The 56,429-nt window shown below is 72.2% G+C and carries 49 protein-coding genes and 1 pseudogene (2 of these 50 cut by a window edge); 27 read left to right on the plus strand and 23 right to left on the minus strand.

Translation table 11 applies throughout. From position 1 onward, the window contains the following. On the plus strand, window positions 1-846 hold the 3' portion of the coding sequence (locus tag NLX94_RS03675) for an FUSC family protein (protein ID WP_254381077.1). Its footprint begins 318 nt before the window's first position; 846 of the gene's 1,164 nt are visible here — the last part of the coding sequence; its start codon lies beyond the left edge, outside the window; the stop codon is at window positions 844-846. 33 nt (window positions 847-879) lie between these two features. Here NLX94_RS03675 and NLX94_RS03680 read toward each other — a convergent pair whose 3' ends face one another. From NLX94_RS03680 to NLX94_RS03695, 4 genes are all read right to left on the minus strand, one after another. Continuing rightward, the gene (locus tag NLX94_RS03680; RefSeq protein WP_254381078.1) at window positions 880-2,301 is read right to left on the minus strand and encodes an NAD(P)/FAD-dependent oxidoreductase; all 1,422 of its coding nucleotides are present in this window, start codon (window positions 2,299-2,301) and stop codon (window positions 880-882) included. 155 nt (window positions 2,302-2,456) lie between these two features. Next, window positions 2,457-3,281, minus strand: a complete 825-nt coding sequence (locus tag NLX94_RS03685; protein WP_254381079.1) for an inositol monophosphatase — start codon at window positions 3,279-3,281, stop codon at window positions 2,457-2,459. Between the two features lie 190 nt (window positions 3,282-3,471). Next, window positions 3,472-3,681 (minus strand): hypothetical protein, encoded by a 210-nt coding sequence (locus tag NLX94_RS03690; protein ID WP_254381080.1) that lies wholly within the window; start codon window positions 3,679-3,681, stop codon window positions 3,472-3,474. A gap of 123 nt (window positions 3,682-3,804) precedes the next feature. Further along, entirely contained in the window at window positions 3,805-6,264 is a 2,460-nt protein-coding gene (locus tag NLX94_RS03695) for a tetratricopeptide repeat protein (protein WP_254381081.1), read from the minus strand. A gap of 213 nt (window positions 6,265-6,477) precedes the next feature. On the opposite strand from NLX94_RS03695, the gene NLX94_RS03700 reads away from it, so the two are divergent. The 3 genes from NLX94_RS03700 to NLX94_RS03710 all read left to right on the plus strand — a co-directional run bounded on the left by NLX94_RS03700 (window position 6,478) and on the right by NLX94_RS03710 (window position 8,316). Beyond that, entirely contained in the window at window positions 6,478-6,933 is a 456-nt protein-coding gene (locus NLX94_RS03700) for a carboxymuconolactone decarboxylase family protein (RefSeq protein WP_254381230.1), read from the plus strand. Between the two features lie 183 nt (window positions 6,934-7,116). Continuing rightward, entirely contained in the window at window positions 7,117-7,512 is a 396-nt protein-coding gene (locus tag NLX94_RS03705; protein WP_374683898.1) for an iron chaperone, read from the plus strand. Between the two features lie 54 nt (window positions 7,513-7,566). Then, complete coding sequence (locus tag NLX94_RS03710) at window positions 7,567-8,316, plus strand: 4'-phosphopantetheinyl transferase superfamily protein (RefSeq protein WP_254381083.1); 750 nt, start codon at window positions 7,567-7,569, stop codon at window positions 8,314-8,316. A 34-nt stretch (window positions 8,317-8,350) separates the two neighbouring features. Here the strand turns inward: NLX94_RS03710 and NLX94_RS03715 are convergent, their stop codons facing one another. After that, window positions 8,351-9,352: a phosphotransferase family protein gene (locus NLX94_RS03715; protein ID WP_254381084.1), complete on the minus strand. Its 1,002-nt coding sequence runs from the start codon at window positions 9,350-9,352 to the stop codon at window positions 8,351-8,353. Between the two features lie 359 nt (window positions 9,353-9,711). Here NLX94_RS03715 and NLX94_RS03720 point away from each other — a divergent pair, with 359 nt between their 5' ends. Next, window positions 9,712-11,067, plus strand: coding sequence for an ABC transporter ATP-binding protein (locus NLX94_RS03720; RefSeq protein ID WP_254381085.1), 1,356 nt, complete (start codon window positions 9,712-9,714; stop codon window positions 11,065-11,067). 62 nt (window positions 11,068-11,129) lie between these two features. Here the strand turns inward: NLX94_RS03720 and NLX94_RS03725 are convergent, their stop codons facing one another. Continuing rightward, window positions 11,130-12,452, minus strand: coding sequence for an ROK family protein (locus NLX94_RS03725; RefSeq protein ID WP_254381086.1), 1,323 nt, complete (start codon window positions 12,450-12,452; stop codon window positions 11,130-11,132). Between the two features lie 184 nt (window positions 12,453-12,636). Here NLX94_RS03725 and NLX94_RS03730 point away from each other — a divergent pair, with 184 nt between their 5' ends. Genes NLX94_RS03730 through NLX94_RS03745 form a run of 4 tightly spaced genes read left to right on the plus strand, consistent with a single transcriptional unit; the run spans window position 12,637 to window position 17,233 of the window. Continuing rightward, window positions 12,637-13,956 carry an ABC transporter substrate-binding protein gene (locus NLX94_RS03730; RefSeq protein ID WP_254381087.1) on the plus strand — a complete coding sequence of 440 codons (1,320 nt, stop codon included), beginning with the start codon at window positions 12,637-12,639 and terminating at the stop codon, window positions 13,954-13,956. A 13-nt stretch (window positions 13,957-13,969) separates the two neighbouring features. Next, window positions 13,970-14,965: a carbohydrate ABC transporter permease gene (locus tag NLX94_RS03735; protein WP_254381088.1), complete on the plus strand. Its 996-nt coding sequence runs from the start codon at window positions 13,970-13,972 to the stop codon at window positions 14,963-14,965. Between the two features lie 40 nt (window positions 14,966-15,005). Beyond that, window positions 15,006-15,845, plus strand: a complete 840-nt coding sequence (locus NLX94_RS03740; protein ID WP_254381231.1) for a carbohydrate ABC transporter permease — start codon at window positions 15,006-15,008, stop codon at window positions 15,843-15,845. Window positions 15,846-15,877: 32 nt separating this feature from the next. Continuing rightward, window positions 15,878-17,233, plus strand: a complete 1,356-nt coding sequence (locus NLX94_RS03745) for a GH1 family beta-glucosidase (RefSeq protein WP_254381089.1) — start codon at window positions 15,878-15,880, stop codon at window positions 17,231-17,233. A gap of 72 nt (window positions 17,234-17,305) precedes the next feature. On the opposite strand, the gene NLX94_RS03750 is transcribed toward NLX94_RS03745, so the two are convergent. Then, entirely contained in the window at window positions 17,306-18,043 is a 738-nt protein-coding gene (locus tag NLX94_RS03750) for a VOC family protein (protein WP_254381090.1), read from the minus strand. Window positions 18,044-18,306: 263 nt separating this feature from the next. Here NLX94_RS03750 and NLX94_RS03755 point away from each other — a divergent pair, with 263 nt between their 5' ends. From NLX94_RS03755 to NLX94_RS03765, 3 genes are all read left to right on the plus strand, one after another. Continuing rightward, the gene (locus tag NLX94_RS03755) at window positions 18,307-20,514 is read left to right on the plus strand and encodes a discoidin domain-containing protein (RefSeq protein WP_254381091.1); all 2,208 of its coding nucleotides are present in this window, start codon (window positions 18,307-18,309) and stop codon (window positions 20,512-20,514) included. A gap of 131 nt (window positions 20,515-20,645) precedes the next feature. Further along, window positions 20,646-22,835, plus strand: a complete 2,190-nt coding sequence (locus tag NLX94_RS03760; RefSeq protein ID WP_254381092.1) for a discoidin domain-containing protein — start codon at window positions 20,646-20,648, stop codon at window positions 22,833-22,835. Between the two features lie 167 nt (window positions 22,836-23,002). Next, window positions 23,003-25,453 (plus strand): glycoside hydrolase family 3 C-terminal domain-containing protein, encoded by a 2,451-nt coding sequence (locus NLX94_RS03765; protein WP_254381093.1) that lies wholly within the window; start codon window positions 23,003-23,005, stop codon window positions 25,451-25,453. A gap of 41 nt (window positions 25,454-25,494) precedes the next feature. On the opposite strand, the gene NLX94_RS03770 is transcribed toward NLX94_RS03765, so the two are convergent. Continuing rightward, window positions 25,495-25,830, minus strand: coding sequence for a hypothetical protein (locus NLX94_RS03770; protein WP_254381094.1), 336 nt, complete (start codon window positions 25,828-25,830; stop codon window positions 25,495-25,497). 477 nt (window positions 25,831-26,307) lie between these two features. Between NLX94_RS03770 and NLX94_RS03775 the strand changes: the two genes are divergently transcribed. Together NLX94_RS03775 and NLX94_RS03780 are read left to right on the plus strand one after the other, a co-directional pair. Beyond that, window positions 26,308-26,676 (plus strand): hypothetical protein, encoded by a 369-nt coding sequence (locus NLX94_RS03775; protein WP_254381095.1) that lies wholly within the window; start codon window positions 26,308-26,310, stop codon window positions 26,674-26,676. 79 nt (window positions 26,677-26,755) lie between these two features. Then, a complete protein-coding gene (locus NLX94_RS03780; RefSeq protein ID WP_254381096.1) occupies window positions 26,756-27,904 on the plus strand; it encodes a CdaR family transcriptional regulator in 1,149 nt (382 codons plus the stop codon). Between the two features lie 21 nt (window positions 27,905-27,925). Here the strand turns inward: NLX94_RS03780 and NLX94_RS03785 are convergent, their stop codons facing one another. Together NLX94_RS03785 and NLX94_RS03790 are read right to left on the minus strand one after the other, a co-directional pair. Continuing rightward, window positions 27,926-29,341: a carboxylesterase/lipase family protein gene (locus tag NLX94_RS03785; RefSeq protein WP_254381097.1), complete on the minus strand. Its 1,416-nt coding sequence runs from the start codon at window positions 29,339-29,341 to the stop codon at window positions 27,926-27,928. Continuing rightward, a complete protein-coding gene (locus NLX94_RS03790; RefSeq protein ID WP_254381098.1) occupies window positions 29,338-30,177 on the minus strand; it encodes an acetylxylan esterase in 840 nt (279 codons plus the stop codon). Before NLX94_RS03790 ends, NLX94_RS03785 begins: the two co-directional genes overlap by 4 nt. A 364-nt stretch (window positions 30,178-30,541) precedes the next feature. Here NLX94_RS03790 and NLX94_RS03795 point away from each other — a divergent pair, with 364 nt between their 5' ends. From NLX94_RS03795 to NLX94_RS03805, 3 genes are all read left to right on the plus strand, one after another. After that, window positions 30,542-30,952: an SAV_915 family protein gene (locus NLX94_RS03795; RefSeq protein WP_254381099.1), complete on the plus strand. Its 411-nt coding sequence runs from the start codon at window positions 30,542-30,544 to the stop codon at window positions 30,950-30,952. Window positions 30,953-30,956: 4 nt separating this feature from the next. Beyond that, entirely contained in the window at window positions 30,957-32,291 is a 1,335-nt protein-coding gene (gene lysA / locus NLX94_RS03800; RefSeq protein WP_254381100.1) for a diaminopimelate decarboxylase, read from the plus strand. Between the two features lie 103 nt (window positions 32,292-32,394). Beyond that, a complete protein-coding gene (locus NLX94_RS03805; protein ID WP_254381101.1) occupies window positions 32,395-33,228 on the plus strand; it encodes an alpha/beta fold hydrolase in 834 nt (277 codons plus the stop codon). 15 nt (window positions 33,229-33,243) lie between these two features. Here NLX94_RS03805 and NLX94_RS03810 read toward each other — a convergent pair. The 4 genes and pseudogenes from NLX94_RS03810 to NLX94_RS03830 form a co-directional block, all read right to left on the minus strand. Further along, window positions 33,244-33,606: pseudogene (locus tag NLX94_RS03810) on the minus strand (cation transporter); the annotation flags it as partial. A 193-nt stretch (window positions 33,607-33,799) separates the two neighbouring features. Beyond that, window positions 33,800-34,486: a response regulator gene (locus tag NLX94_RS03820; protein ID WP_254381102.1), complete on the minus strand. Its 687-nt coding sequence runs from the start codon at window positions 34,484-34,486 to the stop codon at window positions 33,800-33,802. Window positions 34,487-34,668: 182 nt separating this feature from the next. Next, window positions 34,669-35,328, minus strand: a complete 660-nt coding sequence (locus NLX94_RS03825; RefSeq protein WP_254381103.1) for a pentapeptide repeat-containing protein — start codon at window positions 35,326-35,328, stop codon at window positions 34,669-34,671. 125 nt (window positions 35,329-35,453) lie between these two features. Next, entirely contained in the window at window positions 35,454-35,789 is a 336-nt protein-coding gene (locus NLX94_RS03830; RefSeq protein ID WP_254381104.1) for a YnfA family protein, read from the minus strand. 238 nt (window positions 35,790-36,027) lie between these two features. Here NLX94_RS03830 and NLX94_RS03835 point away from each other — a divergent pair, with 238 nt between their 5' ends. From NLX94_RS03835 to NLX94_RS03865, 7 genes are all read left to right on the plus strand, one after another. After that, entirely contained in the window at window positions 36,028-36,312 is a 285-nt protein-coding gene (locus NLX94_RS03835) for a hypothetical protein (RefSeq protein WP_254381105.1), read from the plus strand. 270 nt (window positions 36,313-36,582) lie between these two features. Then, a complete protein-coding gene (gene kdpF, locus NLX94_RS39260; protein ID WP_037807443.1) occupies window positions 36,583-36,672 on the plus strand; it encodes a K(+)-transporting ATPase subunit F in 90 nt (29 codons plus the stop codon). A 6-nt stretch (window positions 36,673-36,678) separates the two neighbouring features. Further along, complete coding sequence (gene kdpA / locus NLX94_RS03845; RefSeq protein WP_254381106.1) at window positions 36,679-38,358, plus strand: potassium-transporting ATPase subunit KdpA; 1,680 nt, start codon at window positions 36,679-36,681, stop codon at window positions 38,356-38,358. Then, window positions 38,355-40,454, plus strand: a complete 2,100-nt coding sequence (kdpB, locus tag NLX94_RS03850) for a potassium-transporting ATPase subunit KdpB (protein WP_254381107.1) — start codon at window positions 38,355-38,357, stop codon at window positions 40,452-40,454. The genes kdpA and kdpB overlap by 4 nt, the downstream gene beginning before the upstream one ends. Window positions 40,455-40,473: 19 nt before the next feature. After that, on the plus strand, window positions 40,474-41,190 hold the full coding sequence (locus NLX94_RS03855; RefSeq protein WP_254381108.1) for a potassium-transporting ATPase subunit C: 717 nt from the start codon (window positions 40,474-40,476) through the stop codon (window positions 41,188-41,190). A gap of 121 nt (window positions 41,191-41,311) precedes the next feature. Further along, entirely contained in the window at window positions 41,312-41,995 is a 684-nt protein-coding gene (locus NLX94_RS03860) for a response regulator (protein ID WP_254381109.1), read from the plus strand. 8 nt (window positions 41,996-42,003) lie between these two features. After that, window positions 42,004-44,547, plus strand: coding sequence for a sensor histidine kinase KdpD (locus tag NLX94_RS03865; protein WP_254381110.1), 2,544 nt, complete (start codon window positions 42,004-42,006; stop codon window positions 44,545-44,547). A gap of 119 nt (window positions 44,548-44,666) precedes the next feature. Here the strand turns inward: NLX94_RS03865 and NLX94_RS03870 are convergent, their stop codons facing one another. Continuing rightward, complete coding sequence (locus NLX94_RS03870) at window positions 44,667-44,918, minus strand: hypothetical protein (protein ID WP_254381111.1); 252 nt, start codon at window positions 44,916-44,918, stop codon at window positions 44,667-44,669. A gap of 865 nt (window positions 44,919-45,783) precedes the next feature. On the opposite strand from NLX94_RS03870, the gene NLX94_RS39570 reads away from it, so the two are divergent. Continuing rightward, window positions 45,784-46,086, plus strand: a complete 303-nt coding sequence (locus tag NLX94_RS39570; RefSeq protein ID WP_374683892.1) for a glycoside hydrolase domain-containing protein — start codon at window positions 45,784-45,786, stop codon at window positions 46,084-46,086. A 3-nt stretch (window positions 46,087-46,089) separates the two neighbouring features. Continuing rightward, window positions 46,090-46,575, plus strand: coding sequence for a hypothetical protein (locus NLX94_RS03880; RefSeq protein ID WP_254381113.1), 486 nt, complete (start codon window positions 46,090-46,092; stop codon window positions 46,573-46,575). Between the two features lie 315 nt (window positions 46,576-46,890). On the opposite strand, the gene NLX94_RS03885 is transcribed toward NLX94_RS03880, so the two are convergent. The 7 genes from NLX94_RS03885 to NLX94_RS03915 form a co-directional block, all read right to left on the minus strand. After that, the gene (locus tag NLX94_RS03885; RefSeq protein WP_254381114.1) at window positions 46,891-47,904 is read right to left on the minus strand and encodes a TIGR03842 family LLM class F420-dependent oxidoreductase; all 1,014 of its coding nucleotides are present in this window, start codon (window positions 47,902-47,904) and stop codon (window positions 46,891-46,893) included. A gap of 55 nt (window positions 47,905-47,959) precedes the next feature. Next, a complete protein-coding gene (hydA, locus tag NLX94_RS03890; RefSeq protein ID WP_254381115.1) occupies window positions 47,960-49,363 on the minus strand; it encodes a dihydropyrimidinase in 1,404 nt (467 codons plus the stop codon). A gap of 17 nt (window positions 49,364-49,380) precedes the next feature. After that, entirely contained in the window at window positions 49,381-50,676 is a 1,296-nt protein-coding gene (locus tag NLX94_RS03895; RefSeq protein WP_254381116.1) for an aspartate aminotransferase family protein, read from the minus strand. After that, window positions 50,673-51,515 (minus strand): nitrilase-related carbon-nitrogen hydrolase, encoded by an 843-nt coding sequence (locus NLX94_RS03900; RefSeq protein WP_254381117.1) that lies wholly within the window; start codon window positions 51,513-51,515, stop codon window positions 50,673-50,675. Before NLX94_RS03900 ends, NLX94_RS03895 begins: the two co-directional genes overlap by 4 nt. 174 nt (window positions 51,516-51,689) lie before the next feature. After that, the gene (locus tag NLX94_RS03905; RefSeq protein ID WP_254381118.1) at window positions 51,690-53,861 is read right to left on the minus strand and encodes a hypothetical protein; all 2,172 of its coding nucleotides are present in this window, start codon (window positions 53,859-53,861) and stop codon (window positions 51,690-51,692) included. Between the two features lie 45 nt (window positions 53,862-53,906). Further along, on the minus strand, window positions 53,907-54,305 hold the full coding sequence (locus NLX94_RS03910; RefSeq protein WP_254381119.1) for a PPOX class F420-dependent oxidoreductase: 399 nt from the start codon (window positions 54,303-54,305) through the stop codon (window positions 53,907-53,909). A 23-nt stretch (window positions 54,306-54,328) separates the two neighbouring features. After that, window positions 54,329-54,757, minus strand: a complete 429-nt coding sequence (locus tag NLX94_RS03915; protein WP_254381120.1) for a MarR family winged helix-turn-helix transcriptional regulator — start codon at window positions 54,755-54,757, stop codon at window positions 54,329-54,331. 133 nt (window positions 54,758-54,890) lie between these two features. On the opposite strand from NLX94_RS03915, the gene NLX94_RS03920 reads away from it, so the two are divergent. After that, window positions 54,891-55,781, plus strand: coding sequence for an MBL fold metallo-hydrolase (locus NLX94_RS03920; protein WP_254381121.1), 891 nt, complete (start codon window positions 54,891-54,893; stop codon window positions 55,779-55,781). 21 nt (window positions 55,782-55,802) lie between these two features. Here NLX94_RS03920 and NLX94_RS03925 read toward each other — a convergent pair whose 3' ends face one another. Beyond that, on the minus strand, window positions 55,803-56,429 hold the 3' portion of the coding sequence (locus NLX94_RS03925; protein WP_254381122.1) for an alginate lyase family protein. The gene runs 219 nt beyond the window's last position; only the last 627 of its 846 coding nucleotides appear in the window; its start codon lies off the right edge, out of view; the stop codon is at window positions 55,803-55,805.

A 56,429-nucleotide genomic window follows, 5' to 3' on the forward strand; every position in this document is an offset into this window, starting at 1 on the left:
GGCATGTACGCGGGACGCGCGACGCACCTCGGTTCGCAGACGCACCAGATCGCACTCACCGCGGTGCTCGTGATGGGCGCCGCCACCACCTTCGGGTACGGGGCCTCCCGGCTGGAGGACAACGTCGTCGGCGTGCTCGTCGGCACCGTCGTGGGGCTCGCGCTGCCGGCCCCCGGTTTCACCCGCCGCGCCGGTGAGGAACTGGCCCGCCTGAACCGGCAGATGGCCGCGCTCCTGGCCGAGATCGCCCGCGGCCTGGCCGAGGACGACTGGGCCGCGCGCACCGGGGACTGGGTCCGGCGGGCCCGTTCCCTGTCCAAGGAGCTCGACGCGGTGCGCCAGGCCGTCCGGGAGGCCGAGGACGCGATCCGGTGGCGGCCGCGCGGCCGGGCCGCGCGACCCCGCCTGGACCGGCTCGGCGAAGCCACCCAGTGCCTGGACCACGTGGGCCACCAGGTCCGGGGGATCACCCGCGGCCTGTACAACCTGACCTTCCGCGAAGGCCGCCCGCCCGCGCTGCACTGGGCGCAGCACGAGGAATCCCTGCTGCCCCTGCATGCCGAGGCCCCCGCCGGGCTGGACGGGGTGCTGGCCGCGCTCGCCGCGATGCTGGGCGACCTGGCCGACGTACACGTGCGGGAGGGGGCCCCGCCGCCCGAGGTGCGGGCCCGCCTGGCGGAGCTGCTCGGCGAGGCCGAGACCGGCTTCCTGCGGACCGCGCTGGCGCAGTCCCCCGCCTACGCGGACTGGCGGGTCCTGTGCACCGCCGGGATCCTGGAGGACGCCCGGAAGATGCTCCACGAACTGGACCCCGCGATCGGGCCCCACAAAGCCGCCTTCGGGTAAGCAGCCCCCGCAGGTGCGGCTCCCGGGGGCTGCCTACCCCGTCTTCCCCCGCAGGTGGCGCCAGACCGCCTTGGCCGCGTTGTGGCCCGACATGCCGTGGACTCCGGGGCCGGGCGGGGTGGCCGAGGAGCACAGGAACACGGCCGGATGGGGCGTGTTGTACGGGGACAGGGTGAGCCTGGGGCGCAGCAGGAGCTGGAGCCCGGAGGCGGCCCCGCAGGCGATGTCGCCGCCGACGTAGTTGGGGTTGCGGGCGGCAAGCTGCGGCGGGCCGGCCGTGGCGCGGGCCAGCACCAGGTCCCGGAACCCGGGCGCGAAGCGCTCCAGTTGGCGTTCGACGGCTTCGGTGAGGTCGCCGTCCCAGCCCGCCGGGACGTGCCCGTAGACCCAGAAGGTGTGCTTCCCCTCGGGCGCCCGCCCGGGGTCGACCAGGCTGGGCTGGGCGGCGATGAGGAAGGGGGTGCGCGGGACCCGCCCGCTAGAGGCCAGCTGCAGGGCCGCGTCGATGTCGCGGGTGCGCGGACCGATCTGCACGGTGCCGGCCCGGCGCGGCTCCTCGGCGGTCCAGGGGACGGGGCCGTCCAGGGCGTAGTCCAGCTTGAAGACGGAGGCCCCGTAGCGGTAGCCGTCGTAGACCCGGCCCAGGCGTGCGATGCGGGCCAGCGCGGTCGGGGAGGTGTCGAAGACGTACGCCCGGGCCGGCGGCAGGTCGTCGAGCCGCTTGACCTCGAACCCGGTGTGGACCGTCCCCCCGAGGTCGCGCAGGTAGGCGGCGAGGGCGTCGGAGATCGACTGCGAGCCGCCGCGCGGCACCGGCCAGCCGTTCGCGTGCGCGGCGAGGGCGAAGACCAGGCCGACGGCGCTGGTCCCGATCCCGCCGAGCGGGGCGATGACGTGCGCGACGAGCCCGGCGAACAGGGCGCGGGCCCGGTCGTCGCGGAAGCGGCTCAGCAGCCAGGTGGAGGGCGGCAGCCCGGCCAGCCCGAAGCGGGCGAGGGTGAGCGGGTCACGGGGCAGCGCGGTGTCCGGCAGCGACATGAAGTCCCGGGCCAGGGTGTCCCACCGGCCGAGGAAGGGCTGCACCAGCCGCCGGTACGTGCCCGCGTCGCGGGGCCCGAAGGAGGCGGCCGTCTCCGCGACGGACCGGGCGAGCACGGCCGCGGTGCCGTCGTCGAAGGGGTGCGCCATGGGCAGCGGGGCGTGCAGCCACTCCAGCCCGTACCGCTTCAGGGGCATGGTGGAGAAGACGGGGGAACCGGCGCCCAGCGGGTGCACGGCCGAGCAGGGGTCGTGCCGGAAGCCGGGGAGGGTGAGCTCCTCGGTCCGGGCCCCGCCGCCGACGGTGTCCGCGGCTTCGAAGACGGCCACGGAGAAGCCGCGCCGGGCCAGTTCCACGGCGGCCGTCAGCCCGTTGGGCCCGGCCCCCACCACGACCGCATCGAGGATCGACGGCACTTGCGACTCCTTCGTCCGGCGGCGCCACCGCCCCCAGCGTATTGCGCCTGTCCATGGGCGGCTCCGCGATCCGCGCCCACTCCGTTCGCCCTGGGCTCAGCCGCGGCTGCGGCCGGCCTCCCGGCCGGGTCCCGGGGGCGGGCCGGGCCGCCTGCTCACGCGCCCCGCAGCAGCTCCCGGATGCGTACGGCCGTGGCCTCGTCCCGGCCGACCGCGAACGGCAGCGCGTTGTCCCGGTCCACCCGGAAGGGGACCCCGTCGACGGTGCTCTGGGAGCCGCCCGCCTCGGCGACGAGCAGCAGCCCGGCCGCGTGGTCCCAGGCCGAGGGCCAGTTGAAGGCCAGGCCGTCCATCTCTCCCCGGGCCACCTTCAGGTACTCCAGGCCCGCCGAACCGCAGGCCCGCGGGGCCACCCCGGGGATGTCCAGCCGTGCGAGGACGCGCCGCTCCTCCTCGGTGGTGTACAGCGGGTGGGCGGTCGCGACCCGCAGCTCGGCGCCGGGCTCGGGCGAACCGCTCTGGATCCGCTCGCCGTTGACGTACGCGCCCTGCCCGCGCACGGCGGTGGACATCTCCTCCAGCGCCGGGGCGAAGGTCCAGGAGGCCAGGAGCTCCCCGCGGTGCGCGAGCGCGACCAGGGTGCAGAACTCCGGCTCGCCGTGCACGAACTGCCGGGTCCCGTCCACGGGGTCCACGATCCACACCGGCGCGTCGGCGCGCAGCGCCCCGTACACCCCGGGATCCGCGTGGACCGCTTCCTCGCCCACCACGGCCGAGCCGGGCAGGAGCCGGGTGAGCGCGGCCGTCAGGTACTCCTCCGCCTTGCGGTCGGCATCGGTCACCAGGTCGTGCGGGCCGCTCTTCTGGTCCACCTCGTGGTCGGCGAGCTGGCGGAATCTCGGCATGATCTCGATCGCCGCCGCCTTGCGCACGGCTTCGTCGACGTCGGGCAGGTTCCGGGCGAGGAATTCATCGATCATGCCTCCAGCAAAGCACGCCCGGCTGACAAACCCCACCGCCGGACCCGTCGGGCGGCCGGCCCCCGGGTGGACCGCGGGTGAACGGACCGCCCGCCCGCGCCCGTGGACCGGCCCCCTCCGGGACTGGGCCGTCTCTTCCGGATTCTGCCGGGCCAGCCCGCGCCGCCCGGCAGAATCCGAAAGGGACGACCTAGTGCTCGTACGCCCCGTCCGACATGTGGAGGAACTGCGGGCCCTGCTCCCCCTGCAGGAACTGCGGGCCCTGCTCCCCGTACGTCTTGCCCTGCACCCGGTCCTGCGGCGCGACGCTGATGTGGTTGTCGGCGAAGGCCGGGCCCGCGCCCAGCCCGGCCAGGGCGAAGGCTGCGGTGGCGGCTATGGCGGCGGCTCTGACGTTCATGCTGGTCCCCCCGGGTCCGGCCGGCCCCTGGTCGGGCCGGCTCGGAACCAGGCTGTCAGGCCCGGCCGGAGTCCTGCAACAGCATCGGGACGATCCGCTCGGCGGACCCGGCGCCGAGGTCGCTCAGCGGGCCCCGGCGCCGAGCGCTTCCCGGAGCGAGCGCCCCGCCGTGCGGTGCCCGGCCGCCGCGGCCGGGTCCGTGCCCTCGAGCAGGGCCGCGATGCCCTCGTGGGCCAGCGCCTCCTCGTGCCGGTAGCCGAGCCCCGGGGCCAGCTCCAGCGTCCGCCGGTGCAGTCGCAGCGCCTCCTCGGGCAGTCCCGCGAGCCGGCAGGTCTCGGCGTAGCCGCCCAGGAAGCGGACCTTCCAGTGCTCCTCGAACAGCTCGTCCAGCAGCGCGAAGGCCTCCCGGTGGCCGGCCAGGGCCTCCTCGTACCGGCCCATCCGGCGCAGCCCGACGGCCAGGCAGTTCAGGGACCACGCCTCGTTGTTCACGTGCCCGTCCTCGCGGGACAGGGCCAGCGCCCGGTGCAGGTGCTCCGACGCCTCCTCGGGAGCCTCCTCGGCGATGGCCACGCCGAGGGTGATGCGGGCCGTCAGGGTGGGCGGCCAGGCGGGGTCCGGGTGGGACACCTCCAGCACCTCCCGGGCCCGGCGCGCCGCCTCCTCGCGGTCCCCCAGCTGGAGCAGCGCCCAGGCCTCCGAGGCGGCGGCGTGGGCCGCGCCCGTCGGCAGTCCGGCGTCCCCGTACAGCTTCCCGGCCAGCCGGAACAGTTCGAGCGGCTCCTCGGCGCTCCCCCGGTCCCAGCTCAGATAGCCGCGGCGCAGGGCCAGTTCGGCTTCGGAGCGGGTGTCCCCCGCCTGTGCGACCCGGAGTCCGGCGGCCTGGTAGGCGGCCTCGGCCTCGGCCATCCGGCCGGCGTTGTAGCGCGCGAAGCCCAGGTCGCTGTAGGCCTCGGCCAGGCGCAGCGGGTCGCCCAGGCGTTCGGCGGCGGCCAGCGAGCGCTCGAAGAGGTGGTTGAGGTGGGTCGTGCCGCAGCGCCTCGCGAAGTACGCCCGCAGGAACCGCGGCAGCTCGCACACGTGCACGTCCGCCCCGACGGCGACCGCCGTCTCGAAGGCGGCGATCATCGTCTCGTACTCCGAGGCGAGCCAGTTGCAGGCCGCGTTCTTGTCGGCGAAGCGCGGCAGTTCGGCCGGGGCCCGGCCCGCGGAGGGCGGCCGTCCCGGTGACAGGACCGGCATCGCGGCGTCGGCGGCGGCCGCCGCGTGCACGAAGTAGTCGAGGAAGCGGCCCAGCGCGCGCTCCCGCTCGGCCGGGGAGTCCTGCTGCGCCGAGGCGCCGCGCGCGTGCTGGTGCACCAGGTCGTGCAGCCGGTAGCGGCCCGCCGTCGGCTGCTGGACCAGGTGTGCGTCGACCAGGTCCTCCAGCATCTCCCGGGCACCGCGCAGCGGTACGTCCGCCAGGGCGGCGGCCGCGTACGCGTCGAAGGTGCCGCCGGGCAGCAGGCCCAGCATCCGGAACAACCGGGCCTGGGCCCGGTCCAGTTGCCGTACAGACATGGCGAAGGCGGTGTCGAACTCGCTCGCGCCCTCCGCCAGCCGCTCCACGAGGATGCCCACCGTCCAGCCCGGCCGGTGCCGCAGCCGGGCCGCGGCCAGCCGCAGGGCCAGCGGCAGGTGGCCGCACAGCCGCAACACCTCGGCGGCGGACTCCGGTTCGCGCCCGAGGCGGCCCCCGGGGCCGCCGGGGTCTCCGCTGGCCCGGGCGAGCAGTTCCGCGCTCTCCCCCGGGCTGAGCACGTCCAGCGACACGGGGGGCACCTCGTCCAGGCCGAGCAGCCGGTTGCGGCTCGTGATCAGGACGACGGAGTCACCGGCGCCGGGCAGCAGCGGGCGGACCTGGTCCGCGTCGACGGCGTTGTCGATGACCACGAGGGCGCGCCGGCCCGCGAGTTCCGCGCGCCAGCAGGCCGCCAGCTGTTCGAGGCCCTCCTGCGGGACCCGCTCGGAGGGAACGCCGAGTGCCCCGAGCAGCATCCGCAGCGCCGAGTCGGGATCGAGGGGCTGCCGGCCCTCGGTGAACCCGTGCAGGTCCACGTAGAGCTGGGCGTCCGGGTAGTCGGCGGCGAGCCGGTGCGCGGCGTGCACCGCGAGACAGGTCTTGCCCACGCCCGCCATGCCGTCGACGGCGACGCCGCGGTGGCTGTCCACTGCACCGAGCACCGCGGCGAGTTGCTCCTCGCGTCCGGTGAAGTCGGGTACGTCGCGCGGCAGATCGTTGCGGGGCTGCGGCTGGACCTGGCGGCTGGCCTTCGGGGGCGCCGGCAGGGTGCCGGAGGAGCCCCGCTCCCAGAGGGGGCGCAGCGGGCGGGGGTCGCGCTTGACCAGCTTGCAGAGGGCGACCACCGCGGGCCAGGGCGGCACGGTCTGGCCGCTGAGATAGCGCGAGAGCGAGGAGGAGCTGAGCCCCGCGTCCCTCGCGAGGGCCCGTACCCCGAGCCCCGAAAGCTCCTGGAGCCGTCGCAGCCGTGCGGCCAGCTCGTCCTGCGGGTCGGCCTCGGCCGTCCCCCGTTCCCTGTCCACGGTTCCCCCCGTATCCCTGTCCCGTCGCGCCCGAATTATCCCGGGGTCCGTCTGCGCTGGTCAAGGACGTTCCGCCTGTCCCACGGTGTCCCACGGCCATCGCCGCGGCGGGCCCCTGCGGCTGTTATGGAGTCACACCCCGAGGGGGGAACCGGAAACCCGGAGGAACGGGGGACCGGAAGAAGGAGAAACCCGAAAGAGGAGCACACCATGATGCAGTCCCGCATGCAGAACCCCGCCGTCGTCCTGTCCGGTGCGATGCAGCCCATCCAGGACCTCTTCAAGGCCGTCCACTCCGGTGGCCTGGACGGGCAGATCCTGGAGCTGGTGCACCTGCGGGTCAGCCAGATCAACGGGTGCAGCGCCTGCGTCGACAGCGGCGCCAAGACGGCCCGCAAGTCCGGGGTGAGCGACGAGCGGCTGGCCACGGTCGCCGTCTGGCGCGAGACCCCGTACTTCACGGAGGAGGAGCGGGCCGCCCTGCTGCTGGCCGAGGCCGCGACCCGGCTCGCCGACCGTCCCGACGCGGTGAGCGACGAGGTCTGGGACACGGCCGCCACCTACTTCGACGAGAAGCAGCTCGCCGCGATCGTCCTGATGATCGGCGTCACGAACCTGTTCAACCGGCTCAACGCCACGACCCGCCAGATCGCCGGCGCGTGGGGATGAACGGCGCGGACCGCCCCGCTTCCTAGTATGACAATCCAGCTCAATACGCCACTTCCCGGGAGGAAACCCGCCATGACGAACACCAGCCGGTCCACGAAGAGCACGTCCCCGAAGAGCACCGCCACGAAGAGCACGTCCCCGGAGACCACCTCCGAGAAGTTCTCGGACGACGAGATCGCCGCGATGAAGGAGCACGCCAAGGAGCTGAAGGCGTCCGCGCGCCGCGGATCCCGCGCCGACAAGGCGGCGGCGGAGGAGGCCGACGTGGTCGCGAAGATCGCCGAAATGCAGGAGTCCGACCGGGTCATGGCGGAGCGGGTCCACGCGATCGTCAAGGAGAACGCGCCCGGCCTCGCGCCGAAGCTCTGGTACGGGATGCCCTCGTACGCCCGGGACGGCAAGGTGGTCTGCTTCTTCCAGAGCGCGGAGAAGTTCAAGGCGCGCTACGCGACGCTCGGCTTCAGCGACCAGGCGCACCTCGACGAGGGCTCGATGTGGCCGACCTCCTACGCCCTGACCCGGCTGACGGCCGCGGACGAGGCGATGATCGCCACGCTCGTGAAGAACGCGGCACACTGAGACGTGGCCTGCCGACCGCCGGCGCAGGCACCGGAACGAGGAGAACGATCGACCGTGCTGAAGCCCCTTGTCCTCACGATCGGTTCGGATCTCCCGCCCGGTGCGCAGGCACCGTCGGACGCGCCCCCGCCGCCGGACGCGTCGACCACCGTGTGGCTGGTCGACACCGACGAGCAGGCCGGCGCGGCGGCCCGACTGGCTCCCGCGGTCCTGGACCCGGCCGAGCACCAGCGGGCGGCCGCCTTCAAGTACGAGGAGGACCGGAGCCGCTACGTCGCCTCCCACGTGGCGCTGCGGGTACTGCTCGGCTCCCGGCTCGGCCTTCCCCCGGGCCGGGTCTGCATCACCCGCGCACCGTGCCCCTCCTGCGGCGGCCCCCACGGACGGCCGGTGACCGGGGACGGGCCCGTCCACTTCTCCCTGTCGCACAGCGACCGGCTCGCGCTGATCGCGGTGGGCCCGGTGCCGGTGGGAGCCGACGTGGAGACGCTGGCCCCGGCATCGACGGTGACCGATATCGCCGGGCAGCTGCACCCCCGGGAGGCCGCGGAGCTGGCGGCCCTGGCCCCGGAGGAACGGCCCGCGGCCTTCGGCCGCGTCTGGGTCCGCAAGGAGGCGTACTTCAAGGGCCTGGGCATCGGCCTGGCCCGGGGCCTCGCCCTCGACTACGTGGGCACCGGCGACACCCCGCCGGGCGACGGCCTGCCGGGCTGGACCCTGACGGACGTGGCCGTCGCCCCGGGCTTCACCGCCGCCGTGGCGGTGTCGACGGACGGTCACCCCGGCCCCGTACGGGGGGCGTAGCCGGGCCGGGACGGGCGGACCGTCGCCCCGCTCCCTACCGCAGGAGGTTCAGTGCGACCCGTAGATCGTCGGCGGCCAGGGCGGTGAGGGGCGCCCGGGCCTGCGGGTCGTAGCCACGGGGGACGCCCTCGACGAGGACGATCAGGGCCAGGTAGGCGCGGTACATCGCGATGCGCCGGCGCTCGTCGGTCGTGAGCGGGGCCGCCGGGCGGTAGCCGGACAGGAAGGCCGGGTCCCCTGCGATGTCGCCGAAGAGCGCGGTGGACACGAGGTCGGCGAGCGGGTCGCCCCAGAAGGAGCGTTCTCCGTCGAGGACACCGGTGATCTCCAGCCTTCCGTCCCGCTCGGCGAGCAGGATGTTGCCCTCCCACAGGTCGAAGTGGACCAGCGAGGGAACCGTCACCTGGTCCAGCAGCCGCCCCCGAGTGCGGACGAGGCCGAGGACCTCGTCGGGGTCGACGGGCAGCGGGGGCCCGAACCGCCGGGCGTCCGCGCAGACATCGGCCAGCATGCCGTCGAAGGCGGCCCGCCAGCCCGTCGCGGCGCCGGCCGGCGGATTCCCGTACGGGTAGCCGAAGGAGGAACCCCGGATCCGGTGGAGCCCGCGCAGGAGACGGCCCAGGTCGGCGCGGAGCCTGGCGTGGTCCTCGGCGCCGATCCGGGGGCGCAGCCGCTCCCAGGTTTCGCCCTCCAGGTGGGTCATCAGGAGGTAGTCGCCGTCGATCGCGGTCCGGTCGGAGCCGGCCGCCAGGATCCCGGGCACGGGCAGACCGGGCACGGCCGCCGCACGGCGGTAGAACTCCGCTTCCGTGCGCATCAGGGCGTTCTCGTAGGTCATGAGGGGAGTACCGGCGGGTGGCGCCACCTTGAGCACGGCCGCCTCCTCTTCCGTGGCGGGCGGCGCGGCCAGCGTGAGCAGGTGGACGGAGTTGAAGGTGCCGCCCGTCAGCTCCCGGCTGGTCAGCACCCTGGTCCCGGGGCCACGGGCATGGGCGACAACTCCCGCGATCTGCTCGTCGGTCAGCGTCCGCTTCATCGCGCGTCCTCCGGTCGGTGGGCTGTCGGCGGTCCTCCGCGGCCGGCGGAGCAGCGGCAGGCGGTTCCGTGGCGGGCGGGCCGGGACGAGCGCGAGAGGGCGGGGAGGAAGTCGGGAGAGCGCTCTCCGCTGGCCGGAACCTAGTGCCCGTTCCCGGCCGGAGTCAAGGAATCTGCGGTCAACTCACCTGCCGGAGCGGCGGGTTTCCTCAGCGGAAGGGCCGCCACCGCGCACCCACCCCCGGCCGGATTCCGCGATGTTGGCTCAAGGCGTTCCCTCACGGGGTGGCCTCGGCTAGCTTCTGTCCTCAACTCCCCCACCCCCCTCACATTCCCCATCCCAGCTCCGGGCGGATCGTTATGAGTCGTTCCATCGCGTTGCGCGATGTCAGCAAGAGATACGGGCCGGGCTCCCTCGCCGTCGAGCGCGTCTCCCTCACCGTCGAGCCGGGCGAGTTCCTGGTTCTGCTGGGGCCTTCGGGCTGCGGCAAGTCCACCGTCCTGCGGATGATCGCGGGCCTGGAGGACATCACCGAGGGCGAGTTGCTGCTCGACGGCGAGTACGCCAACCACATGCCGCCGAGCGAGCGGGACATCGCGATGGTGTTCCAGAGCTTCGCGCTGTATCCGAACATGACGGGTCGCGGCAACATCGGCTTCCCGCTGAAGCTCCGTGATCCCCGCGCGGATCACGAGCCGCAGGTGGAGGCCACGGCCCGGATGCTCGGCATCGAGGACCTCCTCGACCGCTTCCCCGGGCAGCTCTCCGGCGGCGAGCGCCAGCGGGTCGCGATGGGCCGGGCCATCTCCCGCCGCCCGTCGGTGTTCCTGATGGACGAGCCGCTCTCCAGCCTGGATTCGAAGCTGCGCGGCCACCTGCGGGCCGAGATCGCCCGACTGACCTCCGAACTGGGCGTCACCACGGTCTACGTCACGCACGACCAGTCCGAGGCCATGTCCCTCGGCCACCGGGTGGCGGTGATGCGCGGCGGTGTCCTCCAGCAGGTCAGCTCGCCGCGGGACACCTACGCCCTCCCGGCGAACGTGTTCGTGGCCGCGTTCATCGGGACGCCCCGGATCAGCCTGCTCCAGGCCGTCGTGCACGCGCCGCTGGGATCCGGCATGTGGATCGATCTGGGGCGGCACCGGCTCGCGCTCCCCCAACCCCTCAGCGCAGACCACCAGTTGCTCCGGATCCAGCAGGGGCGTCCGGTCATCGTCGGGCTGCGGTCGGAGGCGGTCAGGATCGCCCCGCCGAGCCAGGCGCGGCCGGGCGAGGTGGCCATGACGGGCATCGTCGAGCACGTCGAGTACCAGGGGCACGAGGCGCTGGTCCACGTGGACACGGGCTCGCGCCCCGCGGTGGTGGCGGATCTGGAGTCGGCGCGGCATCCGGCCGCTCCCCGGCGCGGTCTCCGGCGGCAGAAGAGCAGCGGCCTGGGCCGGTTGAGGAAGCGGGCCCAGGAGCGGCTGTCCGGGTCGGTTGCGGTGCTGGACGCGCCGCCGGAATCCGTCCCGGGGCCGGCCGCGGGCGGCGCCGCGGAACGGCTGGGGGCGGTGCGCAGCGACCTCGTGGTGCGCACGGGACCGCACGTCCGGGTGCGGGTGGGGGCCCAGATCCCGCTGCTGGTGGATCTGGGGCAGCTGTACGTGTTCGATCACGCGGGGCGCCGGGTGTCCCCGGCCGGGGACGGGGTCACCCTTCTGGAGCGGTAGCACCGTGGCGCCGGCCGGCGGCCCACCTCGCGCGCTGCGGCGCCGCGGGGTGGGCCGGGGGCTCAGTGCGCCGCCCGCTCCTGCAGCGTGGTGCGCCAGGCGGGGAGCGGCTCCTCGCGCTCGGGTTCGGCGCGGTGGCCGCCGCGGGCGAAGAAGTCGGCGAGCGGGAGGATGCCCGCGCCGACGGTGACCGCGTCGGGGCCGAAGGTGCCCAGGTCGATGCGGACGCTGGAGGCCGGGTACGACAGGGCGTAGGAGGTGGCGTAGGACCGTACGGAGTCCAGGAAGCGGGTGCCGAGCTGCAGGCCGGCCCAGCCGCCGACGAGGATGCGTTCGGGCTGGAAGAGGTTGATGAGGTCGGAGAAGCCGGCGCCGAGGTACTCGGCGGTCTCCTCCAGGACGGCCAGGGCCGTCGCGTCGGGCAGCGCGGTGGCTCCGTCGGCGTCCGGTGAGGGGTAGGCGGCGGCGAGCATCGCGGTGAGGGCGGTCTCCTCGTCGGCGTCGGCGGGCGGGCGTCCGCCGGCCTCGGCCCAGCGTTCCAGGAGGGCTTCGGCCCCCGCGTACGCCTCCAGGCAGCCCTGGGCGCCGCAGCGGCAGCGGCGTCCGCGGACCCGTACGGTCAGGTGGCCCCACTCGATGGCGCGGCCGGTGCGGGTGTCGTCGCTGACCACGCAGGCGCCGACGCCGGAGCCGAAGAGCACGACGACGGCGTTGTGCGCCCCGCGTCCGGCGCCGAACCACATTTCGGCCTGTCCGAGGGTTTTGGCCCCGTTGTCGATGTAGTACGGGACGGTTTCGGGCAGCAGTCGGGAGTCGCGCAGCATGCGTTCGAGGGGGACCGCGTCCCAGCCGATGGTCTGACCGTGGACGACGGCGCCGTCCGCGTTCCTGGCGACGATGCCGGGCACGCCGATGCCGACGCCGAGGAGCCGCTCGGGCGCGATGCCGGCCAGGTGCAGGACTTCGGCGATGCCCTCGCGCAGGTGCCGTACGACGACCGCGACGTCGTAGCGGTCGATGCGGCGGGGCCCGGCCGCCGCCTCCAGGGGGCGTTCGACGCGGGCGAGCTCGGTCAGGGTCAGGTCGAAGAGCTCTATGCGGATCCGGGTCTCGCCGACGTCCACGCCGATCATGTAGCCGCTCTCGGGGCTGACGCGGAGCAGGGTCCGGGGGCGTCCGCCGGCGGATTCGACGCTGCCGGCTTCCTCCACCAGGCCGTCGCCGACCAGCTCCGCGACCACGTTGCTGATCGATCCGGAACTGAGGCCCGTGGCGGGGCCCAGCGAGAAGCGGCTCAGGGGACCGTCGAAATACAACCGTTGCAGAACGGCGGTCCGGTTCTCCCGCCGCAGGTCACGCACTGTTCGGCCGCTACGTACTCGCACTCTGTCCCCTGACTTCGTTGCCCATAACTGCAAGATACCTGCGTGAACGCTCTTGACGAGTCCTTCGCTTGAGGTTTAACTCACATCCTAAATTAAGCCATGTGGTTTTGGGGGCCGACCGCGGAACGTCCGCCCCCCACCCCGCAGTCGGCATCCCGTTCCTTCCTGAAAGGCCCATGGAGCCATGCGCAGAATCAGAGTCGCAGCGGTAGGCGCCGTCACCCTCTCCCTCGTCCTCGGGGCGGCCGCCTGTGGTGGTGGCGGCTCCACCGACGGGAGCGGGTCCAACGAGCAGCCGAAGACGCTGACCTACTGGGCCTCCAACCAGGGATCGAGCCTCGAGGTCGACAAGCAGGTCCTCCAGCCGGAGCTCGACAAGTTCGAGAAGCAGACGGGCATCAAGGTCAAGCTCGAGGTCGTGCCGTGGGGCGACCTCCTCAACCGCATCCTGACCGCGACCACCTCCGGCCAGGGCCCCGACGTCCTGAACATCGGCAACACCTGGAGCGCCTCACTCCAGGCCAGCGGCGCGCTGCTGCCGTGGGACGCCAAGAACTTCGAGAAGATCGGCGGCAAGGACCGCTTCGTGGAGTCGGCGCTCGGCTCCACCGGGGTCAAGGGCCAGGACCCGGCGGCCGTCCCGCTGTACTCCATGGCCTACGCCCTCTACTACAACAAGAAGGCCTTCGCCGACGCGGGCGTCGCCAAGCCGCCGACCACCTGGGACGAGGTGATCGCCACCGGCAAGCAGCTGACCAAGGACGGCAAGGCCGGACTCGGCGTCGAGGGCTCCAACCTCTCCAACAACATCCACCAGGTCTTCGTCCTGGGCAAGCAGCACGGCGCGGACTTCTTCACTGCGGACGGCAAGGCCGACTTCACCTCCGACGGCGCGGTCAAGGCCGTCAAGCAGTACGTCGACCTGATGGCCGACGCACAGATCGTCGCCAAGGGCAACGCCGAGTACTCCCAGAACCAGTCGCTGAGCGACTTCGCCAAGGGCAAGACCGCGATGGTGCTGTGGCAGACCGCCTCGGCCACCTTCGCCGCGCAGGGCATGAAGGAGGACGAGTGGGGCGTGGTCCCCGCACCCGTGCAGTCCGGCACCCCGGGCACGGGCACGTCCACCAACTCGATGGTCGCCGGCATCAACATGGCCGTCTTCAAGAACACCAAGAACATCGACGGCGCCACGAAGTTCGTGAACTTCATGACCGGTGACGAGGAGCAGAAGATCCTCAACAAGGCCTACGGCTCCATCCCGCCGGTGAAGTCCGCCCAGACCGACCCCGCCTTCAACACCCCCGGCCTGGCCGTCCTGCGCGACACGCTCGCCAAGAGCGCCTCCGCCCTCCCGCAGGTCCCCGAGGAGTCGCAGTTCGAGACCGTGGTCGGCACCGCGGTCAAGGAGCTCTTCGCCGACGCGGCGGCCGGCCGGCCGGTCACCGTGGAGTCGGTGAAGGCCAAGCTCGAGAAGGCCCAGCAGCAGATGCCCAAGAAGTAGGCACGGACACCTCATGACCACCACCGCACCCCCTCGTACGGGCAGGCGGACGGTACGGAAGAACCACCCCGGAGCGGCGCCCCGCACCCGCCGCTCCGGGCGGCTCCGCCGCATCTCCCTGCCGTACCTGCTCCTGCTCCCCGCCCTGGTCCTGGAGCTCCTGGTCCACCTGATCCCGATGGTCATCGGCATCGTGGTCAGCTTCAAGGAGCTCACCCAGTTCTACCTCCGCGACTGGGGCAACGCACCCTGGTCCGGCCTGGACAACTACTCCCTGACCGTCGACTTCGACGCACCGGTCGGCGAGGCACTGCTGAGCTCCTTCTTCACCACGTGCCTGTTCACCTTCTTCTCCGTGGGACTGTGCTGGCTGATCGGCACGGCCGCCGCGATCTTCATGCAGGAGACGTTCAAGGGCCGGGGCATCCTGCGCACCATCTTCCTGGTGCCGTACGCACTGCCCGTCTACGCCGCCGTCATCACCTGGGCCTTCATGTTCCAGCGCGACAACGGCCTGGTGAACCACGTCATCCACGACCAGCTCGGGCTCACCGACAGCCCGCCGTTCTGGCTCATCGGCGACAACGCCTTCGTCACCCTGCTGGTCGTCTCGGTCTGGAAGGGCTGGCCCTTCGCCTTCCTCATCATGATGGCCGGCCTGCAGAACATCCCCCGCGAGATCTACGAGGCCGCGGCCCTGGACGGAGCGGGCGTCTGGCAGCAGATCCGCCGGATCACGCTCCCCTCGCTGCGCCCGGTCAACCAGGTCCTGATCCTGGTGCTGTTCCTGTGGACGTTCAACGACTTCAACACGCCGTTCGTCCTGTTCGGGAAATCGGCGCCGGCTTCGGCCGACCTGATCTCCATCCACATCTACCAGTCCTCGTTCCAGACATGGAACTTCGGCACCGGTTCCGCGATGTCGGTCCTGCTGCTGCTGTTCCTGCTCGTGGTGACCGGCCTCTACCTCCTGCTCACCTCCCGAGGAAGGAGCGCCACCGATGCCTAAGCACACTCAGGCGGTGCAGTCCCGGTCCTCCCGGTCGCCGATGGCGCCCCCCAAGTCGTTCCTCGTGAGCCGGCTGGTCTTCCTGACGCTCCTCACCGGGTTCGTCCTGCTGCCCGTGTACGTCATGATCTCCAGCTCGCTCAAACCGCTGCAGGACGTGTCGGGGAAGTTCCAGTGGATCCCCTCGGGCCTGACCATCCAGCCGTACTTCGACATCTGGAAGACCGTCCCCCTCGGCGACTACTTCATGAACTCGCTGATCGTGGCCGGTGCGGCGACCGTCTTCTCCGTGGTCATCGCGATCTTCGCGGCCTACGCCGTCAGCCGCTACTCCTTCCGCGGCAAGCGGGTCTTCACCGTCACGGTGCTGTCGACGCAGATGTTCCCCGGCATCCTCTTCCTGCTGCCGCTGTTCCTCATCTACGTCAACATCGGAAACGCCACCGGGATCGCGCTGTTCGGCTCGCGGGCCGGGCTGATCCTCACCTACCTGACGTTCTCGCTGCCGTTCTCGATCTGGATGCTGATCGGATACTTCGACTCGGTCCCCCGGGACCTCGACGAGGCCGCCAAGGTCGACGGCTGCGGACCGCTCGGCGCCCTCTTCCGCGTCATCGTGCCCGCCGCGATCCCCGGCATCGTCGCCGTCGCCGTGTACGCCTTCATGACGGCCTGGGGCGAAGTGCTGTTCGCCTCGGTGATGACCAACGACGCGACCCGCACCCTCGCGGTGGGGCTGCAGGGGTACTCGACCCAGAACGACGTGTACTGGAACCAGGTCATGGCCGCCTCGCTCGTCGTGAGCCTGCCCGTCGTCGGCGGCTTCCTCCTCCTCCAGCGCTACCTCGTCACCGGGCTGACCGCCGGCGCGGTCAAGTAGCCCCTCCTCCCATGACTTGTGAAAGGTCTGCTGTGTCCGATTCCCTTGACCTCGGCGCCTTCCCCCAGGACTTCGCCTGGGGCACGGCAACTTCCGCGTACCAGATCGAAGGAGCCGTCAAGGAGGACGGCCGCGGGCCGTCCATCTGGGACACCTTCTCCCATACCCCCGGCAAGGTCGACAACGGCGACACCGGTGACGAGGCCTGCGACCACTACCACCGGTGGCCCGAGGACATCGACCTGATGAAGCGGCTGGGGACGAACGCCTACCGCATGTCGATCGCCTGGCCGCGCATCGTCCCCGACGGCTCCGGACCGGTCAACGCCCGGGGTCTCGACTTCTACGACAAGGTCGTCGACGGGCTCCTGGAAGCCGGCATCACCCCCTCGGTGACCCTCTACCACTGGGACCTCCCGCAGGCCCTGCAGGACCGCGGCGGCTGGACCGTCCGCGAGACCGCCGAACACCTGGCCGCCTACACCACCGCCGTCGCGGAGCGGCTCGGTGACCGCGTCACGCAGTGGGCCACCCTCAACGAACCGCTCTGCTCGGGCTGGATCGGCCACCTGGAAGGCCGCATGGCCCCCGGCCTGACCGACCTGACCGCAGCCGTCCGCGCCTCCTACCACCTGCTGCTGGGCCACGGCCTGGCAACGCAGGCCCTCCGTGCCGCAGCACCCGGCGCGCAGATCGGCCTCGTCACCAACCACTCCACGGTGGTCCCCGCCTCGGACGACCCCGAGGACGTCGCCGCCGCCGTCCGCATGGACGGGCACACCAACCGCTGGTGGCTCGACCCCGTCTACGGACGCGGCTTCCCCACCGACATGCGGGAGCTGTACGGAGTCGAGCTCCCCGAGCGCCCGGGGGACCTGGAGACCATCGCCGCGCCCCTCGACTGGCACGGCCTCAACTACTACTTCCCCGCCACGGTCGCCGACGACGCCCGGGGGCCGGTCCCCTTCGCCCGCGAGGTCCGCCTCCCGGACGTCCCGCGCACCGGACTGGACTGGCAGATCGACGCCGCCGGAATCGAATCCCTGCTGCTGCGCCTCACCAACGACTACGGCGTGCGCAAGCTCTACGTCACCGAGAACGGCTCCGCCTTCCCCGACACCGTCGGCCCCGACGGGGCGGTCGACGACCCCGAGCGCACGTCCTACCTGGAGCAGCACCTCGCGGCCTGCGCCCGGGCCGTCCGCCAAGGCGCACCGCTGGCCGGCTACTACGCCTGGTCCCTGCTGGACAACTTCGAGTGGGCCTACGGCTACGACAAGCGCTTCGGCCTGGTCCACGTCGACTACGCGACCCAGAAGCGCACGCTGAAGACCAGCGGCCACCGCTACGCGGACATCGTCGCCGCCCACGGCCGCCTCCACGCGTAACCCGCGCGGTCCGTGCCCGTACGGAACGCCCGGCCGGGATCCCCGGCCGGGCGTCTCGGCGTACCCCCGGGGTCAGCCAGGGGCCAGGAGGCAGAACTCGTTGCCCTCCGGGTCGGCCAGGACCGTCCACGAGATCAAGGACCGGTCGACACCGGGGTCGGTGGCGCCCAGGGCGCGCAGCCGGGCCTCCTCCGCCGCCGGATCGTCACCGGGGTAGGGGCGGACGTCGAGGTGGACGCGGTTCCACCCGCTCTTGGTGTCGGGGGTGCGGACGAACTCCAGGTAGGGGCCGACTCCTTCGGCGGACCTCATGGACGCCTGCCCGTCGGTGACCTCGTGGCGCGTCCAGTCCATCGCCTCGCCCCAGAACCGGGCCATGGCCCGCGGGTCGGTGCAGTCGACCACCACCGCGGCCACCGGACCGGTGTCCCGGTAGACCGGCCGGGGTTCCAGTACGCAGAACTCGTTGCCCTCCGGATCGGCCATGACGGTCCAGGGGACGTCGCCCTGCCCCACGTCGGCGAGCGTCGCGCCGAGGTCGCGCAGGCGCGCGACCAGCTCCGCCTGATGGGCGGTCGAGGTGGTCGCCAGATCGAGGTGCACCCGGTTCTTCCCCACCTTGGGTTCCGGGCGGGCGACGAGGTCGACGCAGACGGCCACGGGGTCGGGGTAGGCGAAGCCCACGGGCTCGAGGTTCGTCACGCCGGGCGCCTCGCTGTCGACACCCCACCCGAGCGCCTCCGCCCAGAACCGGCCGAGGGCGGAGTCGTCGTGGGCCTTCATGTTGATTTGTACGAGCCTCGTCGCCATGCCGGAGATCCTAGGGGGTGTCCGCAAAGTCCCACCTGCCCCGCCCTGCGGGCGGCCGGCGGGACTTTGCGGACACCCCCTAGAACCGGCCCGAAGTCCAGCTCCGCGACGACTCGGTGACGTGCAGTGAGAGAAGCGCACTTCACACCTCTGCACTTAATGAAAGCCGAAAGAAAAGACGTCAAGCTCCTTGACCGGTCGATCGCGTTACGGGCAAGGTCTGGAGAGCGCTCTCCCGTTTCAGGTTCGTTAAAGGAGCACCCATGCCAACTGGCATACCTGTCCCCGCGTTGCCCCGCGGACGACGCCCGGTTTCCACCCGCAGGGGGATCGCCGGGGCGGTCACGACCGCCCTCGTCGGCGGCCTGCTCGCGCTGACCCCGTCCTCCCCCGCCGCCTCGGCCGAGCCGGCGCCGGTCTCCCAGGGCAAGGCGGTCACGGCCTCCAGCCAGGAGCACTACGGCACCCCGGCCACCGGCGCCGTCGACGGCGACAACGGCTCGCGCTGGTCCAGCGCCGCCTCCGACGCCCAGTGGCTGCAGGTGGACCTCGGCGCCGCGACCGAGCTGAGCAAGGTCGTCCTGCAGTGGGAGGCCGCCTACGCCAAGGCCTACCGGATCGAGCTGTCGGTCAACGGCACCGACTGGTCCACGGCCTACTCCACCGCCACCGGCGCCGGCGGCACCGAAACCGTGAACATCACCGGGACCGCCCGCTACGTCCGCATGCAGGGCGTCTCCAGGGCCACCGGATACGGCTACTCGCTCTGGGAGTTCAAGGTGTTCGGGACCACCGGGGGCGACGGGGGCGGGCCGACCCTGCCTGGCGGCGGCGACCTCGGCCCCAACGTGCACATCGTGGATCCGTCGACCCCCGGCATCCAGGCCGAGCTGGACCGGGTCTTCCAGGAGCAGGAGTCGGCGCAGTTCGGTAGCGGCCGGCACGCCTTCCTCCTCAAGCCGGGCACGTACAACAACATCAACGCCCAGATCGGCTTCTACACCCAGATCGCCGGCCTCGGCCTGCGCCCGGGCGACACCACCATCAACGGTGACGTGACGGTCGATGCGGGCTGGTTCAACGGCAACGCGACCCAGAACTTCTGGCGCGGCGCGGAGGGTCTGACCCTCAACCCGGTCAGCGGCACCAACCGGTGGGCGGTCTCGCAGGCCTCCTCCTTCCGCCGCATGCACGTCAAGGGCGCGCTCAACCTGGCACCGGACGGCTACGGCTGGGCCAGCGGCGGCTACATCGCCGACTCGAAGATCGACGGCCAGGTCGGCAACTACTCGCAGCAGCAGTGGTACACCCGCGACAGCTCCATCGGCGGCTGGTCCAACAGCGTGTGGAACCAGACCTTCTCCGGCGTCGAGGGCGCTCCGGCCAACGCGTTCCCCGAGCCCCGTTACACCACGCTCGACACCACGCCCGTCTCCCGCGAGAAGCCCTACCTCTACCTCGACGGCAACGAGTACAAGGTGTTCGCGCCGGCCAAGCGCACCAACGCCCGCGGAACCAGCTGGGCCAACGGCACCCCGCAGGGCGAGTCCGTCCCGCTCAGCCGGTTCTACGTGGTCAAGCCCGGCGCCACCGCCGCCACGATCAACCAGGCACTGGCCCAGGGCCTGAACCTGTTGTTCACGCCCGGCGTCTACCACGTCGACCGGACGATCGACGTGAACCGCGCGAACACCATCGTGCTCGGCCTCGGCCTCGCCACGATCATCCCGGACAACGGGGTGACCGCGATGAAGGTCGCCGACGTCGACGGCGTCCGTCTCGCCGGCTTCCTGATCGATGCGGGACCGGTCAACTCGCCGACCCTGCTGGAGCTCGGACCGCAGAACTCCTCCGCCGACCACGCCGCCAACCCCACCACCGTGCAGGACGTCTACATCCGCGTCGGCGGCGCCGGCGCGGGCAAGGCGACCACCAGCATGGTCGTCAACAGCGACGACACCATCGTCGACCACACCTGGGTGTGGCGCGCCGACCACGGCGAGGGCGTGGGCTGGGAGACCAACCGCGCCGACTACGGGGTGCGGGTGAACGGTGACGACGTCCTCGCGACGGGCCTGTTCGTCGAGCACTTCAACAAGTACGACGTGGAGTGGTTCGGCGAGCGCGGAAAGACGGTCTTCTACCAGAACGAGAAGGCCTACGACGCCCCGAACCAGGCCGCCATCCAGAACGGCGGCACCCGCGGATACGCCGCCTACCGGGTGGACGACTCGGTCAACACCCACGAAGCCTGGGGCCTGGGCTCGTACAGCAACTACAACGTCGATCCGACGATCATCCAGGACCACGGCTTCAAGGCCCCGGTCAAGCCGGGAGTCAGGTTCCACAGCCTCCTGACGGTGTCGCTCGGCGGCAACGGCCACTACGCCCACGTCATCAACGACACCGGGGCGTCCACGGTCCCCGCCGGCACCTCGACCGTTCCCTCCACGGTGGTCTCCTTCCCCTGAGCCGCCGCGCCTCCCCCACCGGTTCCGCCGACCCGCCGGAACCGTCCCCGTCTCCCCTGGGCCGGGTGAACCGATCTCCGCGCCCCGGCCCAGGGGCTCCGCACACCCCGCCATTGACACCAGGAGCCGCAATGATCCCCCCTCCCTCCACCAGAACGACGCCCCGCCGCACCCCCCGCCGCACGCGCGGCGCGGCCGCCCTCGTCACCCTGGGCGCGCTCTTCGCCTCCTCGCTCACCCTGGCCTCCGCCCCCACCGCCGTCGCCGCGGAGACCCTGCTCTCCCAGGGGAAGCCGGCCACCGCCTCCTCCCAGGAGGGCGAGGGCTACTCCGCGGCCGCCGCCTTCGACGGGAACCTCACCGGCACCCGCTGGGCCAGCCAGTGGCGCGACGCCGAATGGATCCAGGTGGACCTCGGCGCGAGCCGGAGCCTCAGCCGCGTCGTCCTCACCTGGGAGGGCGCCTTCGGCAAGAACTACGAGATCCAGGTCTCGGACGACGGCGCGAACTGGCGCACCGCCAAGTCCGTCACCGGCAGCGACGGCGGCACCGACGAGCTCGCGATCTCCGGCAGCGGCCGCTACGTACGGATGAACGGCCTGGTCCGCTCCGGCGGTTACGGCTACTCCCTCTGGGAGTTCCAGGTCTACGGCACGGCCGAGGACGTGCCCCCGGGCCCCGGCGGCGCGGTGCGCGTGGCCGGCTCCCAGGCCAACTGGCAGCTGACCGTCGGCGGGCAGCCCTACACCGTCAAGGGCCTGACCTGGGGGCCGTCCGTCGCGGACGCCCCGAAGTACATGCCCGACGTGAAGTCCATGGGCGTCAATACCATCCGCACCTGGGGCACGGACGGCTCGACCAAGCCGCTCCTCGACACCGCCGCGGCGAACGGGATCCGGGTCATCAACGGGTTCTGGCTGCAGCCCGGCGGCGGCCCCGGCTCGGGCGGCTGCGTCAACTACGTGACGGACTCGGCGTACAAGAGCACCATGCTCACCGAGTTCGCGAAGTGGGTGGACGCCTACAAGTCGCACCCGGCCACGCTCATGTGGAACGTGGGCAACGAGTCCGTCCTCGGTCTGCAGAACTGCTACAGCGGCACGGAGCTGGAGGCGCAGCGCAACGCCTACACCACCTTCGTGAACGACGTGGCCAAGAAGATCCACTCCATCGACCCGGACCACCCGGTCACCTCGACCGACGCCTGGACGGGCGCGTGGCCGTACTACAAGCGCAACTCCCCCGACCTCGACCTGTATTCGATGAACTCCTACGGGGACATCTGCGGGGTGAAGCAGGACTGGCTGGACGGCGGCTACACCAAGCCGTACATCATCACCGAGACGGGCCCGGCCGGTGAGTGGGAGGTCCCGAACGACGCCAACGGCATCCCCGACCAGAAGACCGACGTGCAGACCGCCGAGGGGTACACCACCGCCTGGAACTGCATCACCGGCCACCAGGGCGTGGCCCTGGGCGCCACGATGTTCCACTACGGCATCGAGCACGACTTCGGGGGCATCTGGTTCAACCTGCTGCCCGACGGGCTCAAGCGGCTCTCGTACTACGCGGTGAAGAAGGCGTACACCGGCTCGACCGCGGGCGACAACACGCCTCCGGTCATCAGCAACATGACCGTCGACCAGGCCTCGCAGGCCCCGGCCGGCGGTGAGTTCACGGTCCGCGCCAACATCAGCGACCCGCAGAACGACCCGCTGACCTACAAGGTCTTCCTCAGCGGCAACTACGCGAACGGCGACAAGCGCCTGGTCGAGGCGCAGTGGCGCTCGACCGGCAACGGAACCTTCGCCGTCACCGCTCCCGAGAAGCTCGGCGTCTGGAAGGTCTACATCCAGGCCGAGGACGGCCGCGGCAACGCGGGCATCGAGACGAAGTCCGTCAAGGTGGTCGCCCCGCCGGTGAGCGGCACGAACGTGGCGCTGAACAAGCCGACGACCGCCTCCTCCTTCCAGGCCTCGTACGGCGACTGCCCGTGCGCACCGGCCAAGGCGACCGACGGCAACACCGGCACCCGCTGGGCCAGTGACTGGAGCGACCCGCAGTGGATCCAGGTGGACCTGGGCGCTCCCACCGCGATCCGCACCCTGCAGCTGGTCTGGGACCCGGCCTACGCCAAGTCCTACGAGGTGCAGCTCTCCGACGACGGCGCCAACTGGCGCACCGTGCACACCACCACGACCGGCAACGGTGACATCGACACGGTCGGCCTCTCGGCGACCGCCCGCCACGTACGGCTGAACCTGACCGCACGCGGCACCGGCTGGGGCTACTCGCTCCACGAGTTCGGCGTCTACAGCTGACCCGCTGACGACGCGGTACCGAACGCGGCGCACCGGCCGCCCTGACACGGCCGGCGCTCCGTAGGGCCCGGCCCTCCCCGTCCGAACACCGGGGAGGGCCGGGTCTTCTTTGGCAAGCGCTCGCCCGTGGACGGGGAGCGGACGACGTGATGGTGATGGGGGTGGGGATGGACGAGGACGTGCTCGGCCGGCTGCTGGAGAAGCTCGACCTGGTGCAGAAGGTGCGGCTGCTGTCCGGGGCCACGACGTGGCGGACGGCCGCCGAACCGGCCGTCGGCCTGCGCGAGATGGTGACCTCCGACGGTCCCGCCGGGGTGCGGGGAGAGGCCTGGGACGAGCGGCTCACCTCCGCCCTGCTGCCGTCGGCGTCCGCGATCGGCGCGCTGTGGGACGAGGGCCTGACCGAGGAGCTCGGGGGTCTGCTCGCCTCGGAAGCGGTCCGCAAGGGCGTGGACGTCGTCCTGGCGCCCACGCTCAACCTGCACCGCACTCCGCTGGGCGGCCGGCACTTCGAGTGCTTCTCGGAGGATCCCGTACTGACCGGCCGTACGGGCGCGGCGCTGATCCGGGGCATCCAGGCCGCGGGGGTGGCGGCGACGGCCAAGCACTTCGTGGCCAACGACTCCGAGACCGGGCGGATGCACGTGGACGTACGGGCCTCCGCGCAAGTGCTGCGCGAGGTGTACCTGGCTCCGTTCGAGGCCGCCGTCGAGGCGGGCGTGTGGCTGGTGATGGCCGGCTACAACGGCGTGAACGGCGCGACCATGACCGCCAGCCCGCTGCTCGCGCAGCCCCTCAAGGGCGACTGGGGCTTCGACGGGGTGGTGGTCTCCGACTGGGGCGCCCTGCGTTCGGCGAGGGAGCCGGCCCTCGCCGCGCTCGACCTGGCGATGCCGGGCCCCCAGGGCCCCTGGGAGGCCTCCCTCGTGCGGGCGGTGAAGGACGGGCACGTCCCCGAGGAGGCCGTCGACGAGAAGGTGCGGCGCCTGCTGCGGCTGGCCGGACGCGTGGGGGCCCTCGCGGCGGACCGGCAGCCGCGCACCCCGGTCCCGGCGCCCGCGCCGGACGGAGCGGACCGGACGCGCGCGCTGCTGCGCCGTACCGTGGCCGCGGGATGCGTGCTGCTGGCCAACCGCGGGGTGCTCCCGCTCGACCCCGGGTCCCTGGCGAAGGTCGCCGTCATCGGCGTGCACGCCGCCGCCCCGCGGGTGCAGGGCGGGGGCAGCGCGGGGGTCTTCCCCCCGCACGTGGTCACCCCCCTCGACGGGATCCGCGCCCGGCTGGACGGCCTCGCCGAGGTGGTCCACGTACCGGGTCCGGGACTGGGAGTTCCCCCCGCGCCCCTCGGCACCGACTGGTGCGCCGACCCCCGTTCGGGGAAGCCCGGTGTGCTGCTGCGCCTGCTGGACGGGGCGGGCCGCGAACTGCACGCGGAGCACCGGCTGTCCGGGACCCAGCTGGAGCCGCCCGTGGGTCCCGCCGCGCGGACCGTGGAGATCAGCGCGCTCGTACGGCCGCCGGCGACAGGCGAATGGACCTTCGGCATCGCGGGCTTCGGCCGCATGAGCCTCACCCTGGGCGGCCGGACCCTGCTGGACGGCGCCTTCCCGTGCACCACCGACGACCCGGCCGTCGTCCACGTGAACCCGCCCCTGCACACCGTGCGGGCGGCCGTGGACACGAGGGAGCCCGTCCTGCTGACCGCGCGGCGCGAGCTGGTGCCCGGGGCCGGGCGCGCCACGATCCTCGCGGCGGCTCCGCCGGAGCCCGAGCCGGTGGCCGCGCTGGCCGAAGCCGTCCGGGCGGCCCGCGACGCGGACGCCGTGATCGTGGTGGTCGGCACCACCGAGCACACCGAGACCGAGGGGCACGACCGCGTCGGCCTCTCCCTGGGCGGCCACCAGGACGCCCTGGTCGGCGCCGTGGCGGCCGTCAACCCGCGCACGATCGCCGTGGTCAACAGCGGCGGCCCCGTCGAGCTGCCCTGGCGGGACGGGGCGGGAGCGGTCCTGCTCACCTGGTTCCCCGGGCAGGAGGCCGGGACCGGGCTCGCCGACGTCCTGTTCGGGGACACCGAGCCGAGCGGCCGCCTCCCCACCACCTGGGCGGCCGCCCTGGCCGACGCCCCCGTCACCGACGCCCGGCCCGTCGGCGGGCGGCTCGCCTACGAGGAGGGCGTGCACATCGGACACCGGGCCTGGCTCCTCAGCGGCAGGGAGCCCGCCTACTGGTTCGGGCACGGCCTGGGCTACACCACCTGGGAGTACGGGGCGGCGGACGCCCCCTCCGAGGTCGTGGCGGGATCACCGTTCACGGTCCGCGTACCGGTGCTCAACACGGGCGCGCGGCCGGGCCGCGAGGTGGTGCAGGTGTACCTAGCCCGCCCGGAGTCCGCCGTCGAGCGGCCCGTCCGCTGGTTCGCGGGCTACGCGGCGGTGCGTGCGGAGCCCGGCACGTGGGCGACCGCCGTCGTGGAGGTCCCGGCCCGCGCACTGCGGCACTGGTCCGAGGCCGAGGAGGCGTGGTGCACCGAACCCGGGCCGTACCGGGTCATGGTGGGCCGGTCGGCCGGTGACCTGTCGTGGGGCGGGACGCTGGAGGTCCTGGAGGCCCGGTGAACCCCCGGTCCGTCCGCGGCGGCCCGCAGGGCGTGCACTGCTCAGCGGCGGCCGCGGCCGAGGCCCCGCAGACGCCTGCGGGGTACGGGCAGGTCGTGCGCCACGGTGGCCGCCCGGGTCGGCTCGGCGCGGACCTCCGCGCTGTCGCAGTTCGCGCACCTGCGCGGCGCCGTGGGCGGCGGGACCACTTCTCCGTCGACGGTGAACACCTCGCGGTCCACCGCCAGGTTCCCCATCCGGCAGATCACCTCGTAGTCCCGCTCCGAGCGGTCCCCGCAGGCCAGGCAGGTGAAGGCGTACGGCTCCAGGATCACGTCACCGGGGCGGAAGGGTCCCGAAAGCGGTGCGAAGCACGTGTCGGACCGGGTGAAGTACATGGAGGCCTCCCTCACGGTGTTCCCTCCACCGGGTCGGGTGGCGGGAGGCACCGGCCGGCCGGGCCGGATGCCCACGTCCATCACACACCCCGGGGGCGCGGCCGGACGGCCGTGAAGGTCCCGGTTCCGGGGCCCACCGGCCCGCCCGGAGGGCCGCGCACGTGCGCGAAAGGGAGCGGGGAGAGGGACCCCGTACATGAGCTTGTCGTTGCGGGTGGTGGGCTGGAAGACGGCGGGCCGGCCGGAGGCGTGGCCGAGGAAGGCGCGCAGCGGCCCGGCGCGGCGGCTCACTTTCGTTGACGGATCGTCCCGGCGCGGTAGGCGGTGGACCCCCGAAGACGGGTCGTTCGCGGCCCCCGCCACGGTGTCCGCGGGCGTTTCCTGGAAGAGGCCGGAGCGAGAGACCGGGCACCGGCCCCCGTTGGCACCGCAGCGGATGCGGACGAGACATCCACCACTGGTCACGAGGAACACGCGATGACCGCGATCGACGCCTTCAGCACCTTCACCGACCTCACCCCGCGCACCGGGACCACCCCCCACACCGTTCCCGGGGTCCTCCACGAGTCCTACGCCTTCAGCTGCCTGGACTGCGGCTTCGGCTGGGAGAAGCAGTACGACGTCCAGCACTACATCGACGCCACCGGCGTCCGGCGCACGCTCTGCACCGTGGACGGCGACCCGGTCCCCTCCCCGCTGACCCGCTCCGAATGCTCCGGCTGCGGCAGCCACGTCATCCGCATCCTGCGCGCCGGCACCGTCTCGCACGCCCACCGGGCCATGACCAGCGGCGCCCGCCCGATGGAGATCCCCTCCTTCCTCTCCCTCCTGCACGGAAGCAAGTAGTGCTGTCCGGCACGGCGTCCGGTCCAGCACGGTGCCGGTTCGATTGACGGCGTGCCCGGGGCGGTGTGACGATGCGCCGATGTCGGACCTGCACGCCCGGATGGCCGCCCGGGTCGGTGACCTCACCGCCGTCGTGGTCGCGCGCTGCGCGGCGGAGGCGCCGTTCTACGGGGCGCTGCCCCCCGCCACCCTCCAGGGCGAGGTGTCGCGGTCGGTCGTGGCGGTGTACGCCCTGCTGCTCCGGGCCCTGCGCGAGGGCGGCGCGGGTGCGATGAGCCCGGGCGATCTGACCCGGCTCGTGGAATGGTCGGCGCGCCGGGCCGAGGAGCGCGTCCCCCTCGAAGCGGTGATCGCCGCGTACCTGATCGGCGCCGAGGTGTGGTGGCAGGCGCTGACGGAGGTCGCGGATCCCGGTGAGCTGGGCGGGGCGGGCGGCAGGCTGCTCTCCTGCCTGCACGCGGCGCTGCCCGCGGTCGTCCTCGCCCACCAGAACGCCCAGGAGGACCTGTACGGCGAGGACAAGCGGGTACGGCGCGCCCTGCTCGGGGCCCTGCTGGCGGGACGCCCCTACGAGGAACTGGCCGCCGTGGCACGGGTGACCGTGGCGGGCGAGCACGAGGTGCTCGCCCTCGCCTTCGCGTCCGATCCGCCGCCGCGGCTGGTGCAGTCCTCGCTCGACGCCTTCACCGGGACCCCCGTGCTGGTGGACCACGTCGCCGGGATCGCCCTGCTGCCGGGCCGGCCCGACGTACCGGGGCTGGTGGCCCGGCTGGAGAAGGACGTGGGGCAGCCGGTGCTGGCCGCCGCCGCCCGCTCCTCCGCCCCGGCGGCCGTCCCGGTGGCTGCTCAGGAGGCGGGCCGCGTACTGGATCTCGTACGCCGCCTGGGCCGTCCGCCCGGGTGCTACCGCCTCGACGACGTACTGCTGGAGTACCAGATCGCGCGCCCCGGGCAGGGCCTCGTACGGCTGGCGGCCAAACTGGACCCCCTGGAGGAGCACCCCTTCCTGCTCCAGACGCTACGGGTGTTCGTGGAGCGGGGCCTCAACCGCCGCCGGACGGCGCTGGAGCTGTGCGTCCACCGCAACACCCTGGACTACCGGCTGCAGCGGGTCAGCGCGCTGACCGGCCTCGACCTCGCGGTACCGGAGCAGGCCCGGCTGATCCAGGCGGCCCTGGTCGCCAGGGACCTGGCCGGGCCCGCGGACGGGACGGCGGACGGCTGCTGAGCCCGCCGAGCCCGTCTTCCGTCAGAGCCAGGCGCGCAGTTCCTCGTGGCGGGGTGCGAGGACCGGGCCCGCGCCCGGGTGGTCGAAGACCATGACGGGCCGCTCCGCGTTCCAGCCGGGCCAGCCGGGGTCCCCGGTCCTGGCGAAGGCGACCCAGGCCCGGTGCATGGCATCGGCCAGGGGCTGGGGGGCGCCCGGCCCGGTCAGGTCCTCGGCGGCGCGCAGGGTGTCGAAGACGAACCCGATCTCCAGGGCGTGGCAGGCGCCGAGCCCCATCACGGGTGAGCGCCAGGCGAACTCGTAGACGAAGGTGCGCTCGGGCCGGGAGTCGGCGAGCCGGTTGAGCGGCCCCCGCAGCAGCAGGTCGGTGGCCATCTCCCCGAGGATCTCACCGGGTACGGCGTCCGGCCGGGTGGCCCGGTACAGGCCTGCCACCCGCTGCGGGACGCGGAACTTCAGCAGGGCGAGGCGCAGGGTGAGCCGGCTGATCCGGTCGACGGTTCCACCGGGGACGAACCACAGCCGGTACTCCTCCCGGTTGCATCCCAGCAGCAGGTCGGCCCGGGGAAGGGCCGGGTCGGCGGGCACCACGTCGCCGTCGGTCACGATGTGGAAGCCGGGGCCGCCGCCGATGGGGTCGGCCCGGCCGGTCACGGCGGCCTGCGCGTCCAGCAGCAGCTCCCGGTCCACCGCCGCGAACGCCCCGGCGGTGGCCGGGATCCGCAGCCGCTTCGCCATCGCCCGTACGGTCTTCGCGCCCTCTCGGCGCGACACCGTGTGCGGCGGGCCGCTCTGCAGGACCGCCCTGCGGAACAGTCCGCTCGCGCGGGGGCTGGTCAGGAGGGCCGCGATGCTGATCGCTCCGGCGGACTCCCCGCACACGGTGACGTTCGCCGGGTCCCCGCCGAAGGCGGCGATGTTGTCGCGGACCCAGGTCAGGGCCGCGATCTGGTCGAGGAGGCCCCGGTTGTCGGGGGCGTCGGGGAAGACTCCGAACCCTTCCACGCCGAGCCGGTAGTTGACGGAGACCAGGACCACCCCGTCGCGGGCGAAGGCGCGCCCGTCGTAGAGGGGCAGGCTCGACGAGCCGTTGCGCAGCGAACCCCCGTGGATCCAGACCATGACGGGCAGCCGGCCCGCACCGGTGGACGGGGTCCAGACGTTGAGGTTGAGGCAGTCGTCCCCGGCGATGTCGGGGTCGGGGATCAGCCGGTCGAGGGGCGGGCGGTAGGGGCGTTTGGGGGCGGTGGGCCCGAACTCCCGCGCGTCCCGCACCCCTTCCCAGGGCTCGGCCGGGGCGGGCGCGCGGAAGCGGTGGGCGCCGAAGGGCGGGGCGGCGTACGGGATGCCGAGGAAGGCGGCGATCCCGTCCTGGAAGCGGCCCCGGACCCTGCCCTGGCCGGTGGTCGCGACGAGGTCCGCGGAGGTCCCGGTCACCGGGTGGCGAGGGCGTTGCGGCGGACGTCGGACCAGGTGCCGCTGTCGGCGCAGATCCCGCAGGCCGCCCCGAGGAACTGTGCGCGGGCCGCCTGGTCCCCCATCAGGTGGGCCTTGAACCAGGCGGTGGTGGGCGCGGCGAACGGGCCGGGGTCGCCCACGACCGTGAAGTGGTCGGCGCCGCGCAGTTCCCCGTAGACGGCCGGGATGTGGTCGGCGTCCTCGTAGAAGGCCTTGACCAGGAAGGGGAAGACGATGCTGTCCTTCTGACCGGCCAGGAGGAGCGCGGGGACGCGCACGTCGTCGATGTCGGCGAGCGGCCCGGGCTGGATGGGCAGGACGGTGTCGATGCGCGGGTCGGCGCCGACGACGATGGCGGCGGCTCCGCCCTGCGAGTGGCCGGAGGCGCCGATGTGCTCCAGGTCGACCCTGCCGTGGAAGGGGCTGGCGGGATCGGCGTCGCGGCGGGCGAGCAGGTCGATGCCGGCCCGCATGGAGATGCCGAGGTTGGACTGCGGGGTGTTGGCGGCGGCGACGATGAAGCCCTGGCTCGCCCAGTGCAGCAGCAGGTCGCGGTAGACGACCGGGAAGGCGAAGGTGCCGTTCCCCCACACGATCACGGGGTGGCGGCGGTCGCTGGTCGCGATGTCCCGCGGGTAGTAGAGGGTGGTGACCACCCCGACCTCCACCTCGGTGGCGTACGGGCCGGGCGCGCCGTAGCCGGCCGGGGCTGCCACGGCCGCGGTGTCGGCCGGTGCTGCCGCCGCCGCGCCGGCGGAGGCCGTCAGCAGGAGCAGGAACGCGGTCAGGGGGACGAGCGGTTTTCTCCAGAACACAGCGGACTCCCGATGCCGTCACGGTGAACCGGACGTCCCGCCCGGCTCGTGCCTTGTCTGAGCGCACATCCTGGAGCACGCCGCACGGCCCGTCTCTGCGCCGGCGCGGCAAGCGGGGGCGCCCCGGTTCGTGCAACCTGCCGAGAGCCACGGGCGCGGCGGAGGTGCCATGCTCGGGGCCGCCCCGGCCGTGTGGGCCCCCGCCCGTCAGTGATCCGTATGGACTGGGCCGGTGGCCGTCAAGGTCACGTCATGGGGGGACCACAGGGGCCGGGAGGCGGGGATAGCTTCGGTGTCACGCCCCGGACTGCCTCCCCGCACCCGGGGCCCCACCTGCCACCAGTGGTTCCTCCGGGAGGGCCCCATGTGTTTGTTCCGCTACGAAGACGACCCCGAGCCCGAGGAACGGGTCCCGGCCGGGCCCCGGTGCGTACCGGCCCTGTACGTGCCGGCCCGGCCGGGACCCGCGTCGCGGAGGGTGGTGCGCCTGTTCCGCACCCCGCTGGGAGCCCGTACCGCGGTCGGCTTCACCAGTGCCCGGCTGCTCGCCGCCACCCTCGGCGACGGGCAGCCGTGGATCCGGCTCTCCGAGGCAGCGCTGCGCTCGATGGCCGAACCGCTCGGGGCATCCCTGGTCACCGTCGACCCCACCCTCACCGCGCCGGCGGTCACCCCGGCACCGGCCGCGGCACCGGCCACGCCGGCCGGTCCCGTCTCCGTCGCCGCTGTTCCGCAGGCGCCCGAGAGCCCTGCCCGGACCGCCCGAAGGGCCTGAGGCCATGACCATCACCGCCCTCCCGGAGATTCCGGCCGGCACCGACGACCTGTCCATATGGCCCGCTTCCACCACCCGCCTCCCGCACGGGGGCCTGGCCGTCGGCGGGGTGTCGCTGGCGGAGATCGCCGAGCGGTTCGACACCCCGGCCTACGTGGTGGACGAGGGCGAGGTGCGGGAGCGCTGCCGCACCTACCGCGCCGCCTTCCCCGACTCCCCCGTCCTGTACGCCGCCAAGGCGTTCCTCTCCCGCGCGATGGTGCGCTGGATCCGCAAGGAGGGCCTCGGCCTGGACGTCTGCTCCGCCGGGGAGCTGGAACTCGCCGTGACCGCGGGGTTCCCTCCCGAGCGCATCGTGCTGCACGGCAACGCCAAGTCGCCCCGGGACATCGAGACCGCGCTGCGGCTCGGGGTGGGTCGGATCGTCATCGACAGCCCCGCCGAGATCGCCCGGATCGCGGCCTCCGTGGGCCCCCGGGGCCACCAGAAGGTCATGGTGCGGGTCGTGCCGGGCGTCTCGGCCGGCGGCCACGACAAGATCCGCACCGGTACCGAGGGCCAGAAGTTCGGCCTGTCCCTCACCGACGGGGGCGCCCAGCACGCCATCGCCAAGATCCTGGGACAGCCGCAGCTCGAACTGACCGGCCTGCACTGCCACATCGGCTCGCAGATCACCGAGGTCAAGCCGTACGTGGTGGCCCTGCGCCGGATGGTGGGACTGATGGCCCGCGTCCGCGACGCGCACGGCATCGTCCTGCCCGAGCTGGACATGGGCGGCGGCCACGGCATCGCCTACCGGCCGGGCGAACCCGCCCTCGACCTCACCGCGCTCGCCCGCAAGCTGCGGACCGAGCTCGCCGAGAGCTGCGCCGCCGCCCGGCTGGCCGTGCCCCGGCTCGCCATCGAACCGGGCCGGGCGATCGCCGGGCCGGCGGGAGTCGCCCTGTACCGCGTGCTCGCCGTCAAGCACACCGGCGAAAAGGTCTTCGTGGCGGTCGACGGCGGGATGAGCGACAACCCGCGCCCCGCCCTGTACGGGGTGCGGTACGCGCCCCGGCTCGTGGGGCGCCACTCCACGGCCGGAGTCCGCACCGCCACGGTCGTGGGCCGGCACTGCGAGGCGGGCGACGTCCTCGCCGCCGACGTGGAACTGCCGGCCGACATCCACCCCGGCGACCTGCTCGCCGTGCCGGTGGCGGGCGCGTACCAGCTATCCATGGCCTCCGGTTACAACCTGGTCGGCCGTCCCCCGGTCATCGCGGTCCACGAGGCCACGGCCCGGCTGCTGGTCCGGCGCGAGACGCTGGACGACTTCCGCAGCCGCGACGTCGGCGACTGACCGGGACGATCAACCCCGTCACCGCTCTGGGCAGTTGTGCGGAGGGCCGCGATGATGGGCCGTCGGTGCGGTCCGGACGCGGGTGACGGGGGCGGGGGCGGTCATGGAATCGGTCGTGGTGGGAGGCGTACGCATCGCCTACGAGCGGGCGGGCGCGGGCCGGCCGGTCGTGCTGGCCGGGGGCACCGGCATGCCGCCGGTGGCATGGGAGTTCTCCGGGCTGCGGGGCGCGCTGGTGGCTGCGGGCTTCGAGGTGGTGACGTACGCGGCGCGCGGGGTCGCCCCCTCGGACGCGCCCCCGGCCCCGTACACGATGGCCCAGCTCACCGGCGACCTCGCCGGCCTCATGGACCACCTGGCGCTCCGGGACGCGGCGGTGGTCGGCTACTCGCTCGGCAGTTTCACCGCGGAGCTCCTCGCCCGGACCCGCCCGGACCTGGTCGGGGCGCTGGTCCTGATGGCGGGGGCCGGTCCCCTGACCGGTGTCGTGGACGCGGTCCTGGACGCCGAGGCCGAGCTGATCGGCCTCTTCGGGCATCTGCCCCCGGCGTTCGCGGCGTTGCAGACGCTGCTGACCACGCTGCCGCCGGCGGTGCTCCGCGACGACGCCGAGCAGGTGGCGGCCTGGCGGGAGCTGCTGGGCGGGCAGGAATCGGTGTGGGCTGCGCCCGCGGGCGAGGCCGGGCAGTCGGCGGCGTCCAGCGGCTGGCTGCGCGATCCGAGTCGCATGGCCGCCCTCGCCGAGGTACGGGCACCCGCACTGGCGGTGGCGTTCGAGCACGACCTGTACTTCCCCCCGCACACCGGGCGCGCCGCGGCCGCGGTGCTGCCGCGCGGGGAGTTCGCCCAGGTGGACGGGGCCGCCCACGGCGGGCTGCTGACGCACCCGGGCGAGACCGCCGAGGTCCTGCTGCGCTTCCTCACCGCGGAGCGCTGACCCCGGGCGGGGTGGTCAGGAACAGCAGGTGCAGCCCGGCGCGCAGCCGCAGGCGTCCGCGTCCTGGGCGGCCGGGGCGGGGCTGTGGGCGCCGGGTGCGCAGCAGCCCTTGCCCTGCCAGGCGTCGCGGCCTTCCTTGACGGCGATCGCGGCGATGACGAGGGCGGCGACGGGGTCGGCCCAGGACCAGCCGAGGGTGGCGTTGAGGGCGAGGCCCACCAGGAGGACGGCGGACAGGTAGGTGCACAGCAGGGTCTGCTGGGAGTCCGCGACCGCGCTCGCGGAGCCGAGTTCACGGCCCGCCCTGCGCTGGGCGGCGGAGAGGAACGGCATGACGGCCAGGGAGAGGGCGGCGATGACGATGCCGGGACCCGAGCCACCTCCGCCGCCGCGGTCGCCTGGCAGTTCTCCGCCCGCGACCACGCCCTGCGCGAGGCCCGGGAGAAGACCACGCTGCGGATCGTCGCAGGCTCCTTCTTCGCCCTCGCCGCCTGGTTCGACATCCGGGTCCGCGAGACCCCCAGGGCCTCGGCGAGGTCGGCCGGGTAGGCGGGCGCCTGCGACGCCGCACTCACGCGTCGAAGCGGTACCCCATGCCGGGGGCGGTGATCAGGTGGCGCGGGTGCGAGGGGTCCGCCTCCAGCTTGCGCCGCAGGTGCGCCATGTACACGCGCAGGTAGTTGGTCTGCGTGCCGTACGAGGAGCCCCAGACCTCCTGGAGCAGCCGCCGCTGGCTGACGAGCCGGCCCCGGTTCCTGATCAGGACCTCCAGGAGGTGCCATTCCGTCGGCGTGAGCCGGATGGTCACCCCCGCGCGCCTGGCCTTCTTCGCGACCAGGTCGACGGTGAACCCCTCGGTCTCGACGACCGCCTCGCCGCCGGCGTCCGGGCCCTGCGCCGACGTCCGCCGGGTGACGGATCCCAGCCGGGCCAGCAGCTCGTCCATGCTGAACGGTTTGGTGATGTAGTCGTCGGCCCCGGCGTCCAGGGCCCGGACCTTCTCCTCGGAGCCGTGGCGGGCGGAGACCACCAGGACGGGCACCTGGGACCACACGCGCAGCCGCTCGATCACCTCGATGCCGTCCATGTCGGGCAGTCCGAGATCGAGCAGCACCACGTCCGGGCGCCGGGCCGCCACCGCGTCCAGGGCCGCGCCACCGCCCTCCGCGCAGTCCACTTCGTACTTCCGGGCCCTCAGATTGATGGCCATCAGCCGCGCGAGCCGCGGCTCGTCGTCCACCACCAGTACCCGGGTCATCGGCGTGCCGCCTTCCGCTCGTCGTCATGCCGTACGTCATCCCGTACGGCATGCACCGTCAGCTCGATGAAACAGCCGGTTCCGGCCCGTTCGGCACGCCTTGACCACGTCCATACGGCGAGGGCCGCAACCTTGACGCACCCCATACGGTCCGCGGGGCCCGCGGTCGCCCCGCGACGGGTTCAGTGGTCCTTGACGGTGATGCCGGCCTGCCGGGCCAGCGCCGGTGCGAGCTCGAACAGCTGGGTCGTGCTGATGGTGGCGCCCTTGAGGGCCTCCACGCCCGAAGCGATCTCCAGGCCGGCGGCGTCGCGCAGGTCGACGCGGCTCATCACGGCCCGGTCGAACCGGGCCCGGTCCAGGGTGGTCCCGGGGAATGTGACGTCCGTCAGCGTGGACTGGCCGAAGTCCACGTCCCGCAGGAGACAGTCCACGAAGGTGACGTTGCGCAGGTCGGTCGCGCGGAAGTTGACGGAGTCGAGCTTGCACTGGTGGAAGACGATCCGACGGAACTCGGCCCCGTGGGCCTCCACCCCGGCCCAGACGCCGGCGGTGATCGTACTGTCCAGCCAGGTGCTCTCGGCGGCGTCGACACCGACCAGGCGGGGGGTGTGCCACCAGGTGTCGTCGAACCTGGCCCGCCGCAGCCGGGTCCGGTCGAGGCTCACCGAGGAGAACACCGACTCCCCGAACCGGCAGCTCCCCGCGTCGGCGGAGTCGAAGACCTCACCCTCGAACCGGATCCACTCGTAGGTCTCCTCGCGCTCGATCCGCCCCGCGAACGGCTCCAGGCGGTGCGCGTAGGAGAGCTGGGACGGATCCTGGGGAACGCCGACGACCATGACCACATCCTCCGGGGAGCGCACTGGGCAGTCTCCACCGGCACGGCGAGCCGGCCCGGGAGACACCTCCATCTTGTCGACAAGTCCCCAATTCACCCAAATCGCATGGCCGGGGGCCGGTCGGGTCAGTGGCTGCGGGGCGCGTACATGATCACGGCCATCCCCGCGAGGCAGACCAGGGCGCCGATCACGTCGTAGCGGTCGGGGCGGTAGCCGTCGGCGACCATGCCCCAGGCGATCGAACCGGCCACGAAGATCCCGCCGTACGCGGCGAGGATGCGCCCGAAGTCGTCGTCCGACTGGAAGGTGGCCACCACGCCGTAGAGGCCGAGGGCGATGACGCCGGCGCCGATCCAGATCCAGCCCTTGTGCTCGCGGATGCCCTGCCAGACCAGCCAGGCGCCACCGATCTCGAACAGGGCGGCGACGGCGAACAGCGCGACGGAACGAGCGACGGTCATACCGGCCGACTGTACCGGCGGGGCCCGGGCCGGCGGCCACGCACCCGGAGCCCGCGCCCGGCGGGGGCCCGCCTGCCCCGGGCCGGCCCGCCCGATCGCGTCGAGCGGGTCGACCGGACCCGCCTCGCAGCAGTCCTCGCCCGCTTCCCCGCTCCCGGACACCGCCGCGCCGGTGAAGGCCCGGCGCAGCTCCTCCACGCCCGGCGCGCCGTCCGTACGGCCGTCCGGGCTGCGGTAGATGCGGCAGCTCGATCAGCTCCACCTCGGCCGCCCGGCCGTCCAGCGCGGCGCTGATCCGCTCGTGCGGCTGCGCCGGGGGAACCGGATCACGGAGTGCGTGGACCGGCCCGAGGGCGGGACCGAGCTCCGTGCCGTCGGCGGCGGCCCCTACTACGGCCGCTTCCTCCTCGACCCGGCCCCGGGAAGCCCGCTGCCCTCCGAGGAAGCCCGCCTGGTGGCCGTCGCCCTGGCCGCGCAGGCCGGCACTGCACTGGACACGGCGGGGCTGTCCCACCAGGGCTGACCACCCGCCGACCCGCCGAGCACCCGCCGGCCACCCCTCGGGCGACCGTGTCGCGTAAGGGTGCCGTCAAGGGTTCCCGTCCGGCCGTAAGGACCCCGTCAAGGCGTCTTAACACCCGGGTGAAGACGGGGTTGTCTCGTCATCGGCCAGCTGGCCGATTCATTTCTTCCTCTTCACTCAGGAGCTCACGATGGCCGATCTGGCCTTCGTCGTCACCACGGTCGCGGTGTTCGCGCTGGTGGCTCTCATCGCCCGAGGGGTGGCCAAGCTGTGACCGTCGAAAACATCGTCGGCCTCGCCGTGGCCGTCTCCCTGCTGGGATACCTCGTCCTCGCCCTTGTGTACCCGGAGAGGTTCTAGCCACCGATGAGCCCCGTACTCGCTGGTGTGCTCCAGCTCCTCGCACTGACCGCAGCACTCGCACTGGCCTACCGCCCCCTCGGCGACTACATGGCCCGCGTCTACTCCTCCGAGAAGCACTACGCCCCGGAGAAGTGGATCTACAAGGCCATCGGCGCCAACCCGTCGGCCGAAATGCGCTGGCCCGCCTACCTCCGCGGCGTCCTCGCCTTCTCGGCGGTGAGCGTCCTCTTCCTCTACGGCCTGCAGCGCGCCCAGGGCATCCTGCCCGGCTCGCTCGGCTTCGCCGCCATCGACCCGGACCAGGCCTTCAACACGGCCGCCTCCTTCGTGGCGAACACCAACTGGCAGTCGTACTACGGCGAGCAGGCCATGGGCCACGTCGTCCAGACCGGCGGCCTCGCGGTGCAGAACTTCGTCTCCGCCGCCGTGGGCATGGCCGTGGCCGTGGCCCTCGTACGGGGCTTCGCGCGCTCCCGTACCGGTGAGCTCGGCAACTTCTGGTCGGACCTGGTGCGCGGCACCGTCCGCATCCTGCTGCCGATCGCGGTCATCGGCGCGCTCATCCTGGTCGCCTGCGGGGTCATCCAGAACTTCGCCGGGATCCACGAGGTCGGCCAGTTTTTGAATGGGCACGGCTTCGGCGGCACGCAGCAGTGGAACGGCGGGGCCGTGGCCTCGCAGGAGGTCATCAAGGAACTCGGCACGAACGGCGGCGGCTACTTCAACGCCAACTCCGCCCACCCCTTCGAGAATCCGACCCCCTTCTCGAACCTCTTCGAGATCTTCCTGATCCTCCTCATCCCCTTCGCCATGACCCGCACCTTCGGCCGCATGGTCGGAAACCTGCGCCAGGGCTACGCGATCCTCGCGACGATGGTCACCATCTGGCTCGTCTTCACCGGTCTGATGATGTGGACCGAGTTCAACCACCACGGTCCGGCGCTCGACGCGGCCGGCGGTGCGATGGAGGGCAAGGAGACCCGGTACGGCATTGCCGCGTCCTCGATCTTCTCGGTGGCGACCACGCTCACCTCCACGGGCGCGGTCAACTCCTTCCACTCCTCCTACACCGGCCTGGGCGGCGGCATCCAGCTGCTCGGCATGCAGCTCGGCGAGATCGCGCCCGGCGGCGTCGGCTCCGGGCTCTACGGCATGCTGATCATGGCGATCATCGCGGTGTTCATCGCCGGCCTCATGGTCGGCCGCACCCCCGAGTACCTCGGCAAGAAGATCGGCACCCGCCAGATCAAGTTCGCCGCCTGCTACATCCTCATCACCCCGGCCCTGGTCCTGTGCTTCACCGCGGCCGCCATGGCGCTGCCCACCCCGGGCAACTCCATGACGAACTCCGGGGCGCACGGCTTCTCCGAGATCCTGTACGCCTACACCTCGGGCGCCAACAACAACGGCTCCGCGTTCGCGGGCCTGAACGCCGACACCCAGTGGTTCAACAGCACCATCGGCATCGCCATGCTGCTGGGCCGCTTCCTGCCGATGGTGTTCGTCCTCGCGCTGGCCGGCTCCCTCGCCGAGCAGAAGCCCGTCCCCGAGACCGCGGGAACGCTCCGCACCGACAAGCCCCTCTACGCGGGCCTGCTGGTCGGCACGATCATCATCATCACCGGTCTGACCTACTTCCCGGCCCTGGCGCTGGGTCCGCTCGCCGAAGGGCTCGCCTCATGAGCACCGCCACCCCTACGAGGGCTCCGCACCAGGACGTGCCCACCGGCCACAAGCCGGACTCCGGACGCGTGGGCGGCGGCCTCTTCGACCCCAAGCAGCTGCTGAAGTCCTTCCCCGACGCCGTCCGCAAGCTCGACCCGCGCGTGATGATCAAGTCGCCGGTCATGTTCGTGGTCCTGATCGGCTCGGTCGTCACCACGGTGCTGGCGATCAAGGACCCGACCGACTGGTTCGGCTGGGCGATCACCGCCTGGCTGTGGCTGACCACCATCTTCGCCAACCTCGCCGAGGCGGTGGCGGAGGGCCGCGGCAAGGCCCAGGCCGAAACCCTGCGCAAGGCCAAGACCGACACCGTGGCCCGCCGCCTGAGCGGCTCGGTGGAAGAACAGGTCCCGGGCACGGAGCTCCGTATCGGCGACCTCGTGGTCTGCGAGGCCGGCGACATCATCCCCGGCGACGGCGACGTCGTCGAAGGCGTGGCGTCCGTGGACGAGTCCGCCATCACCGGCGAATCCGCCCCCGTCATCCGCGAGTCGGGCGGCGACCGCTCGGCCGTAACCGGTGGCACCAAGGTGCTCTCCGACCGCATCGTCATCAAGATCATGACGAAGCCCGGCGAAACCTTCATCGACCGCATGATCAACCTGGTCGAGGGCGCCGCCCGGCAGAAGACACCCAACGAGATCGCGCTGAACATCCTCCTCGCCTCGCTGACCATCGTCTTCCTGCTCGCCGTCGTCACCCTCCAGCCGTTCGCCATGTACGCGGGCGCCAAGCAGTCGATGATCGTGCTCACGGCCCTGCTGGTCTGCCTGATCCCGACCACGATCGGCGCCCTGCTCTCCGCCATCGGCATCGCCGGCATGGACCGGCTCGTGCAGCGCAACGTGCTCGCCATGTCCGGACGGGCGGTGGAGGCCGCCGGCGACGTCTCGACGCTGCTGCTCGACAAGACCGGCACGATCACCCTCGGCAACCGCCAGGCCTCCGAGTTCGTCCCCGTGACCGGCGCCAAGGCCGCCGAACTGGCCGACGCCGCACAGCTCTCCTCCCTCGCGGACGAGACCCCCGAGGGCCGCTCGATCGTGGTCCTCGCGAAGGAGAAGTACGGCCTGCGCGAACGCCACCAGGGCGAACTGGCCCACGCCGAATGGATCCCCTTCACTGCACAGACCCGTATGTCGGGCGTGGACGTGGACGGCAAGAAGACCCGTAAGGGCGCGGCCGGTTCGGTCATCACCTGGGTCAAGGAGCAGGGCGGCCTGGTCTCCGAGGACGCCGACCTCCTCGCCAACGGCATCTCCGAGGCCGGCGGTACGCCGCTGCTCGTCGCGGTGGAGGACGAGAAGGGGGCCCGGGTCCTGGGTGTCATCCACCTCAAGGACGTGGTCAAGGAGGGCATGCGCGAACGCTTCGACGAGCTGCGCCGCATGGGCATCAAGACCATCATGATCACGGGCGACAACCCGCTCACCGCCAAGGCCATCGCCGAAGAGGCGGGCGTCGACGACTTCCTCGCCGAGGCCACCCCCGAGGACAAGATGGCCCTCATCAAACGGGAACAGGCCGGCGGCAAGCTCGTCGCCATGACCGGCGACGGGACGAACGACGCACCCGCGCTGGCCCAGGCGGACGTGGGTGTCGCGATGAACACCGGCACCTCGGCCGCCAAAGAGGCCGGGAACATGGTGGACCTCGACTCCAACCCCACCAAGCTCATCGAGATCGTCGAGATCGGCAAGCAGCTCCTGATCACCCGCGGAGCCCTGACCACCTTCTCCATCGCCAACGACGTCGCGAAGTACTTCGCAATCATCCCGGCCATGTTCGCGGCGGTCTACCCGGGCCTGGACAAGCTCAACATCATGGGCCTGGCCTCTCCCGAGTCGGCGATCCTCTCCGCGGTCATCTTCAACGCGCTGATCATCATCGCGCTGGTCCCGCTCGCCCTCAAGGGCGTCCAGTACAAGCCGACCAGCGCCGACAAGATGCTCCGCCGGAACATCGGGATCTACGGACTCGGCGGCCTCATCGCCCCGTTCATCGGCATCAAGGTCATCGACATGCTCATCACCCTCATCCCCGGCCTCTCCTGATTAGGAACGTGCTGACCCCATGAACAACTCCGTAGGCAACACAGCACGGTTGATCGGGGCAGGCCTGCGGGCCCTGCTGGTCCTCACGATCGTGTGCGGCGTGATCTACCCGCTCGCCGTCACCGGCATCGCCCAGGCCGCCTTCGGCCGGAAGGCCAACGGCTCCGAGATCAAGGACGAGAGCGGCCAGGTCGTCGGCTCCTCCCTCATCGGGCAGAGCTACCACCTGCCGAAGAAGGACCCCGACGACGCCGAAGAAGCGGTCGAGCCGGACCTGAAGTGGTTCCAGCCGCGCCCCTCCAACGGCCTGGGCAGCAACAGCGTCAACACCCAATACTCGCTGATCCTCTCGGGCGCCACCAACCGCTCCGCCGACAACGGCGCGGTCAACGGCAAGTGCACCGACCAGGCCGAAGAGGGCACCCTCTGCGCCCAGGTCCTCGCCGCCAAGAAATCCGTGATCGCGGACAACTCCACGGACTCCTACGAGGTCAGGCCCGAGGACGTGCCGGCCGACGCCGTCACCTCCTCCGGCTCCGGCCTCGACCCGGACATCTCCCCCGCGTACGCCGAGCTCCAGATCCACCGCGTCGCCGAGCAGAACAAGCTCGACGTCAAGCAGGTCGAGAAGCTCGTCGCCGACCACACGACCGGCCGCACCCTCGGCTTCATGGGCGAGCCCCGCGTCAACGTCCTCGAGCTCAACATCGCTCTGAAGGCACTGTCCAAGAGCTGACGTTGCGCACTGCGAGGGTCCGGAGCCGGCGAGACACGAAGCTCCCCAGCCGCCGCTGGGAGGCGGCCCGCGTCCCGCCGGCTCCGCCCCGTACCCACCGAAAGAGGAAGGCCGCACACCGATGACCAAGGTGCTGGTGGTGGAGGACGACGCCCAGCTCGTACGTGCGCTCAGGATCAACCTCGAGGCGCGGAAGTTCGAGGTGGAGACGGCTTCCGACGGAAACACCGCCCTGAGGCTCACGGTCGTCCGCAAGCCGGACGTCATCCTGCTGGACCTCGGTCTGCCGGACATGGACGGCATCGACGTGATCAAGGACGTACGGGAGGGCAGCGGCGTGCCGATCCTCGTCCTCTCGGCCCGGCACACGTCCGAGGAGAAGATCCGCGCCCTGGACGCGGGCGCCGACGACTACGTCACCAAGCCGTTCAGCATGGACGAGCTCCTCGCCCGGCTGCGGGCCGCCGTGCGCCGCCGGGAGGTCCCGGCCCCCACCCACGAGATCTCGGTGGTCACGACGGAGGACTTCAGCGTCGACCTCGTCGCGAAGAAGGTCGTGCGGGGCGGCCGCGGCGTGCGTCTGACGCCCACCGAGTGGCACCTCCTGGAGATCCTGATCACCCACCCCGGCCGGCTGATCAGCCAGCGCAAGCTCCTGCTGGACGTCTGGGGACCGACGTACTCCGAGCACACCAACTACCTGCGGGTCTACATGGCCCAGCTGCGCCGCAAGCTGGAAGCGGACCCCTCGCACCCGAGGTACCTGATCACCGAGCCCGGCATGGGCTACCGCTTCGAGGGATGACGTAAACAATGGGACGCGGCAAGTTTCGTATCTACCTGGGCTCGGCCCCCGGCGTCGGCAAGACGTACGCGATGCTCTCGGAGGGCCACCGCCGGGTGGAGCGCGGCACCGATGTCGTCGTCGCCTTCGTGGAGCACCACAACCGCCCCCGCACCGAGGTGATGCTGCACGGGCTGGAGCAGATCTCCCGGCGCGAACTGGAGTACCGGGACACCACCTTCACCGAGATGGACGTGGACGCGATCCTCGCGCGCCGCCCCGCCGTCGCGCTCGTGGACGAGCTCGCCCACACCAACGTGCCGGGCTCGCGCAACACCAAGCGCTGGCAGGACGTGGAGGAGCTGCTCCGGGCCGGCATCGATGTCGTCTCGACCGTCAACATCCAGCACCTCGAATCCCTCGGCGACGTCGTCGAGACGATCACCGGGGTGCGGCAGCGCGAGACGGTCCCCGACGAGGTCGTACGGCGCGCCGACCAGATCGAGCTGGTCGACATGTCCCCGCAGGCCCTGCGCCGCCGCATGGCCCACGGCAACATCTACAAGCCGGACAAGGTCGACGCGGCCCTGTCCAACTACTTCCGCCCCGGGAACCTCACCGCCCTGCGCGAGCTCGCCCTGCTCTGGGTCGCCGACCGCGTCGACGAGTACCTCCAGGAGTACCGCGGCGAGCACAACATCCGCTCCACCTGGCAGGCCCGCGAACGCATCGTCGTCGGCCTCACCGGCGGACCGGAGGGCCGCACCCTCATCCGGCGCGCCGCCCGCCTCGCCGAGAAGGGATCGGGTGGTGAGGTCCTGGCCGTGTACATCGCTCGCAGCGACGGGCTGACCGCCGCCTCCCCCAAGGAACTCGCCGTCCAGCGCACCCTGGTCGAGGATCTCGGCGGCACCTTCCACCACGTCATAGGGGACAACGTCCCCGACGCCCTGCTGGAGTTCGCCCGCGGGTGCAACGCCACGCAGATCGTCCTCGGCGTCAGCCGCCGGCGTTCCTGGCAGTCGGTGCTCCGGCCCGGCGTGAGCGCCACCGTCGCCCGGGAATCCGGTCCGGACCTCGACGTCCACATCGTCACCCACGACGAGATGGCCAAGGGCCGGATCCTGCCCGTCGCGCGCGGCGCGCGGCTCGGCAGGCTGCGGGTCGTCTGGGGCTGGCTCGTCGGTGTCGTCGGCCCGGCGCTGCTCACGGTCCTGCTCAACCAGGTCGTGCCCGGCCTCGGGCTCGCCAACGACATGCTGCTGTTCCTCACCTTCACGGTGGCGGCCGCCATGCTCGGCGGGCTCCTGCCCGCCCTGGCCTCGGCGGCCTTCGGCTCCCTGCTGCTGAACTACTGGTTCACCCCGCCGCTCCACGAGTTCACGATCTCCGACCCCAAGAACATCCTCGCCATAGCGATCTTCGTGGGCGTCGCGGTGTCGGTGGCCTCCGTCGTCGACCTGGCCGCCCGGCGCACCCACCAGGCCGCCCGGCTCCGCGCCGAGTCCGAGATCCTCTCCTTCCTCGCCGGCAGCATCCTGCGCGGTGAAACCGCCCTGGACGCCCTGCTGGAGCGGGTCCGCGAGACCTTCGCCATGGAATCGGTCGCCCTCCTGGAACGCGGCAGCGAAGTCGACCCGTGGACCTGCGCGGGCAGCACCGGCCGGAATCCGGTGACCCGCCCCGAGGACGCCGCCGTCGACATGCCCATCGGCGAGAACATGGCGCTGGCCCTGACCGGCCGGGTCCTGCCGGCCGAGGACCGGCGCGTCCTCGGGGCCTTCGCCGCCCAGGCAGCCGTCGTACTCGACCGCCAGCGCCTCGTCGACGAGGCCGAGGAGGCCCGCCGCCTCATCGAAGGCAACCAGATCCGCACCGCGCTCCTCGCCGCAGTCAGCCACGACCTGCGCACCCCGCTCGCCGGCATCAAGGTCTCGGTCACTTCCCTCCGATCCACCGACGTCGACTGGTCCGAGGAGGACCGGGCCGACCTCCTGGAAGGCATCGAGGACGGCGCCGACCGCCTCGACCACCTGATCGGGAACCTGCTCGACATGTCCCGCCTGCAGACCGGGACCGTCGTCCCGCTCATCCGCGAGACCGACCTCGACGAGGTGGTCCCGATGGCCCTGGCCGGGGTACCCGACGACAGCGCGGTCCTCGACATCCCCGAGACGCTGCCCATGGTCGCCGTCGACCGCGGCCTCCTCGAACGGGCCGTGGCCAACATCGTCGAGAACGCCGTCAAGTACAGCCCCGCCGGTCAGAGCGTCCTCGTCTCCGCCAGCTCCCTGGCCGAGCGGCTCGAACTGCGCGTCGTGGACCGCGGCCCGGGCGTCCCCGACGAGGCCAAGGACCGCATATTCGAACCCTTCCAGCGGTACGGGGACGCCCCCGCCGGTGCCGGAGTGGGCCTGGGCCTGGCGGTCGCCCGAGGTTTCCTGGAGGCCATGGACGGCACCCTGACCGCCGAGGACACCCCCGGCGGCGGCCTGACGATGGTCCTCACCCTCCCCCTGGCCGGCAGCGCCCGCCCGACGACCGCCGAACTCCCGGCCGACTCCATGACCTGACCCCAGATCAGCCGAACGCCGGAATGACCCCGGAGCCGTACGCATCGGGGACCATCGAGGAGTGTCCGCCGTAGCGGGAGACATCTCCTTCGTGCGGCTCCCACGGTCTTGGGAGAGGCTCAGCTGACCGCCGCGCTGCGGTCCTTGAGGGTCAGGGACAGTCCGTGGCGGTTATTGGACTGGTCAGCCGACGAGCCCTCGACGCAGCGGACGGACAGGTCGCGCGCACCGCGCAACCCTGCGGCGCGCAGCCGGTGCATGCCGTCAACAACGCGGCCGAACGCGGGGGCGCTCGCCAAGGGGTCGGCCGTGGCCTGACCACTCAGCTCCCGGCAGTGGCACGCCACCCCATCCATACCTGATCCGGCCACCAGCGACTCCTTCCGCGGCCTGCCCGCGGTCCTGCTGCGCAGACGCCCTGGAATCCTCCGGCCGCCCGACCTTCAGAGCCGCCTCACGCTTCCGCATCGGCCCCGGGCGCCCCACTCCATCCATCCGCCCAGCCACGAAGCTCTGCCCTGGTCAAACTCGGCCGCCTGGATCCGTCCACCCATGGCGAACCTTCTCATTCCGTTTCAGCGCTCGACATGAGCCACGGCTTGATCATTTTCTGGATTCCCAGCCTGGATTGAACAGCCGATTCAAGACAGATAAGACAGTTTCCAGACATCCCTTCCTGACGCAATCCCGCTCCCCTCGCAGAGTTTGATGGACTAAGTTGGGGGCGTTCCCGCGCAGAACGGGCGCCAACGACCAGTGCCTTTGCTGATCCGGGCCCGAGATATCGGCACAATTCCAGACGCCCCGACCCCTTGCGTGCCCGGCTGCGCTACAGCCTCTGCGTCCGCTTCCAGTGGCGAGTGCGTAGCGACTTATCGCGTCCACTTCTCGTCGCATCCGGGTGTCAGCTGCGTCGGCCAGAAGATCTGAGGATTGCCAAGTCAGGCGAGCTCCGCCTGCTGGAACTCTCCAATCAACTCTCAAGAAAGGGACTTCGTGGCTGACGAGAAGGTGCTGCACGCCCAAAGGTTCATCAACACAACTTACGACAACGGCGCAACGCTCGGCATATCAAAGCTCGCCGAGAACGGAAAGACCAGCTGGACCGTAATGCAGCCCTCACTCGGGCGTTGCAGTACGAGACGGGAATCCGCTCACTGTCGGACTCCTTCGGTCAACTTCTGTCGCATCATTCAATCTGCCCTCCACAGCATCAAGCAGGGCGTCGCCGACCGCATGAGCGCTGCGCACAAGGCCGAGGAGCACGGATTCCAGCCCGGTTCGCGGACCTACTTCGCGGTGGACTACGACGCCGTCAACGATGAGGTCACCGCGCATACCCTGCCCTACTTCCGGAGCGTCAAGAATCAGATGCAGCGGATGGGGAACCCGTACCAGACTGGCACTGACGGTCCGCGCAACGTGCGCTCCCGCGTCGCCAAGGAGGGCTACGTCGAACCGGCCTTCATCGACGCGCAGTTGCGCATCCCGCTGTACGACATCTTCGAGAATTGCAACCGCATCATCCGAGGGGCCTGACTGGTGGCAATCGCATCCGACCCATACCAGGGACACGGCTTCCCCGCCCTGTTCACGATCGCGTTCGTCGGGGCTGCGCTCCTGGTCAGTCTGCTCGTCTACCTCGGCTCACGCCTGTCCCGGAAGCATGTGCGGGGCGGCACCCCGGCCACTGCGTGCCGGGACCTGTCCCTGACGGCCGCGGCCGGCGCGCTCGCCATGTATCTCTGGGGCTGCCTCCACCTCCTGTTCGTCGAGCGCCAGGAGCGCGGGGTGGAGTGCGCCAAGGTGCAGGGCGTGGCAGAGGGGCCGGGAGCGGAAGCCATCACCGGTGACTTCATCCCTCTGCAACTGGTCTGCCACATGCCCGGCGGCCGCACTCACACCGTGCTCGTACCCGACTACATCAACCCCTCGGTGGCCGTACTGCTGGCACTCGCCCTGACGGCGGCCGTCACGTCCGTCGCCCTCGGCCGCAAGCAGAACACGGCACAACGGAAGGAAGGCTGACCCGTTGATTCGAGGTCGAGACTCTCGGGCTGCGCGGGGAGCCGAACCCGATAGCCGGCTGGCTCCACCCGTCAGAGGTGCGCGACAGTCACCTCCGGAATCCAACCGGGCATCGGGCGCACTGCAGTGGTGATCCGGCCGGGCTCCTATCCGCCCGGTGTGGGCGGGGGGACGGCACCGATCGGCGCCCTCACGAAGGCCTGTTCCACCTCCCGGCGTCACCGTGCCGCGCAGTACCGGTGAGCCTCCACAAGCCCCCCGCGGGACGTCGGCGCAGGGCCGGCTTCCTGGTCGGCCCTGCGCCACCAGCGAGAGTCAGCTGAACGACGGGATGATGTCGGAGCCGTACGCGTCGATGGTCGCCTCGCGGGCGTCGTGCATGTCGTACAGGGCGAACTGGTCCACGCCGAGGTCGCGCAGGGCGCGCAGCTTCTCGATGTGGGCCTCGGCGGGGCCCAGGAGGCAGAAGCGGTCGACGATCTCGTCGGGGACGAAGTCGGTGGAGGGGTTCCCTGCGCGGCCGTGGTGGCTGTAGTCGTAGCCGTGGCGGGACTTGATGTACTCGGTCAGTTCCTCGGGGACCATCGAGGAGTGTTCGCCGTAGCGGGAGACGAGGTCGGCGACGTGGTTGCCGACCATGCCGCCGAACCAGCGGCACTGGTCGCGGGCGTGGGCCAGGGCCCGCGCGGAGTCGTCGGCCGTGACGTACGCCGGGGCCGCCACGCAGATGGTGATCGTGGACGGGTCCCGGCCGGCCGCGGCGGCGGCCTCGCGGACCGCCTTGATCATCCATTCCGTGAGGTAGAGGTCGGCGAGCTGGAGGATGAAGCCGTCGGCCTTCTGGCCGGCGAGCGCGAGGGCCTTGGGCCCGTACGCGGCCATCCAGACGGGCAGCTTCCCGTCCGTGATCCACGGGATGCGGATCGGATTGCCGTCCACGACCGCCTCGCGGCCCTCCGCCAGGTCACGGATGACCTCGATGGCCTCGCCGAGGCGGGCCAGGGTGTTGGGGGCGCGCCCGGCGACCCGCATCGCCGAGTCGCCGCGGCCGATCCCGCAGACGGTGCGGTTCCCGTACATGTCGTTGAGGGTGGCGAAGGTGGAGGCGGTCACTTCCCAGGTGCGGGTGCCCGGGTTGGTGACCATCGGTCCGACGTGCATGCGCTGGGTGTTGGCCAGGATCTGGCTGTAGATGACGAACGGCTCCTGCCACAGGACCGCCGAGTCGAAGGTCCAGCCGTAGCGGAAGCCGTTGCGCTCCGCGCGCTTCATGAGGCTGACCACCTGCGAGGCGGGCGGGTCGGTCTGCAGGACGAGGCCGAAGTCCATGCGTCGCTCCTTGCTGGGGAGTACGGGTGCCGGGGCGTGCGGGCCCCGGCAGCCCCTAGAGGTATTGGCAGGTGGAGCGGTGGATGAAGGCCCCGTGGCCGGCGCGGCCGGTGAACTCGCGCCGGTCGATGACGAGTTCGCCCCGGGACAGGACCGTGTCGACGCGTCCGGTGATCCGCTTGCCCTCGTACGCCGAGTAGTCCACGTTCATGTGGTGCGTCTCGGCGGAGATGACCTGCTCGGCGTGCGGATCGTAGAGGACGATGTCGGCGTCGGAGCCCGGCGCGATGGTGCCCTTCTGCGGGTAGAGGCCGAACATCCGGGCCGGGGTCGCGCACGCGATCTCGATCCAGCGCCGGCGGCCGATGTGCCCGTCCAGGACGGCCTGGTGGAGGAGGTCCATGCGGTTCTCCACCCCCGGCAGCCCGTTCGGGATCTTCGAGAAGTCGCCCCGGCCCAGCTCCTTCTGGCCCCGGAAGCAGAAGGGGCAGTGGTCGGTGGAGACCACCTGGAGGTCGTTCGTGCGCAGCCCCCGCCACAGCGCCGCCTGGTGCTCGCGCGGCCGGAGCGGGGTGGAGCAGACGTACTTGGCGCCCTGGAAGTCGGGCTCCGCCAGGTTGTCGGTGGACAGGAAGAGGTACTGCGGGCACGTCTCGCCGAACACCGGCAGACCCTTGTCCCGGGCCGCCGCCAGCTCGGCGACCGCCTCCTCCGCCGAGACGTGGACCACGTAGAGAGGCGAACCGGCCACCCGCGCCAGCTGGATGGCGCGGTGCGTGGCCTCCGCCTCCAGCAGCACCTTGCGGACCTCGCCGTGGTGGCGGGGGTCCGTCTCCCCGCGGGCCAGGGCCTGTTCGACGAGCACGTCGATCGCGATGCCGTTCTCGGCGTGCATCATGATCAGCCCGCTGTTGCCGGAGGCCCGCTGCATCGCGCGCAGGATCTGGCCGTCGTCGCTGTAGAAGACCCCGGGGTACGCCATGAACAGCTTGAAGGAGGTGACCCCCTCCCCCACCAGGTGGTCCATCTCCTTCAGGGTCCGCTCGTTGACGTCCGAGAGGATCATGTGGAAGGCGTAGTCGACGGCGCACTTGCCGTCGGCCTTGGCGTACCAGGTGTCGAGGCCCTCGCGCAGGGCGTGCCCCGGTGTCTGGACGGCGAAGTCCACGATGGTGGTGGTGCCGCCCCAGGCGGCGGCCCGGGTGCCGGTCTCGAAGGTGTCGGAGGCCGCCGTGCCGCCGAACGGCAGCTCCATGTGGGTGTGGGCATCGACTCCGCCGGGGATGACGTACTTCCCGCTCGCGTCGATCGTCCGGTCGGCCGTCCAGGTCGCGGCGGCCGCCGTGCCGTGCGCCGCGAGGGCGGCGACCCGGCCGTCCTCGATCAGCACGTCGGCGTGGAGCTCGTCGGACGCGGTGATGACGAGCCCGCCGCGGATCAGGGTGCGGATGCTGCTCATGTACGTCTCCCCCGGTGCTAGTTGAGGGTGCGGAGGGCCTCGGCGAGGATTTCTGCGCCCTCTTCCGCCTCGGCGACGGTGAGGGAGAGCGGCGGCGCGATGCGCAGCACGCTGGTGTTGTGGCCGCCGCCCTTGCCGAGCAGCAGGCCGCCGGCCCGGGCGGCCTCCAGTACGGCGGCGGCCGCGTCCGGGTCGGCCCGGTCGGTGCCCGGCTCCGTCAGCTCCAGGCCGGCCATCAGGCCCCGGCCGCGTACCTCCCGTACGGCGGGCACGGTCGCGGCGATGGCCCGCAGCCGCTCGAGCAGCAGGCCGCCGACGCGGCGGGCGTTGCCCTGGAGGTCGTGTTCGAGGAGGTAGGAGAGGTTGGCCACGCCGGCCGCCATGGTGACCGGTGAACCGCCGAAGGTGGAGATGGAGTTGGAGTCGAGGCAGTTCATCACCTCGGCGCGGGCCACGACTCCGCCGATGGACATGCCGTTGCCGATGCCCTTGGCGAAGGTGATGATGTCCGGCGGGCCGTTCTGGGCGTGGGCCTGCCAGCCCCAGAAGTGCTCGCCGGTACGGCCCCAGCCGGTCTGCACCTCGTCGCTGATCCAGAGGATGCCGTGCCGGTCGAGGACCTCGCGGAAGGACCCGTAGAGCCCGTCGGGCGGTGAGGTGAACCCGCCGACGCCCTGCACCGGTTCGGCGATGAGCGCGGCGACCCCGCCGCGCGCCTGGCCGAGCACGTCCTCCAGGTCGGCGACGGCAGCGGCGGTGAAGGCGGTGTCGTCGAGGTGGGCGAAGGGGCCGCGGGTGCGGACCGCGCCGTGCACGTAGTACGTCTGGAGCGGCGAGAGGCTGGTCGGGGACCAGCCGCGGTTGCCGGTGATCGAGACGGTGGAGAAGGACCGGCCGTGGTAGCTGTTGCGCATCGCCAGGATCTGGTTGGAGCGGCGGTACGTCGTCGCGAGCAGCAGGGCGGTGTCGTTGGCCTCGGTGCCGGAGGTGGTGAAGAAGACCCGGGCGTCGGGGATGCCGGACAACGCCGAGACGCGCTCGGCCAGTTCGATCATCGGGCGGTTGAGGTAGAGGGTGGAGGAGTGGATGATCCGCCCGGCCTGTTCGGAGACGGCCTTGGTGACCTCGGGCAGGGCGTGGGCGGTCATCGTGGTGAGGATGCCGCCGAAGAAGTCGAGGTAGCGGTTGCCGTCCGCGTCCCAGACGTGGCGGCCCTCGCCGTGGGTGAGTTCGAGGGGGCGGTCGTAGTAGAGCGCGAGCCAGTCGGGCAGGACGGAGCGGTGCCGGCTGTGCAGGGGGATCGGGTTGGTCACGGCTGTACGAGTCCTCCGTAGGCGTCGGGGCGGCGGTCGCGGTAGAAGGCCCACTGGTCGCGGACCTCCTTGATGAGGTCGAAGTCGAGGTCGCGGACGAGGAGTTCCTCCTCCTTGTCGCTGGCGACCTCCCCGACGAACTGGCCGCGCGGGTCGACGAAGTAGCTGGTGCCGTAGAAGTCGTTGTCGCCGTACTCCTCCTGGCCGACGCGGTTGATGGCGGCGACGAAGTACTCGTTGGCGACGGCGGAGGCGGGCTGCTCCAGCTGCCACAGGTAGCCGGAGAGGCCCCGGGAGGTGGCGGAGGGGTTGTAGACCAACTGGGCGCCGTTCAGCCCGAGTTCGCGCCAGCCCTCCGGAAAGTGGCGGTCGTAGCAGATGTAGACGCCGACCTTGCCGACCGCGGTGTCGAAGACGGGGAAGCCGAGGTTGCCCGGGCGGAAGTAGTACTTCTCCCAGAAGCCCCTGACCTGGGGGATGTGGTGCTTGCGGTACTTGCCGAGGTAGCTTCCGTCGGCGTCGATGACCGCGGCGGTGTTGTAGTAGAACCCCTCGGACTCCAGCTCGAAGACAGGCACGACGATCACCATGCCGGTCTCGCGGGCGAGGGCCTGCATCCGCCGGACGGTGGGGCCGTCGGGGACGGCCTCGGCCCAGCGGTAGTGCTCGGGCTCCTGGACCTGGCAGAAGTAGGGGGCGTTGAAGACTTCCTGGAAGCCGATGATCTTCGCGCCCTGGGCGGCGGCCCGGCGGGCGTGCTCCTCGTGTTTGGCGATCATCGACTCGGTGTCTCCGGTCCAGGTGGCCTGGACGAGTGCGGCGCGGACGACTTGGGCCATGAGCTGCTCCTCGCGACGGGGTACGCCGGCTTCTACGCACGTAGAGGGTGTACGACGGCTGCGCGTAGGGAGTTGAAGGTAGGCCTCGGTCAGGCCGGGGGCAAGACCGCGTTGCGCGGTTGGAGTAGTCGATCTCCAAACGCAGGAGTTACGTCGGCACGCAGTCGTTTCCGATCATCCGACGGGCAGATTCGCGACTCGAAGGGCATGCAACAGGTCGCGGTGATGGGCCCCCGAGAGGGCTTCGGCGGCGCGCAGCAGCCGGGGCGCGAACCACCGGGGGTCCCGGCGGGCGAGCCGGGCCGACTCCTCGGCGGTGCGGACCCGGACGAAGGCGGCGAGCAGGGCGTCGGCCTGCGGAGTGTGGCCGGCGTCCGCGAGGACGAGGACGGCCTCGGCGATCTCTGCGGCCGGCCGGGCCACGCCCTGGCGCAGCAGGGCTTCGCGGTCGGCCGGCCCGAGCGCGGCGGCGGCCGCGGCGAACCGGGCGGGCGGCAGCGAGGCCGCCTCCCAGAGCAGGGTCGCCCAGTCCGCGGCCAGCCCGGCGCGCGCCAGCTCCTCCCCCAGCCGCACCAACTGCCCGGCGGGCCCGGCGGCGGCCTCGCAGAGCAACGCGTGCGCCTCCCCACTCCGCCCCTGCCCCCGCAGCCCCACCAGCCCCTCCACAAACCCGAGGACATCCCCCACCCCCCGCTCCGCACCACCCGACGCCTCTTGGCCGGGGGCCGGAGCGATCCACGGAGCGGGCGCGCCCTGCGGAGCCTCGGCGGACGCGGGGCCGCCGTGCACGCCGGTGCCGGGGGCCGGAGCGTGCCACTGGGCGGACGCGCCTCCCTGGGAACCCGCGGCGGAGGCGGGGTCGCCGGGCACACCGTGTGCACCGGGGCCGGAGGCCGCAGCGAGCCACTCGGCGGACACGCCGCCCTGCACCCCCGCGGCGGAGGCGGAGCCGCCGAACTCCCCCTGAGCACCGGGGCCGGAGGCCGCAGCGTGCCACTCGGTGGACGCGCCTCCCTGCGCACCCGCGGCGGGGTTGCCCCACGTGCCGGGCGGGCCGGTGTCGGGGGTCGGGGCGGAGGCCCCGTCCGGCCAGGGGGCGGGCTCGCCCTGCGGGTGGGGCCGGGGCCCCGGGGCGGCGGCGCTGCCGGGTCCGGGGGTGTGCTCCGTACTCCAGGCCGGGACGCCGGGGCGTGTCGCTGCGACGGGGGCGGGGCCTCCCGCCGCAGCGCCCTGCTCCGGCCCCGGATCCCCCGCCGGGGCGGGCCCGGCGGCCGGTCGGGCGGGCCGCCCGAAGCGGGCGCCGCGCAGGGGCGTGGCGGACGAAGGATCCTCCGGGGGCAGGGCGACGGCTCGGGCTCCGGCTGCCTCCACCCCCGCCCCCGCGTACCGGGCCCCGCCGCCGCGCCGCGCACCGCGCAGCCACCGCCCCTCGGCCCGCCCGACCGGCCGCCCGGCCCCTTCCGGCGCCGTGTCCGATCCCCGGCCCGATTCCCTGTCTGCTGCCATGTCCGACATCGCGCCCGGAGCCGCGCCCTGCGCCTCCGCGGGCGCCCCGGCCCAGGACTCTGCCCGCGCGCCGCCCCACACCCCCGCGGCCCCCGCCGGCGCCTCCGCCCGCGCCCCGGCTCGGGATCCCGTCCGCGCGACGGGCCGCATTCCTTCGCGCGGCCCCGGCCACACCGCCGCAGCCTCCACCCCGCCACTCGCTCCCGCCGATCCCCCGGCAGGCTCCGCACCCCGCGCCCCGCCCCGTACCCCCGGCCAAGCCGCCGCAGGCGTCCCGCGCTGTGCCGGTACCGCGTGCAGGGGGTCCGGCCGGGACGGGGGTCCGGGGCGGTCGCCGTCCGGGGTCACCGCCTCCAGGCGGGCCGCGAGGTCCTCGTGGCGGGCCGTCGCGCGGGCGGCGTCGTCGCGGGTCCAGGAGAGTTCCCGGGACAGGGCCTCCGCCTCCGCCGGGTCCACCGCTTCCGCGAGCCGCGCGGTCAGCAGGCGCTGGGCCGTCCGGGCCCGGGCCCGCTGCTCCGCGGCCGACGCGAGCAGCGTGCGCAGTTCCTCCTCCCCGCCCGGCAGCCGGTCCCAGATCCCGACCGCGGCGGCCCGCAGTCCGGCCGCGTACCGCGTCTCGCGTTCGAGCGCCGCCGCGCCCGTCGTGGCCGCCAAGTCGGCGAGCAGTGACTCCAGTACGTCCCACGGCGGCATCGCCGCCCCGTCCAGGCAGGCCCGCATTCCCTCCGGGTCCCGCCGCAGGAACTCCCCGTACCAACCCGCCCCGGAATCCAGTCGCTGCGTCAACCCCCGCATGTATCCGGAGAGTTGGCCGATCACCTGCGAAGTCGCGGTCTCCATCCCTGCATTGGATCCCACCCGTGTTACGGGCGGACTACAGGAGTCTCAAAGGTTGACGGCGGGCGGGGCAAGCCTGACTGCGATCGCGGTGTGAGGCCGCCCGCGCCGGACCACCGCGGCCGGCACGTCCAGCAGCCAGAACTGCCAGGTGTACTTGCGCAGCATCAGCTTCCGCACCCGCTTCAGCCCCGCCGCGTCCAGCAGCCGCGCCTCGCCCTCGGCGACCGCGGCCCCTTCGGCCACCCGCCCGCGCACGTCGCAGGCCACGACCGTGGCCCGCCCGTTGTTGCGGATCCGCTTCACCTTCCAGGCGTCGTCGCGCGTCCAGACGTACAGCTCGTCGCCGTCCGCCACCGCCCACACCGGCGTGGCCACCGGCGTGCCGTCCTTGCGGAAGGTGGTGAGACTGACGTACTTCGCCCTGCCCAGCTCCTCGATCGTCATGCGCCAGACCCTACGCGGCCCGCTCAGCGGGAGGTGACGGCCCGCTCCAGCAGGGCCCGCAGTACGTCCTGCTCCTCCGGGGCGAGCCCGGACACCGGCGAGTCCACGGCGAGCAGGCCGAGGAGCCGGGCACGCAGGGCGGCCCCCTCGGGGGTGAGGACGAGCTGCCGGGCACGGCGGTCGGTGGGGTGCGGGTGCCGCTCGATCAGGAGCTGCTTCTCCAGCTTGTCGACGACGAAGGTGGCGTTGGAGGGCTCGCAGCTCATGCGTTCGGCGAGCTCCCTCATGGTCATCGGACCGCTCATCTCCCGCAGCGCGGTCGCCTGGGAGGCGGTGAGGCCCAGGGTGGCGGCCCGCTCCCGTACGTGTTCGGCGATCCGGTGGGCCAGCCCGTCCACCAGCCCGCACAGCTGCCGTTCGGCGATGGCCTGGCGCTCGGGGGGTGTCGTCATGGCGCCAGTTTAGCAAGTCCCTCAAGCCAGAATAATTACAGCTTGAATGATTCAAACTTGATGCTTATGGTTGGCGCACCGCCCCGGCAGACCGGCCGGCGGCAGCCTGATGGCACTTCACCAAGGAGCCCCCATGCCCGAATTGACGACGACTGCGGCGCACGAAGGACGGCTGAACCGCCCCGCGGGAATCCGCTCCCTGTGGCTGGGCGACACGAAGGTCTCGTACGTGCCGGACGGCGACGTACGGCTCCGGCCCCGGCCGCTGCTCCCGGACACCACCGACGAGGTGTGGGCCGCCCACCCGGAGTACCTGGACGGCACGGGCCACCTCGTGGCGAGCGTCGGCGGTCTGCTGGTCGAGCACGGCGGCCGGGCGCTGCTGATCGACGCGGGCTTCGGCCCGCAGACGTTCCGGACTCCGGACGGACCCCTCGGCGTGATCCACGGAGGCGCGCTCCCCGGCAGCCTGGCCGGACTCGGCCTCGCCCCGGAGGACATCGAGGCGGTGGCCTTCACCCACCTCCACTCCGACCACATCGGCTGGGCCGTCCACCCCGTCCCGGGCGAGGACCGGCCCCTCTTCCCCCGCGCCGAGTACCTGATCGCCGCGCCCGAATGGGACCGGCTCGACCTCCTCGCCGCCGAGGGCACGACCGAGCGGGTCGCCGCCCTCGCACCGCGCGTGCGCACCTTCGACGACGGCCAGGAGATCTTCCCCGGGGTCCGCGTACGGATCACCCCCGGCCACACCGTCGGCCACGCCGAGTACGTGATCACCGGCGGCGGCCGGCGCCTGATCGCCTTCGGCGACGCCGTCCATTCGCCGATCCAGATCGACCACCCCGAGTGGTCCGCGGCCTTCGACCACGACCTCGCCCGGACGGCCGAGCACCGCCGCCGCCTGGTCGCCGAGCTGGCGGAGCCGGACACCATCGGCTTCGGCGTCCACTTCGCGGACGTGGTGTTCGGACGGGTCCGGCAGGACGGGACCGGCCCGGCCTGGCAGCCCGTGGACGCCTGAGAACGGCCGGGCCCGAGCACCTCAGACGACCGGCGCCGCCTCCCCGTGCGTCAGGGTCTCCCACGCCACGAACAGGTCGTCCGTCCCGGCCGGCCGGGTCTTCTCGACCAGCTCGCGGGTGTACGGGAGTTCCGCGCCCGTCCGCACCGCGTAGTGCTGGAGCGCGACCTCCAGGTCGGGTCCCATCGTGCGCTCCAGCTTGCCGCCGCACAGCCAGCCGGGGGCCTCTTCCCCCAGCTGGTACTTCGCGTGGAACTCCAGCGCCGCCCGGAGCCGCTCGCCCTGCTCCCGGTAGAGGTCGACGCCCTGGTGCCAGGCCGTCTCCGCGATGTGCGCGGAGGCCGCGAGCGCGTAGCCGACGTGCATCAGGTTGCGGCAGGTCTCCTGGGCCATGCCGTCGGCGTACGCCCCCTGGCCGAACCAGTACGCCGCCACCTTCTCCGGCGAGTCGATGCCGATGCGCGGCGGGGCCAGCGGGTGCGCGCCGTCCCGCCGGAGGTAGAAGTAGGCCGGGACGCGCTCCCGGAACCGCTCCAGGGACTCCCGGAAGACGTCCTGGTCCTCCAGGAGGACGGAGATGCTCAAGGCGGCGTCGGTCATGGCCAGTTCCCAGTTGCCGTTGTACGCCGGCACCTGCGTGCGGACGGC

This window comes from Streptomyces sp. TBY4, assembly GCF_024213195.1.
Classification (GTDB): Bacteria; Actinomycetota; Actinomycetes; order Streptomycetales; family Streptomycetaceae; genus Streptomyces.

Coding starts and splice junctions, on each gene's coding strand:
- hydA (WP_254381115.1), bottom strand. CDS start 49,363: ATGAGCAGCATCCGCACCCTGATCCGCGGCGGGCTCGTCATCACCGCG.
- NLX94_RS03900 (WP_254381117.1), bottom strand. CDS start 51,515: ATGGCCCAAGTCGTCCGCGCCGCACTCGTCCAGGCCACCTGGACCGGA.
- NLX94_RS03690 (WP_254381080.1), bottom strand. CDS start 3,681: ATGAACGTCAGAGCCGCCGCCATAGCCGCCACCGCAGCCTTCGCCCTG.
- NLX94_RS03805 (WP_254381101.1), top strand. CDS start 32,395: ATGGAATCGGTCGTGGTGGGAGGCGTACGCATCGCCTACGAGCGGGCG.
- NLX94_RS03775 (WP_254381095.1), top strand. CDS start 26,308: ATGACCGCGATCGACGCCTTCAGCACCTTCACCGACCTCACCCCGCGC.
- NLX94_RS03885 (WP_254381114.1), bottom strand. CDS start 47,904: ATGGACTTCGGCCTCGTCCTGCAGACCGACCCGCCCGCCTCGCAGGTG.
- NLX94_RS03820 (WP_254381102.1), bottom strand. CDS start 34,486: ATGACCCGGGTACTGGTGGTGGACGACGAGCCGCGGCTCGCGCGGCTG.
- NLX94_RS03705 (WP_374683898.1), top strand. CDS start 7,117: ATGAAGGAGCACGCCAAGGAGCTGAAGGCGTCCGCGCGCCGCGGATCC.
- kdpB (WP_254381107.1), top strand. CDS start 38,355: ATGAGCACCGCCACCCCTACGAGGGCTCCGCACCAGGACGTGCCCACC.
- NLX94_RS03855 (WP_254381108.1), top strand. CDS start 40,474: ATGAACAACTCCGTAGGCAACACAGCACGGTTGATCGGGGCAGGCCTG.
- NLX94_RS03915 (WP_254381120.1), bottom strand. CDS start 54,757: ATGACGACACCCCCCGAGCGCCAGGCCATCGCCGAACGGCAGCTGTGC.
- NLX94_RS03685 (WP_254381079.1), bottom strand. CDS start 3,281: ATGATCGATGAATTCCTCGCCCGGAACCTGCCCGACGTCGACGAAGCC.
- NLX94_RS03920 (WP_254381121.1), top strand. CDS start 54,891: ATGCCCGAATTGACGACGACTGCGGCGCACGAAGGACGGCTGAACCGC.
- NLX94_RS03905 (WP_254381118.1), bottom strand. CDS start 53,861: ATGGAGACCGCGACTTCGCAGGTGATCGGCCAACTCTCCGGATACATG.
- NLX94_RS03750 (WP_254381090.1), bottom strand. CDS start 18,043: ATGGCGACGAGGCTCGTACAAATCAACATGAAGGCCCACGACGACTCC.
- NLX94_RS03720 (WP_254381085.1), top strand. CDS start 9,712: ATGAGTCGTTCCATCGCGTTGCGCGATGTCAGCAAGAGATACGGGCCG.
- NLX94_RS03715 (WP_254381084.1), bottom strand. CDS start 9,352: ATGAAGCGGACGCTGACCGACGAGCAGATCGCGGGAGTTGTCGCCCAT.
- NLX94_RS03835 (WP_254381105.1), top strand. CDS start 36,028: ATGCGGCAGCTCGATCAGCTCCACCTCGGCCGCCCGGCCGTCCAGCGC.
- NLX94_RS03755 (WP_254381091.1), top strand. CDS start 18,307: ATGCCAACTGGCATACCTGTCCCCGCGTTGCCCCGCGGACGACGCCCG.
- NLX94_RS03830 (WP_254381104.1), bottom strand. CDS start 35,789: ATGACCGTCGCTCGTTCCGTCGCGCTGTTCGCCGTCGCCGCCCTGTTC.
- lysA (WP_254381100.1), top strand. CDS start 30,957: ATGACCATCACCGCCCTCCCGGAGATTCCGGCCGGCACCGACGACCTG.
- kdpA (WP_254381106.1), top strand. CDS start 36,679: ATGAGCCCCGTACTCGCTGGTGTGCTCCAGCTCCTCGCACTGACCGCA.
- NLX94_RS03700 (WP_254381230.1), top strand. CDS start 6,478: ATGCAGTCCCGCATGCAGAACCCCGCCGTCGTCCTGTCCGGTGCGATG.
- NLX94_RS03770 (WP_254381094.1), bottom strand. CDS start 25,830: ATGTACTTCACCCGGTCCGACACGTGCTTCGCACCGCTTTCGGGACCC.
- NLX94_RS39570 (WP_374683892.1), top strand. CDS start 45,784: ATGAGCGCTGCGCACAAGGCCGAGGAGCACGGATTCCAGCCCGGTTCG.
- NLX94_RS03795 (WP_254381099.1), top strand. CDS start 30,542: ATGTGTTTGTTCCGCTACGAAGACGACCCCGAGCCCGAGGAACGGGTC.
- NLX94_RS03730 (WP_254381087.1), top strand. CDS start 12,637: ATGCGCAGAATCAGAGTCGCAGCGGTAGGCGCCGTCACCCTCTCCCTC.
- NLX94_RS03765 (WP_254381093.1), top strand. CDS start 23,003: ATGGACGAGGACGTGCTCGGCCGGCTGCTGGAGAAGCTCGACCTGGTG.
- NLX94_RS03910 (WP_254381119.1), bottom strand. CDS start 54,305: ATGACGATCGAGGAGCTGGGCAGGGCGAAGTACGTCAGTCTCACCACC.
- NLX94_RS03825 (WP_254381103.1), bottom strand. CDS start 35,328: ATGGTCGTCGGCGTTCCCCAGGATCCGTCCCAGCTCTCCTACGCGCAC.
- NLX94_RS03740 (WP_254381231.1), top strand. CDS start 15,006: ATGGCGCCCCCCAAGTCGTTCCTCGTGAGCCGGCTGGTCTTCCTGACG.
- NLX94_RS03735 (WP_254381088.1), top strand. CDS start 13,970: ATGACCACCACCGCACCCCCTCGTACGGGCAGGCGGACGGTACGGAAG.
- NLX94_RS03780 (WP_254381096.1), top strand. CDS start 26,756: ATGTCGGACCTGCACGCCCGGATGGCCGCCCGGGTCGGTGACCTCACC.
- NLX94_RS03760 (WP_254381092.1), top strand. CDS start 20,646: ATGATCCCCCCTCCCTCCACCAGAACGACGCCCCGCCGCACCCCCCGC.
- NLX94_RS03865 (WP_254381110.1), top strand. CDS start 42,004: ATGGGACGCGGCAAGTTTCGTATCTACCTGGGCTCGGCCCCCGGCGTC.
- NLX94_RS03860 (WP_254381109.1), top strand. CDS start 41,312: ATGACCAAGGTGCTGGTGGTGGAGGACGACGCCCAGCTCGTACGTGCG.